This window comes from Polaribacter sejongensis, assembly GCF_038024065.1.
GTDB classification, from domain to species: Bacteria; Bacteroidota; Bacteroidia; order Flavobacteriales; family Flavobacteriaceae; genus Polaribacter; species Polaribacter sejongensis.
In genome coordinates this window covers 4,210,387-4,268,057 of sequence record NZ_CP150667.1, presented here as the reverse complement: position 1 = coordinate 4,268,057, position 57,671 = coordinate 4,210,387, and the positions used below count along the sequence as shown (strand labels likewise).

Annotated in this window: 50 protein-coding genes and 3 pseudogenes (2 of these 53 only partly in view); 44 read left to right on the top strand and 9 right to left on the bottom strand. The window is 28.0% G+C overall.

Features of this window, described 5'->3' with window-relative positions:
- The 3 genes in view from WHD08_RS17540 to WHD08_RS17530 are tightly spaced (at most 11 nt apart) and all read left to right on the top strand, a layout consistent with a single transcriptional unit that may run on beyond the window.
- A protein-coding gene (locus WHD08_RS17540; RefSeq protein ID WP_166382832.1) for an NAD(P)/FAD-dependent oxidoreductase crosses the window boundary here: on the top strand, positions 1–406 show its 3' portion. It extends 836 nt beyond the left edge of the window; only the last 406 of its 1,242 coding nucleotides appear in the window; its start codon lies beyond the left edge, outside the window; it ends in the stop codon at positions 404–406.
- An 11-nt stretch (positions 407–417) separates the two neighbouring features.
- Positions 418–1,530 (top strand): Zn-dependent alcohol dehydrogenase, encoded by a 1,113-nt coding sequence (locus WHD08_RS17535; RefSeq protein ID WP_166382830.1) that lies wholly within the window; start codon positions 418–420, stop codon positions 1,528–1,530.
- A gap of 1 nt (position 1,531) precedes the next feature.
- On the top strand, positions 1,532–2,329 hold the full coding sequence (locus WHD08_RS17530; protein ID WP_166382828.1) for an alpha/beta hydrolase: 798 nt from the start codon (positions 1,532–1,534) through the stop codon (positions 2,327–2,329).
- A gap of 252 nt (positions 2,330–2,581) precedes the next feature.
- Here the strand turns inward: WHD08_RS17530 and WHD08_RS17525 are convergent, their stop codons facing one another.
- From WHD08_RS17525 to WHD08_RS17500, 7 genes and pseudogenes are all read right to left on the bottom strand, one after another.
- Positions 2,582–3,784 carry a site-specific integrase gene (locus WHD08_RS17525; RefSeq protein WP_208889884.1) on the bottom strand — a complete coding sequence of 401 codons (1,203 nt, stop codon included), beginning with the start codon at positions 3,782–3,784 and terminating at the stop codon, positions 2,582–2,584.
- 405 nt (positions 3,785–4,189) lie between these two features.
- Positions 4,190–5,146: pseudogene (locus WHD08_RS17520) on the bottom strand (ISAon1 family transposase).
- Positions 5,147–5,162: 16 nt separating this feature from the next.
- Entirely contained in the window at positions 5,163–5,378 is a 216-nt protein-coding gene (locus WHD08_RS18655) for an ISAon1 family transposase N-terminal region protein (protein WP_422894405.1), read from the bottom strand.
- 87 nt (positions 5,379–5,465) lie between these two features.
- A pseudogene (locus WHD08_RS17515) lies at positions 5,466–5,618 on the bottom strand (fructose-bisphosphatase class I); the annotation flags it as partial.
- 62 nt (positions 5,619–5,680) lie between these two features.
- Positions 5,681–6,835 (bottom strand): iron-containing alcohol dehydrogenase, encoded by a 1,155-nt coding sequence (locus tag WHD08_RS17510; RefSeq protein WP_208889885.1) that lies wholly within the window; start codon positions 6,833–6,835, stop codon positions 5,681–5,683.
- A 234-nt stretch (positions 6,836–7,069) separates the two neighbouring features.
- Positions 7,070–7,237 carry a hypothetical protein gene (locus tag WHD08_RS17505; protein WP_208889886.1) on the bottom strand — a complete coding sequence of 56 codons (168 nt, stop codon included), beginning with the start codon at positions 7,235–7,237 and terminating at the stop codon, positions 7,070–7,072.
- Positions 7,238–8,416: 1,179 nt separating this feature from the next.
- The gene (locus WHD08_RS17500) at positions 8,417–9,190 is read right to left on the bottom strand and encodes an XRE family transcriptional regulator (protein WP_165734183.1); all 774 of its coding nucleotides are present in this window, start codon (positions 9,188–9,190) and stop codon (positions 8,417–8,419) included.
- Positions 9,191–9,273: 83 nt separating this feature from the next.
- Here WHD08_RS17500 and WHD08_RS17495 point away from each other — a divergent pair.
- The 10 genes and pseudogenes from WHD08_RS17495 to WHD08_RS17450 form a co-directional block, all read left to right on the top strand.
- Positions 9,274–9,547: pseudogene (locus WHD08_RS17495) on the top strand (DNA polymerase IV); the annotation flags it as partial.
- Between the two features lie 243 nt (positions 9,548–9,790).
- Entirely contained in the window at positions 9,791–10,948 is a 1,158-nt protein-coding gene (locus WHD08_RS17490; RefSeq protein WP_165734181.1) for a tyrosine-type recombinase/integrase, read from the top strand.
- Between the two features lie 816 nt (positions 10,949–11,764).
- On the top strand, positions 11,765–12,319 hold the full coding sequence (locus tag WHD08_RS17485; RefSeq protein ID WP_340833048.1) for a hypothetical protein: 555 nt from the start codon (positions 11,765–11,767) through the stop codon (positions 12,317–12,319).
- 240 nt (positions 12,320–12,559) lie between these two features.
- Positions 12,560–13,225 carry a hypothetical protein gene (locus WHD08_RS17480; RefSeq protein ID WP_340833040.1) on the top strand — a complete coding sequence of 222 codons (666 nt, stop codon included), beginning with the start codon at positions 12,560–12,562 and terminating at the stop codon, positions 13,223–13,225.
- Positions 13,226–14,655: 1,430 nt separating this feature from the next.
- A complete protein-coding gene (locus tag WHD08_RS17475) occupies positions 14,656–15,204 on the top strand; it encodes a hypothetical protein (RefSeq protein WP_208889887.1) in 549 nt (182 codons plus the stop codon).
- Complete coding sequence (locus WHD08_RS17470) at positions 15,201–15,827, top strand: DUF4145 domain-containing protein (RefSeq protein ID WP_208889888.1); 627 nt, start codon at positions 15,201–15,203, stop codon at positions 15,825–15,827. Before WHD08_RS17475 ends, WHD08_RS17470 begins: the two co-directional genes overlap by 4 nt.
- 162 nt (positions 15,828–15,989) lie before the next feature.
- Entirely contained in the window at positions 15,990–17,045 is a 1,056-nt protein-coding gene (locus tag WHD08_RS17465; protein WP_208889889.1) for a DUF4062 domain-containing protein, read from the top strand.
- 213 nt (positions 17,046–17,258) lie between these two features.
- The gene (locus WHD08_RS17460; RefSeq protein WP_165734437.1) at positions 17,259–17,408 is read left to right on the top strand and encodes a hypothetical protein; all 150 of its coding nucleotides are present in this window, start codon (positions 17,259–17,261) and stop codon (positions 17,406–17,408) included.
- A 1,144-nt stretch (positions 17,409–18,552) separates the two neighbouring features.
- Positions 18,553–18,951: a hypothetical protein gene (locus WHD08_RS17455; protein ID WP_208889891.1), complete on the top strand. Its 399-nt coding sequence runs from the start codon at positions 18,553–18,555 to the stop codon at positions 18,949–18,951.
- Between the two features lies 1 nt (position 18,952).
- Positions 18,953–19,354 carry a contact-dependent growth inhibition system immunity protein gene (locus tag WHD08_RS17450; protein ID WP_208889892.1) on the top strand — a complete coding sequence of 134 codons (402 nt, stop codon included), beginning with the start codon at positions 18,953–18,955 and terminating at the stop codon, positions 19,352–19,354.
- Between the two features lie 135 nt (positions 19,355–19,489).
- On the opposite strand, the gene WHD08_RS17445 is transcribed toward WHD08_RS17450, so the two are convergent.
- Both WHD08_RS17445 and WHD08_RS17440 read right to left on the bottom strand, forming a co-directional pair.
- A complete protein-coding gene (locus WHD08_RS17445; RefSeq protein WP_072353295.1) occupies positions 19,490–19,696 on the bottom strand; it encodes a helix-turn-helix transcriptional regulator in 207 nt (68 codons plus the stop codon).
- A 10-nt stretch (positions 19,697–19,706) separates the two neighbouring features.
- Complete coding sequence (locus WHD08_RS17440; protein ID WP_203395228.1) at positions 19,707–20,162, bottom strand: hypothetical protein; 456 nt, start codon at positions 20,160–20,162, stop codon at positions 19,707–19,709.
- Between the two features lie 1,077 nt (positions 20,163–21,239).
- Here WHD08_RS17440 and WHD08_RS17435 point away from each other — a divergent pair.
- From WHD08_RS17435 to WHD08_RS17285, 31 genes are all read left to right on the top strand, one after another.
- Positions 21,240–22,820, top strand: a complete 1,581-nt coding sequence (locus tag WHD08_RS17435) for a restriction endonuclease (protein WP_249989799.1) — start codon at positions 21,240–21,242, stop codon at positions 22,818–22,820.
- An 813-nt stretch (positions 22,821–23,633) separates the two neighbouring features.
- Complete coding sequence (locus WHD08_RS17430; RefSeq protein ID WP_340833047.1) at positions 23,634–24,254, top strand: DUF4240 domain-containing protein; 621 nt, start codon at positions 23,634–23,636, stop codon at positions 24,252–24,254.
- Between the two features lie 160 nt (positions 24,255–24,414).
- On the top strand, positions 24,415–25,155 hold the full coding sequence (locus WHD08_RS17425; RefSeq protein ID WP_340833054.1) for a Cthe_2314 family HEPN domain-containing protein: 741 nt from the start codon (positions 24,415–24,417) through the stop codon (positions 25,153–25,155).
- An 870-nt stretch (positions 25,156–26,025) separates the two neighbouring features.
- The gene (locus tag WHD08_RS17420) at positions 26,026–26,994 is read left to right on the top strand and encodes a hypothetical protein (RefSeq protein ID WP_340833053.1); all 969 of its coding nucleotides are present in this window, start codon (positions 26,026–26,028) and stop codon (positions 26,992–26,994) included.
- A 166-nt stretch (positions 26,995–27,160) separates the two neighbouring features.
- The gene (locus WHD08_RS17415; protein ID WP_208889894.1) at positions 27,161–27,862 is read left to right on the top strand and encodes a hypothetical protein; all 702 of its coding nucleotides are present in this window, start codon (positions 27,161–27,163) and stop codon (positions 27,860–27,862) included.
- Positions 27,849–28,610: a hypothetical protein gene (locus tag WHD08_RS17410; RefSeq protein ID WP_208889895.1), complete on the top strand. Its 762-nt coding sequence runs from the start codon at positions 27,849–27,851 to the stop codon at positions 28,608–28,610. The genes WHD08_RS17415 and WHD08_RS17410 overlap by 14 nt, the downstream gene beginning before the upstream one ends.
- A 151-nt stretch (positions 28,611–28,761) precedes the next feature.
- Entirely contained in the window at positions 28,762–29,829 is a 1,068-nt protein-coding gene (locus tag WHD08_RS17405) for a PIN domain-containing protein (RefSeq protein ID WP_208889896.1), read from the top strand.
- 114 nt (positions 29,830–29,943) lie between these two features.
- Complete coding sequence (locus WHD08_RS17400; protein WP_208889910.1) at positions 29,944–30,459, top strand: helix-turn-helix domain-containing protein; 516 nt, start codon at positions 29,944–29,946, stop codon at positions 30,457–30,459.
- Positions 30,460–30,461: 2 nt separating this feature from the next.
- Entirely contained in the window at positions 30,462–31,295 is an 834-nt protein-coding gene (locus WHD08_RS17395; RefSeq protein WP_244183341.1) for an IS3 family transposase, read from the top strand.
- 176 nt (positions 31,296–31,471) lie between these two features.
- Positions 31,472–31,966, top strand: a complete 495-nt coding sequence (locus WHD08_RS17390) for a PH domain-containing protein (RefSeq protein ID WP_340833051.1) — start codon at positions 31,472–31,474, stop codon at positions 31,964–31,966.
- A gap of 708 nt (positions 31,967–32,674) precedes the next feature.
- Positions 32,675–33,340, top strand: a complete 666-nt coding sequence (locus WHD08_RS17385) for a hypothetical protein (RefSeq protein ID WP_340833040.1) — start codon at positions 32,675–32,677, stop codon at positions 33,338–33,340.
- A 135-nt stretch (positions 33,341–33,475) separates the two neighbouring features.
- On the top strand, positions 33,476–34,471 hold the full coding sequence (locus tag WHD08_RS17380) for a toxin-antitoxin system YwqK family antitoxin (RefSeq protein WP_218597735.1): 996 nt from the start codon (positions 33,476–33,478) through the stop codon (positions 34,469–34,471).
- A gap of 207 nt (positions 34,472–34,678) precedes the next feature.
- A complete protein-coding gene (locus WHD08_RS17375) occupies positions 34,679–34,828 on the top strand; it encodes a hypothetical protein (protein WP_165734437.1) in 150 nt (49 codons plus the stop codon).
- 479 nt (positions 34,829–35,307) lie between these two features.
- A complete protein-coding gene (locus WHD08_RS17370) occupies positions 35,308–37,833 on the top strand; it encodes a DEAD/DEAH box helicase family protein (protein WP_208889897.1) in 2,526 nt (841 codons plus the stop codon).
- Positions 37,834–38,031: 198 nt separating this feature from the next.
- Positions 38,032–38,586: a hypothetical protein gene (locus WHD08_RS17365; protein WP_340833048.1), complete on the top strand. Its 555-nt coding sequence runs from the start codon at positions 38,032–38,034 to the stop codon at positions 38,584–38,586.
- A gap of 293 nt (positions 38,587–38,879) precedes the next feature.
- Positions 38,880–39,500, top strand: a complete 621-nt coding sequence (locus tag WHD08_RS17360; protein WP_340833047.1) for a DUF4240 domain-containing protein — start codon at positions 38,880–38,882, stop codon at positions 39,498–39,500.
- A gap of 174 nt (positions 39,501–39,674) precedes the next feature.
- Positions 39,675–40,340 carry a hypothetical protein gene (locus WHD08_RS17355; protein ID WP_340833040.1) on the top strand — a complete coding sequence of 222 codons (666 nt, stop codon included), beginning with the start codon at positions 39,675–39,677 and terminating at the stop codon, positions 40,338–40,340.
- A gap of 2,448 nt (positions 40,341–42,788) precedes the next feature.
- Entirely contained in the window at positions 42,789–43,019 is a 231-nt protein-coding gene (locus WHD08_RS17350; RefSeq protein WP_208889898.1) for a hypothetical protein, read from the top strand.
- A 6-nt stretch (positions 43,020–43,025) separates the two neighbouring features.
- Entirely contained in the window at positions 43,026–43,673 is a 648-nt protein-coding gene (locus tag WHD08_RS17345; RefSeq protein ID WP_208889899.1) for a DUF6602 domain-containing protein, read from the top strand.
- A gap of 130 nt (positions 43,674–43,803) precedes the next feature.
- Positions 43,804–44,196, top strand: a complete 393-nt coding sequence (locus tag WHD08_RS17340; RefSeq protein ID WP_208889900.1) for a contact-dependent growth inhibition system immunity protein — start codon at positions 43,804–43,806, stop codon at positions 44,194–44,196.
- Positions 44,197–44,313: 117 nt separating this feature from the next.
- On the top strand, positions 44,314–45,216 hold the full coding sequence (locus tag WHD08_RS17335; RefSeq protein WP_165734421.1) for an IS1595 family transposase: 903 nt from the start codon (positions 44,314–44,316) through the stop codon (positions 45,214–45,216).
- Positions 45,217–45,662: 446 nt separating this feature from the next.
- On the top strand, positions 45,663–46,193 hold the full coding sequence (locus tag WHD08_RS17330) for a hypothetical protein (protein ID WP_208889902.1): 531 nt from the start codon (positions 45,663–45,665) through the stop codon (positions 46,191–46,193).
- Positions 46,194–46,370: 177 nt separating this feature from the next.
- Positions 46,371–47,381, top strand: a complete 1,011-nt coding sequence (locus WHD08_RS17325; RefSeq protein ID WP_208889903.1) for a hypothetical protein — start codon at positions 46,371–46,373, stop codon at positions 47,379–47,381.
- Positions 47,382–47,550: 169 nt separating this feature from the next.
- Positions 47,551–48,540: a DUF2971 domain-containing protein gene (locus tag WHD08_RS17320; RefSeq protein ID WP_208889904.1), complete on the top strand. Its 990-nt coding sequence runs from the start codon at positions 47,551–47,553 to the stop codon at positions 48,538–48,540.
- Positions 48,541–48,709: 169 nt separating this feature from the next.
- The gene (locus WHD08_RS17315; RefSeq protein WP_208889905.1) at positions 48,710–49,894 is read left to right on the top strand and encodes a hypothetical protein; all 1,185 of its coding nucleotides are present in this window, start codon (positions 48,710–48,712) and stop codon (positions 49,892–49,894) included.
- Between the two features lie 809 nt (positions 49,895–50,703).
- Positions 50,704–51,738 carry a DUF4365 domain-containing protein gene (locus WHD08_RS17310; RefSeq protein WP_340833044.1) on the top strand — a complete coding sequence of 345 codons (1,035 nt, stop codon included), beginning with the start codon at positions 50,704–50,706 and terminating at the stop codon, positions 51,736–51,738.
- Between the two features lie 115 nt (positions 51,739–51,853).
- On the top strand, positions 51,854–52,369 hold the full coding sequence (locus WHD08_RS17305) for a helix-turn-helix domain-containing protein (RefSeq protein WP_208889910.1): 516 nt from the start codon (positions 51,854–51,856) through the stop codon (positions 52,367–52,369).
- 2 nt (positions 52,370–52,371) lie between these two features.
- Complete coding sequence (locus tag WHD08_RS17300) at positions 52,372–53,205, top strand: IS3 family transposase (protein ID WP_244183341.1); 834 nt, start codon at positions 52,372–52,374, stop codon at positions 53,203–53,205.
- A 2,157-nt stretch (positions 53,206–55,362) separates the two neighbouring features.
- Positions 55,363–56,445, top strand: a complete 1,083-nt coding sequence (locus tag WHD08_RS17295) for a toxin-antitoxin system YwqK family antitoxin (RefSeq protein ID WP_208889906.1) — start codon at positions 55,363–55,365, stop codon at positions 56,443–56,445.
- Positions 56,446–56,616: 171 nt separating this feature from the next.
- Positions 56,617–57,246 (top strand): hypothetical protein, encoded by a 630-nt coding sequence (locus WHD08_RS17290; protein WP_208889907.1) that lies wholly within the window; start codon positions 56,617–56,619, stop codon positions 57,244–57,246.
- Positions 57,247–57,463: 217 nt separating this feature from the next.
- On the top strand, positions 57,464–57,671 hold the 5' end (the start) of the coding sequence (locus tag WHD08_RS17285) for a Fic family protein (protein WP_208889908.1). It continues 746 nt past the right edge of the window; the window shows 208 of its 954 coding nt (coding positions 1–208); its start codon is at positions 57,464–57,466; its stop codon lies off the right edge, out of view.

Sequence of the window (57,671 nt, the reverse complement as noted above, 5' to 3'; positions counted from 1 at the left end):
TATTGGTGATTGTACTTTTCATTACAACCCACACTACAAAAGATATCTACGTTTAGAATCTGTTCAAAATGCGGTAGATCAAAGTAAAGTTGCAGCGGCATCAATTTGCGATAAACAACTTGTTTATGACACGATTCCCTGGTTTTGGTCAGATCAATATGATGTAAAACTACAAATGGTTGGTTTATCAAATGGGTATAATGATGTGATTGTTAGAAAAGAAGAAACGGAAAACACTAGTTTTTCTGTTTGGTATTTTAAAGATGATGCATTATTAGCTGTAGATGCAATAAACAATGGAAAAGCCTTTGTTTTAGGTACAAGATTTATCAAAGGGAAACAAAAAATTAATAAAACGAAGTTGGTTGATGTTTCAATACCAATGAAACCTACAACATTTTTATAAAAAATAAATTTATGAGTATACAATCTAAATCTGCAATTGCAAAAGGGGATGGTTCTTTTATTATTGACACGATAACAATCTCAGACCCAAAAGGGGATGAGATTATTGTAAAAATAAAAGCTGCTGGTTTATGTCACACAGATCACGATTCTTTAAACTGGGGAAAACCAATTATTTTAGGTCATGAAGGTGCAGGAATTATAGAAAAAATTGGCGCCGATATTACCGATTTTAAAATAGGTGACAAAGTTATTTTAAACTGGGCAACACCTTGTATGAAATGTTTTCAATGTCAAGAAGGCAACCAGCATATTTGTGAAAATAATTCACCTGTAACTGCTGGTGGAAATGGTTATACTCCTGGTCATGCACATTTAGAAGGCTCTAAGTGGAATAATCAACCTATAGAACGTTCTTTTAATATTGGTACGTTGGCAGAATATGCTTTGGTAAAAGAATCTGCTTGTGTAAAATTAGAAAGCGAAATGCCAATGCCTTCAGCAAGTATAATTAGTTGTGGAGTAATGACAGGTTACGGTTCTGCTGTAAATACAGCGAAAGTTACTGCCGGAAGTTCTGCCGTAATTTTAGGAACTGGAGGTGTTGGTTTAAACGTAATTCAAGGTGCTAGAATATCTGGAGCAGCAAAAATAATTGCCATTGATATTAATGCTGAACGTTTAGAAATGGCAAAACAATTTGGAGCAACCCATACTATTCTAGCAAATAAAAATGATATTGGATTGATGAAAGCATCAGAAGAAGTAAAGAAGTTAACAGAAGGAAGAGGTGCTGATTTTGCTTTTGAGTGTACTGCTATTCCTGCTTTAGGCGCTGCTCCTTTAGCGATGATCAGAAATGCTGGAACCGCTGTTCAAGTTAGTGGAATTGAAGAAACGATTAGTATTGACATGAACCTTTTTGAATGGGATAAAATTTACATCAATCCATTATACGGGAAATGTAGACCACAAATAGATTTTCCGAAATTGGTGAATTTATATGATAAAGGCGATTTATTATTAGACGAAATGATTACCAGAACATATCCTTTAGAAGAATTACAACAGGCTTTTGATGATATGTTAGCGGGTAAAAATGCAAAAGGTGTAATTGTATTTTAATATGAAAAGTAGCTTTAAAACCGTAGAACTTTCAGATTTAAACTTTGAATCTCAAGGATTAAGATTCTTAACCGTAAAAACGCCTAATTTAAAAGGAAGAGGAGACATTTGCCTATATGTTCCAGAAGTTGATAATTTTGATAACCTTCCTATTTACATCTTATTACATGGTGTTTATGGAAGTGCTTGGATTTGGGCAATGAAAGGTGGTGCGCATGTAACTACAGAAAAACTAATTAAAAATAACACGATTAAACCTGCGATTATTGCAATGCCTTCTGATGGACTTTGGGGAGATGGTTCTGCATATTTTTCTCATCATCAAAAACAATTTGATAATTGGATTGTAAATGATGTGATTACTGCAATAAAAGAAAATATTCCTGAAGCAAAAAACTCAACTTCTACTTGCATAGGTGGTTTGTCTATGGGCGGTTATGGTGCTTTATCTTTAGGCGGAAGATTTCCTGAAAAATTTAAAGCAATTTCTGGACATAGTTCTATTACAAAACTAGAACAAATGCAACTGTTTACAGATGATTCTTTAGACGAATATCTAAAGGAAAGTAAAACGTCAAATTTAATAGATATTTTAAAGAAAAATAAAACAAGCTTACCTCCTATTCGTTTTGATTGTGGTGTTAATGATTCTTTATTTGAAGCTAATAAATTACTTCATAAAGAACTTATAAAGGAAAATATCCCCCATAATTTTGAAGAATTTAAAGGCGGACACGAATGGTCTTATTGGATAGAGCATTTAGAAAAAACATTACTTTTTTTTGATAAATTGGTTTAAAAAAATCTTACATATAAGATTAATTATTTTCAATAATAAATTGAACAGAAAACTCAACTCCTTCTGAATAAAAATATATTAATTTTATTAAAACAGAAATATAAAAATAGATAATCTAGAAAAAGCTTTTTAAAAAATGGGGTTAGAAATTGAAATGATATCTCTTTTAACAAGTACTCTTGATAAAGAACAAACGAAATTTTAAAAGTAAAAAAGCCATCATTTAATATTCAAATTATCTATTCTTTTTACTTAAAACTCCACAACTTTATCTAAAGCATCATCAATATCTTGTTGCATAAAATTAGACTGATACAAAATAGTAGTTGTAATTGAAGAGTGTCTGTATAACTTTTGAAGCATTTGAATTGTAATTTTATCACCTGAAATATTACCAAAACTATGACGAGCAATGTGCATCGTTAGTTTTTTGTCAATACCCGCTTTATCCGCTACCATTTTCAAACGTCTATTAAAGTTTCTTGTAGCAGTCTTTATTCTCGTTTTCAAATACCTATCATCATCTAAATCAACACCTTCCAACTCTTTAAAAAGATAAACTGTTTCCTCATTTTTCTCTAACTGACTAAGAATACCTATTACTTTATTTGGAATTTTTAAAGAAACAAGTTTTTTATTTTTGCCCATTCTATAATGCAACCTATTATCTAAAAAATCTGTCCACTTCAATAATAAAACATCACTAACTCTAATTCCGGCAAAATAAAAACTAAGTAACCAAGCATTTAAGGCATATTGTTGTGCCTGAGTGAGGTCTTTTATATTTTCTAAAATTTTAATTTCTTCAATAGTTAAACCTATCTTAACTGATTCCGGAAACCTTATCTGATACTTCCCTCTACCAAATGGATAACTTACATTTTTAATCGAAAAATCAGAAATAGCAATATTCAGAATTGTTCGGATTGTAATCATATAATTTGCAATCGTTCTTTTAGATAGATTCCTTTTAGTTGATAAATGATTTTCAAATTCCTTCATCAAACGTACATCAAAATCACCTAAGTTAAATGTATCTTTTTTAATGAAATTTTTAAAAACTTGAAGGCGCTGTTTTTCTATATCTACCTGATGGAATTGTTTTCGATTTTTTAATTGATTCAAATAATAGTTTGATACTAGAAAAAAGTCTTCGTTTTTTTTATTTAAAACTTTACTTTTTATAGCTGTTACCGACTGATAGTTCGTTTCCATCTCAGCATCAATTAACTTTTTATTGACCTCAGACTTTTTATTCAAAATAAGTTGATTGATATACAAAAAATCTGGATGTGACTTCTTAACAGCACAATTTTTATTATCCCAGTCAATTTGTTTTATATATTGACCGATATAAATAAAAGTAGCTTTTCTATCTTTTATAATCCTAAGTGCAATAGGATATAATTTTTGAGAATTTGCTTTTTTCCTTAAAACTGCTTTAATTGAAGACACCTTAATAAATTTATTAAGCTAAAGATACAAAATTTAGGTACAACATAGGTACAACATTTGATGATATTATATGATATTATTCAATATCAAACAAAATTAAAACACAACTAACTAATTGATTTACAGGTGATTTAGTTTTATTTAATATATCTAATTTATAATTCATAACCCTGAGGTCACGGGTTCAAATCCCGTTCTCGCTACAAGTACAAATCAATTACAAGACAACAGTTTAGTTCATTCTAAACTGTTTTTTTATGCATAACATTCAAGAATTCCTTACCTTTAACTCTAAAATTGAACACGATTTAGAACACGATTTGGAAAACAAAAGACAATTCTCTCTTCCTAAAATATATTCTGCAAAAGAAAAGGATCAAGTCCAAAAGTTGTGGGATTTAGTATTTATGCGTAAATATTTGAGAGTCTAAAAAGGAAGAATTCAATATTTCTAACACCTATAAATTGTGCTCTAAATGCTTTAATTTTAGCATTAAACGATTCTGCAGTAGCATTTGTACTTCTATTGTCAAAATAGTTGATTATATTCTGATAATGTATAGACATTGTTCTAGCAATGCTATTAAAGCTTTTAAATTTTGCTTGTCTTACCTTTTCATCCCATTTAGCAAGTCTAATTAAGGCAACAGTTTTATCTTTTGTTTGATTATAAATCCAGGATAAGTTTTGACATAAATTGTATGCCTTTTCTATATCTGGATAATTTTTAAATAGTATTTCAGCTCTTTCCTGTTGGGTGTTATTCCATTTGTTACTAGATTTATATAATAGATATCTACTTCTAGCTAATAATTATTTTAGAGTATCTCCATTTGGTTGTAGTTCAGGAACATATTTTAAGGAGTTATTTCTAGCGTTTTCTATGGCATCGTTTTCTTTATCTATTGCTTCCCAACGATGTTTAATTCTTATTTCTTGCAAAGCATCTAAAGCTAATTTTTGTACATGAAATCGATCTATAACTAATACTCCTTTTGGAAATGATTTTTTAACGATTAACCCCATGTTTCCTGCCATATCTAAGGTCACTTCAATTACTTTTTTTCTCTGTTTTAAAGCTATTTTATGAAGAATTCTAATAACATCTTCAGCTTTAGTACCTTTAATCATAGCTAGTAAAGCACCTTTCTTTCCATTCGCATTTTTATTAGTCACGATAGTATATAAATCTCCATTAGAAAATGCTGTTTCATCTATGGAAAGATAACTTCCAATATTTTCAGGAAAAAGTAACCATTGTTCAGCATGCGGTTTTTGGTTCCATTGCTTAAAATCACTTAAATAATCTTTGTATTGTCTCTGTAAGCTCCTTGGGTTAACTCCGTAAAAGTTAGCGACGATACTTATGCTTGTGGCGTTATTGTTGACTGATTTGTTTTAAAAAAGCAGCAAATTCACTAGTAATCCTAGTGCCTTTTGCTACTAATTTCCAATCTCTTACAACTACTTTCTTAGAGCTTTCTTCCACCCAACGTCGTCTAATAACATGTAGAAAAACGTTTTTACCTCGGATTGGAAAATCTTGAATAGTTGCTTCTGGAAAAAAGCCTTTAGAACTTAATTTTAGTACTATAAATTCATCAGGAATTGTATTTAATTCTGTAAAATGGAAATGAAGTTCTCCTTGTTTTACCTAGTGTTTGGTTAATTTAAAATAATCATCTACTAACCCCGCTTGATTTACTTTGTGATTAACTGTTTTAGCAGCTAATCTTATTGCGTTTAACAGACTAGATAATTCACCACTTGAATAAGCGAAAGCTGATTGATTTTCGATAATAAATTCACCTAAAGTTGGTTTTTGACTATTCATAGACACTTACATTAAAAATAATAATTAATTAAATATGGTAAAATCTTTTTTTTATAAAAATACTACATTGCGGCTTTATAGATTGCAATGGTATCTTCTAAAGTAACTTCCCTAGGGTTTCCTCCAGTACATACATCTTCTAAGGCATTTTTAGCCATTTCAGCAAAATCTTCTTCTTTTACACCTAATTCTTTTAGTCCAGAAGGAATTCCTACAGATTTTGATAAAGCTTTAATTGCAGAAATAGCTGCATTGGCTCCTTGTGTGTCGCTCATTTCTAAAACGCCCACTCCCATAGCTCTTGCTACTCTTTTTAATTTATGGGCACAAGCAGGTAAGTTGAACGCTTCTACGTGAGGTAATAAAATTGCATTTGCAACACCATGAGGCATGTCATACATTCCTCCTAATTGATGCGCCATAGAATGCACATAACCAAGTCCTGCATTAGAAAATGCTTGTCCTGCAATAAATTGCCCCCAAGCCATTTTACTTCTTGCTTCTAAATTTTTACTATCTACAACCGCAATTTCTAAGCTTTGAGAAATTAATTTAATTGCTTCTAATGCCAAAGCATCAGACCAACCAAAAGCTCCTTTTGTTACATACGTTTCAATAGCATGTGTTAAGGCATCCATTCCTGTTGCTGCAGTTAACCCTGCAGGCATACCTATCATTAATTCTGGATCGTTTACAGCAATTGATACTAAACAATTTTTATCAACCATCACCATTTTTATATGACGTTCCGCATCGGTAATCACATAATTAATAGTAACCTCACTCGCTGTACCAGCAGTTGTATTAATTGCTACAATTGGTAACGCTGCCTTTTTTGACATATTAATACCGTCGTAATCTTTAATATCGCCACCATTTGTTGCTAAAATACCAATAGCCTTACCACAATCTTGTGGAGAACCACCTCCTAGAGTCAATACAAAATCACATGAATTGTCTTTTAACAATTCTAAACCTGCGTTTACATTTTGGCAAGTAGGGTTCGGTTGCACTTTATCAAAAAGGACTACTTCAATATCTGAAGCTTCCATTACATCAATAATTTTTTGAGCAACACCAATTTTCACCAAAACTTCATCGGTAACAAAAAGTGCTTTTTTGTAAGGTAAACTTTTTAATTCTTCACCTAAATCATTTAAAGCACCAGGGCCAATTAAACTTAATGGCGGTAAGTAAATTCTTCTATTCTGTAACATATTCTATTTATTTTATATAATTTTTCATTAATAAAGCAGCACCTAAGGCACTTTCGTTTTTACAATCTGAAGTTTTAATAATAATAATAATAATGTCTTTTTTCAACAGCGTTAAATATTTAATAAAGATTTCATTTTTATTAAACCTGCCAAAAATATGAATGTTTTTTATTGACTTGTCTTTGTCTGTTATTAAATTAATACCTGCAATTACTTTTTTAGAAATTTCGAATATTATTGATAATAGGCTGTCTGGTAAGAACCAAAATATTTAAATAGATTCTCATTTGCTTCAAAATTAGTATCTATACCATCAGATATAAAAATCTGTACATTTTCTATAATTAATTTTTGACATAATTTTTCATCTAAAGCAAGGTTTAAGTGTTTGTCTTCATTCACTTTATAACTCCTACTTGCTTCACCTTAAATAACAAACAAAGTTTGATTATTTTTAAATTCTATTTACACTTTTGATAGAAGTGCTTCATATTTTTAGTAAAGCTGACTTCACAAAAGTATTTATATCTCATACAAGATTAAATATGTGAAATCCGCACTTTTGTATCTAATTTAAACAACTCACTTATATAAGTTTTCAAAAAAGAGAACATTAGAAGACCTTCCTCCCTCTTTCATAATTTTAAACACTCAAAATTTAAAATACAATTTTATAGGCACTGGTAGCTAAAATTATGATATCTCTATAATATTACCTTCCTTTTCTGAAGAATTTATTGGAACAAAATGAAGAAAGCGAATTAATACTTATTGAAGAAACTTACTAAAAGACAGCACAGAGAACTTATATATAAAATCACCTTTTACTTTTCTCTATTTTTCAAAAAACGTGGCATTCTTACTTCTAGCAGCTATTTAACAAGGGGTTTTGATGAAATAATTATTTTGCTGCATAAAATTAGATTGATACAAAATAGTAGTTGTAGTTGATGAATGTTTATATAGCTTTTGAAGCATTTGAGTTGTAATTTTATCACCTGAAATATTCCCAAAACTATGACAGGCGATGTGCATGGTTAGTTTTTATCAATTCCTACTTTATCTGCTACCATTTTTAAGCGTCTATTAAAGTTTCTTGTAGTAGTCTTTATTCTCGCTTTCAAATATCAGTCATCATCTAACCCTGAGGTCACGGTTTCAAATCCCGTTCTCGCTACAAGTAAAATCACCTACAAAACAACAGTTTTGTTCACGCTAAACGGTTGTTTTATGCATAACATTCAAGTACTCCTTTCCTTTAAATCTAAAATTGAACACGATTTAGAGCACGATTTGGAAAACAAAAAACAATTCTCTATTTCTAAAATATACTCTGCTAAAGAAAATTTATCAAAACGATGGTGTGTCTATTTTTTTTTAGATGCCTTTAAACGAGTAAACTAAAAAGAATGCAAAATATTTATGGAAAAGCAAATTTTTCACAAAAAAAAAGAAGAACGTTTACAAATTCTAACTTCCTATAGAAAAAGGGAAATTGATCCTAGTGCTTTTTTAATTAAAAACATCACTAAAAACGAATACCTGACCTCGTATCGGAAAAATTTCTTCTTGAAACAATATTTAAATCAGAGACTTCTTCAAAGCTTCTAACTCCACTCCTAACCCATTAAACATTTGAATAATACTACTCAATTTTAATTCGTGTTCTTCATATTCTTGTGTATTAATACTGCAGGTAAATTTCCATAATTCTAAAATTTCAGAAACAGGCACTTCATAAGGTTGATAAGAAGGATTATCTGGTTTCAATAAAAAAGATTGCCTTTCTTCTACTCTATTCTCTAACCTTTTATATGTCATTCCATCGTCTTTTGTAACTACAATATAAGAGAGTCCACTTTTAGCTTCTTTTATATCTTCTACAAATTCTGCCACTACATAAGAACCGTCTTTCATGGGCAACATAGAATTTCCTTTTATCGGAAAAGCTCTGTGTTTTCCTGTTGGTAAAAAAGGTAATTTTATTTTTTGCAATTGCTCAATATATTCAGGATCGTCATACCCTAACAAATAACCTGCAGATGCTTTTGCCGAAACCACCTCAATCAAATTTTCATTTTCAGCATCAATACTTATCGGAAACAATACTCTTTTATTTCCAACTTCAATAAAAGAAACATCTTTTGCTTTTGTCAAATCATTTCTTACAATAATATCTATTGGCAGCTTAAAGTAATTAGAAAAATCTATCAAAAAATCGATGCTAGGCGACGACCTACCCTCTTCATAAGAACTTATTCTTGATCTTGTTACCGACAATTCTTCCGCCAGAGACTCTTGCGTTAACCCTTTTAAACCTCTTAAATGTTTGATGTTTTTTGATAAATTACACATAAAGCTACAATATTAAACACCAAATGTATGGATTTATAGCCAACTTTACATCGTGAAAAAAAATATTTTACATCTCGATTTATTCAAAATTACGTCAGTGGATTATTAAAGAAAGTAGATTGCCTATTTCCTTCGGAATGTCGCAAAACAAAATTGTTTCTAAAATTGCCACTAGAGAAGCAAAAACTAAATAATCAATTATAGATTGAAGCAGGTTTTAAAAAAGATATTTTAGCACCTTTATCAATTAAAAAAAAGTCTTCTGTAGGCAATAAAACCTATCAAATTCTTAGAAACCTTGGTGTTGATAAAATAAAAATGATTAAAGAAATGCCTTTAGAAATGAGGACAAGCATTTGGGTTAAAAATAGATGATAATAGTAATTGTTTTGATGCTGTCCATTTTACAAATGTGATACACAATAAATGCAATAGGTATTTATGTTTGTTATGATAAAATTACCAATCGTTTTGTTTTATGTAGCATGAATATAATTCAATCTAAAAAATAAATATTACTGGTGATCCAAAATGTTGAATTAGATATAATTCCCCAAATAATTGATTATTTATATAATTTTCATTAAATTTAAGTGCTTTATGAAAAAAATACCTACAATTTTATTAGAACAAAAGACTTATAAAAACGAGTCTCAATTACTCGTTAAATTCAAATATAACAATTCTTTAATCAATTTGATGAGAAAAATCCCTGATGCTACTTGGAGTTATTCTTTAAAATCTTGGTATGTAAAAGACACTACAAAAAATTTAGCTTTAATTTTAAATACTTTTAAAAACATAACCACCGTAGATTCTAGCAAACTACCTAAAAAGAAAAATTTTAAACGAAATTTAACCGAAGATCAGAAAAAACTTCTAAATAATTTCTACTTATACTTAAAAGGTAAAAGATATAGTGATAGCACTATACAAACCTACACGTTCTTTGTTGCAGATTTTGTTAATTTTCACAAAAAAACTCCCCTAGAAGAATTAACAAATAGAGATGTTGAACACTTTATTGAAAAGGTGTTTATAGAACGTAAATATTCTATTAGTTCACAAAGACAGTTTATAAGTGCTTTAAAGATTTTTATAAACTTTTACCCACAGACAAAAATTAATGACCTAGTATTAGAGAGACCAAAAAAATCAAGAAAATTACCTAATGTTTTGTCACAGGAAGAAGTTTTAGAGATTATTAGGTGTACGCAGAACTTAAAACACAGAGCATGTATAGCTTTAATTTATTCTTGCGGTTTACGAATAAGTGAATTGATTAATTTGAAGTTGTCTAATTTTCATATTGAGAGAAAGCAATTAATAATAGAAAATGCTAAAGGAAGAAAAGATAGGTATGTAAGTTTAGCCGATAGTTTTTTACCTTTGTTATCTAATTATTACCATTCTTATAAACCAAAGATATACTTTGTTGAAGGACAAAATGGAGGGAAATATAGTCCAGAAAGTGTTCGTCAGTTTTTAAGAAAAAGTTGTTCAAGAGCAAAAATTAAAAAACCTGTTACACCACATACTTTAAGACATAGTTATGCTACCCATTTATTAGAAAATGGTGTAGATATAAGGTATATTCAATCGTTATTAGGGCACTCTAGGCCTGAAACAACAATGATCTACACTCATGTACAACGTAAAGATTTAATGAAGATTCAGAATCCGCTAGATATTGCCTTACAAAAAATAAAGCATGAAGATAAAGACAAGTCAAATGTTTTATTATCCCGTAATATTTAACTAAAAAACAATATATTTGTTTGCATATAACCGGTTGGGCGTAAGTTAAAAGGAAACTCAGATAAGCTATAAAAATTCGTTATTTTAAAGACAAAATAACCATAAAAAAAGTGAAATATTGAATTTTAAGATAATTTAGAAAAACTGAAAAATTTAGAGTTTCAAGAAAACGAAAAATTGAACGCAACCAAACTTTGTAAAAACTAAAATTTCAAGATTTAAGACAATTTTGAAAAAACTGAAAAATTTAGAGTTTTAAGAAAACAAAAAATTGAATGTAGCCAAACTTTGAAAAACTAAAATTTCAATATTTAAGACAATTTTGAAAAAACTGAAAAATCTAGAGTTTTAAGAAAACAAAAAATTGAACGTTGCCAAACTTTGAGAGAACCAAAATTTCAAGATTTAAGACAATTTAGAAAAAATTGAAAAATCTAGAGTTTTAAGAAAATGAAAAACTGAACGCAGTCAAACTTTGTGAGAACTAAAATTTCAAGGTTTAATACAATTTAGAAAAACTGAAAAATTTAGAGTTTTAAGAAAACGAAAATGTTCTGAATGTAAATTGAAAATTAAAATAATTAGGAATTTAATTTAAAAAAATCGATAAATAAAATAACCTACGCCCAACACCGTGTATAAAAAATTGCTTATTTTTATCCTAACCAAAAGTAGTTGCTTTTTTGTGAACATCAATTTTCCTGCGGAAAATAGCCGTTCACTTTAAACGCAACTTTCAATACACAACAACGTTGTGGTGCATTACAACATTGAATCCAAGAAACCTGAATTAATCACTCGAAAATTAAAAACTAAATGAATTTCTCAAAACATTGTGATTTATGTGAAAATGAAATAACATCTCTTGAGAAAGGATTGACTTGTAAATTAACTAACAAAAAGCCTGAATTTAAGAATACTTGTCCAGAAATTAAACTTGATAATAAATTTGTGAAAAAATTAGAAATTGCTAATTTGGAACTCGAAACAATAAAAAAAAAGAAAAACACAATTCTATTTTCTTTTTTCTTTTTAATAATAGTTGGATTTTTATTAATTTATAAAAGTAGTGCTTTTGCTAAAATGATGCTCAGTCCTATTTACTTTTGGTATTACAAAGTTGGACTAATTAGTGTCGGAGTTTCAAACATAATAGTTGCTTGCTTTAAACTAAGAGCATTTAAGGGGGAATTTGGAACTGCAAGACATAAGAAAAATAATATAGAAGAAGTATTAGAAAAATACGGAATTTGTTACGAATTGAAACTTGATTTTAAAGAAAAAATACACGGAATTCAAGAAGTAATTGTAAAAATGAATTTCAAAAATTGGAAAAAGAAACAAACCGAAACAATATATAAAATTAGCTGACAAAAAAATCTATTTAGGAAAACAAAAAAGCTGAATAATATATAAAGAATTGAAGGGAAAAATAAAAAACGACACCACAACACCGTATAAACTTTATTGCTGGTTTTAGCTCACTTGGGAAATTCCTTCGGAATTTCGCCGTTCGTGTTTTATTTAGTAAATTCACTGCTTAATCAACGCAACAAAGCTTATACAACAACGTTGTACACAATTAAAAAAAAATCGAACAGAGATTAAGAAATGAACAAAATTGACAAAATTGGAATATCATTATTAGTTCTTGGATTTTTAATCCCATTCTTTATTTATTTCGGTTTTATAATCGGACTTCCAATTTATATTATTGGAATTATTATACTTCTATTTGGAAATCTAAAAATTAAACAAAAATTGCTTTGGATTTTAATACCAGCAATTTTGTTTGTTCCAGTTTCGAAAATCTATTCTTCCGTTTCGTTTTATTTTGCTGACATTCAGAAATTCGACATAATTCTACCCGAAAATTTTAAAGGAACAGCGATAATAATCGACAATTCTGATTTTGGTCAAACTTTCGAAAAAAAACATAGACGTGAGCAAATAATATTCGATGAAAACGGAATTGCATTTTATCCAACGGAATTAGAAATGGACAGGTCAAAGTTTAGAGTTTTTACCAAACAAAAAAATGGAGAATTAAAACAAATACTATTAAGTTCGGAGACTTCTGAAAAAAACACACTTTTAGCCTATGGAGAAAGTCGTTTTGAAAAAACTGTAGAATCTGAAATCAAATATATTCCGTATGATTTTGTAAGAATTGGAAAAGATTTTAAAGAACAAAGTAATACCGAAAAAAGATGCGAATTGATTGAACAAATAAAGGAAGGGAAATTAAAAACTGTGTACAACACCGTGTATAATTAATTGCTGGTTTTAGCCAATTTACGAAAGTCCAAACGGACTTTCTTGGTTCGTGTTTTATTTAGTAAATTAGTCGCTTAAAACACGCAACTAACCATACACAACAACGTTGTAAAAAACTAGCTGAAAGTATAATTTAAGAACAACAGATATTTAAAAATACATTTAGCTTTAAAGTCTGAAAACTCAAAAAAGCGAAATAAAACGTTTGAAAAATTAGGTTTTTGAAACACTCTTTCGTGAATCAAAATTTTGAAAAAAATAGAAGGTTTTTAGAATTTTAAGAAAGGAAAAATAGTTCTTTTCGTTCGGAGTTTTAAAACGCAAAAAAAAGGAAAAAGTTTGCGGAATTTAGCTTGTTTGAAAATATCTAAAAACTTGAAACTTCATTACTGTTTGAAACTAAAATCGCTGAATTGACAAAGTGTTGAGCAAAAGTCGGAGAAATTCGTTCTTAAAGACAAATTTAGAAAGGCTGAGAGATTTCTAAGAGTAAAATAAAGGTTTACTCATATTCTGAATTAAAAAATTGTGAAAACGCTGAAAAATCAAAATTAAGGAATTTACTCAGAAACTCTAAAAAGGAGAAAAAAGAAATAGGAATTTTATAACTTATAAAGTCGAAATTAAACACGCATTTTACAACACCTTGTATAAAAAATTGCTAAATTTGGCTTAATCAAAGGTTGTTGCATTTTTGTCAACTCCTATTTTCCTACGGAAAATAGCCGTCGACTTAAAACGCAACTTTCCATACAAAACAACGTTGGCAAAAACTGTTGAATCGAGCCGAATACAAGTCATTTAGTAAAATATAATTTTGGCTTTTTTTTAGTTTGTAAATCAGAATTCTGAAAAAACCGGAACACTCTCTCGCGAATCAAAATTTTGAAAAGTTGGAGAATTTTCAAAGTTTCACCAAAAAGGAATTTACTCAAACGCTGAAATCAAAATTGCGGAGAAATCACTCAAATGTGAATTTCTAAACTGGGCGAAATTGAGCAAAATACAGAACAAAAATTGTGCGGAATTTTCTCTAAAACATCATTTAGAAAGGCTGAGAATTTTCTAAAAATTAAACAAAATGAAAATTATTGTCGGAATTAAGCTCGTGAGAAAACACCCAAACGCTAAAAGATCAAAATTGCGGAATTTTTACTCAGAATTTAATTTATCAAGTTTGCAGAATTATAAATGCCTGAAAAATGGAAATTACTGAAATGCGTTGTTGTAAATTAAAAATAATCTGAAAAATGAACGAAATATGGAAATGGAAATAAAATAACGCATTTGCCAACACCTTGTATAAAAAATTGCTAAATTTGGCTTAATCAAAGGTTGTTGCATTTCTGTCAACTTCTATTTTCCTGCGGAAAATAGCCGTCGACTTAAAACGCAACTTTCCATACAAAACAACGTTAGCCACAATTTGAATGACACAATTATCAGAAAATATTAATAGTACTGAATTGAAGGATTTAATCGAAAATTCAGAACAGGATAAAATAGCCGATTTTGTTTATGATAGGTTTTACGAAAGATATATCCGTCCGATTGAAAGTTTAGATAGAAATGACAAAAATGGATTTAGCATAATGGCAGTTTCTTGTCTAATGATAGAGTCTCTCGTTTCTTTTAAAAATGGTTGGGAAGATTCAAAAAATAAAAGTAAAAAAGCATTCCGAAAATTTTTAACTACAGAACCTGAATTTATCGAATTTAAAGAACTTTATAAACCATTTTACATCAATGTTAGATGTGGAATTCTTCATCAATCAGAAACAACTTCTGGTTGGAAATTAATGAGAAAAGGGATGATTTATAATTCGGCAACTAAAACAATCAATGCTACTTTGTTTTTAAATAGATTAAAGAAAACTTTAGAAAATTATAGGCAAACACTTAAAACAGCAGAATGGGATTCTACTGAATGGAATAACTTAAGAAAAAAATTAATAATGATTATAAAAAACTGCGAATGAAACACATACAACCTCAATTGAATAAAGAATCGTTTACTTGTCCAAGTTGCGGAGTTTTAGCAAAGCAAGAGTGGGTAAATAGAGGAATGAGATTTGAAAATAACGGAAACCGTAACCACAACATACTTGGTTCTTCAACCTGCCAGCATTGTAGAGAAACATCAATTTGGGTTCAAGGAAAAATGCATTATCCAGACACAGGAAATTCACCATTTCCAAATCCTGAAATGCCTGAAAATGTTAAAAAAATATATTTAGAAGCTTCTTCAATAAGTAATAAGTCACCTCGAGGAGCTTCTGCATTATTAAGACTTGGAATTCAAGTTTTGTGCAAAGAACTCGGGGAAGAAGGAAAAAATATTAATAGTGATATTGGAAGTTTAGTAAAAAAAGGACTACCAGATATTGTACAACAATCACTGGATATAGTTAGAGTAACTGGAAATGATGCTGTACATCCAGGGCAAATTGATACTGATGACCACAAAACGGTTGGACAACTTTTTGATTTAATTAATGTGATTGTCGAATATATGATTGCATTACCTAAAAAAGTTAGCGGAATTTATTCTACTCTACCAACAGGAAAAATAGATGGAATAAATAAACGAGACGGAAAATAAAAAAACTGTGGCTAACACCGTGTATAATTTATTGCTGGTTTTAGCCAATTTACGAAAGTCCTTTGGGACTTTCTTTGTTCGTGTTTTATTTAGTAAATTCACTGCTTAAAACACGCAACAAATCATACACAACAACGTTGGGTACAATTAAAGAAAATAACTATGGAATTTAAACATCAAGTCTTTGTATCTTCAACATACAAAGATTTAATTGAAGAAAGACAACACGTAATTCACGCTTTATTAGAATTAGATTGTATTCCTGCTGGTATGGAATTATTTCCTGCAACAGATGAAGATGCTTGGTCATTAATAAAAGAAGTAATTGATAGTTGTGACTATTATGTTTTAATTATTAGTGGAAAATATGGTTCAGTTGGACCAAAAGGAATAAGTTACACTGAAATGGAATACGATTATGCTGTAGAAACAGGAAAACCTATTATTTGTTTTCTTCATTCTCAAACTGACGAACTTCCTGCTTCTAAAATTGAAAAAAAAGAAGATATAAATATAAAATTAGAAAGCTTCAAGGATAAAGTTAAATCCAGACATTGTAAATTTTATAATAGTCCTGAAGATCTTGGAGGAAAAGTTTCGAGAAGTCTAATACAATTAAGGAAAAAACACCCTGGAGAAGGTTGGGTTCGTGGTAAGTTTGCAATGACCGACAAAATAAAATCAGAGTTTGACCAAATGAGAGCTAAAATTGCTGAATTGGAACTTGAATTAGTGAAAAAAATGGAAATTCAAGAAATAGACACATCTGATTTAGAGCAAGGAGAAGATACTATTAAATCAGTTCAGAAATTTAACACAAAACCTTCTTGGAGTGAACCAGATAATTATGAAGAAGTCAAAGTGGAATTTTCTTGGAATGAAATTATAAAATACGTTGGACCTGCATTACAAGGAGAAGGAAGTGAAGTTGATTTCAAATATAAATTAAGATTATTAATCTATCACAAAATTCACGATGTAAACCCAGAACTCTACGAAACTATAAAGCATAAAAATATTGGTCTTCCTTTAGTTGTTTTTGACAAAGTAAAAGTTCAACTACAAGCTTTGGGTTTAATTGAATCAGGAATTAAAAGAAGGTCTGTTTCTGACAATGAAACATATTGGAATTTAACAAGAAAAGGAGAGAAAAGTTTATTAAATCTACAAGCAAAAAGAAAAAAAGATAGTGAGAAAGAAGATAGTATAGAAAATTAAATACAATAACTGTACCCAACACCGTGTAAAAAAAATTGCTAAATTAGTGCTTTACTAAAAGCAGTTGCATTTTTGCAAACAACAATTTTCCTGCGGAAAATAGCCGTTCACAAAAATCGCAACTTTCATTACACAACAACGTTGGCTTTAATGCTCGAGAAATCGTAGTTTAAAACTAAAATTAAGAATTGAAAATATAAAAAACAATAAAATATGAATTTTTTAGAAATTACATTATCAAATAGAACAATGTTAATACTTGGAGCATTATCAGGAATAGCAATTATTTTTATTACTTTTCTAATTGCAAAACGTTACAATAAAAAAACAACAATTCCAAATTCTGAGAATCATTCGAAATAACAATTCATCCAATTGTTTAAGTTGTTTTCGGAATTAAATTCTGAATTCAATGTATAAATTAAACTGAAAATTGAATTTACAATCCTCAAAATTTCTCACTCAAAATCTGAATTAAGAAATATCCAAATATGAAAAATATAACAAAGAAAAAATTCTTTCTATTTGTAATGTTGATCCTTGTCGTAACAGAAGTTGGTTCATCATTCATATCAGGAATATTATTTCCTTTTACAAATAATTAAAAAAGGAAAATAATTTAGAATATTAATCATAATTTCTGAATTAATAATTGAACAAAAAGAAAAATGAAACAAACAAAAAAGCACTAAAAGCCAACACCGTGTATTAAAAATTGCTAAATTAGTGCCTTACCAAAATCAGTTGCATTTTTATTCACTTCAATTTTCCTTCGGAAAATAGCCGCTCATTAAAAACGCAACTTTCAATACACAACAACGTTGTAAAAAACTTGCTGAAAGTATAATTTAAGAACAAAAGTCATTTTAAAATACATTTGGCTTTAAAAGTCTGAAAAGTAAAAGGCGGAAAAAACGTTTGAGAAAATCGGTTTTGAAACACTCTCTCGCGAATCAAAATTTTGAAAGGTTTTTATTGATTTTGGGAATTTTAAGAATGTAAAAAAGTTGTTTAAGCTCTGAGTTTTAAAACGCTAAAAAAAAGGAAAAGTTTGCGGAATTTAACCTGTTTGAAAATATCTGAAAACTTGAAACTTATTTTACTATTTGAAACTAAAATCGCTGAATTGACAAAGTGTTGAGAAAAAGTCGGAGAAATTCGTTTTTAAAGAGAAATTTAGAAAGGCTGAGAGATTTCTATGAGTAAAATAAAGGTTTACTCATCTTCTGAATTAAAAACTTGTGAAAACGCTGAAAAATCAAAATTACGGAATTTACCCAAAAACTTCAAAAGGAGAAAAAAGAAAGTGGAAATTCATAACTTATAAAGTGGAAATTAAACACGCATTTTACAACACCTTGTATAAAAAATCGCTAAATTAGTGCCTAAGTAAAGTTTGTTGCTTTTCTGTCAACTTCTATTTTCCTGCGGAAAATAGCCGTCGACTTAAAACGCAACTTTCCATACAAAACAACGTTAGCAACAAGCAAAAATCAGAACGCTGAAAATGAAAGAAGTCAAAATTGAAGTCTATAACAGAAAAGAAAAAGTTACGACTACTCTTTATGTTGAACAATTATCTGAAAACAAATTTCAGATGATTGACAATGACTTGTTTAATAAACAATTGACTTTAGGTGTGGAATTTGAAACTAAAATCAACTCTGAAAAAAAACACGAGGTTGTGAAAATTCTGAAAGAAACGGAATTTATTACTCGAAGATTTGAACTGACACCAAACTATAAGGAATCTGATTATCGAATGCTTGGAGAAGAATTAACAAAAAGAGGCGGATTTTGGCAAGTTGACCTTGGGAGTATTGCGACTGTGAATATTCCAAAAGATTTTGAATTTGACATTAATCAAGTAATTAAAGATTTAGAATTAGTAGAAATAACAGATTAAAATGCAATCAAAATCAATCGAACAATTAGAAAATGACTATTGGAAAGAACCATCTGAATTTCCAACTAACTTGGTTAAAAGGTGTTTTGAATACAGAAAAATAAAAGTTTCAGAATTAACAATTGAGCAAATTCGACTTTTGATTTCACAAAAAATCGGAATTGAATTTTTAATTGGAATAGCATTAGAAAAACTTGAACAGAATATAATTGTCGAAGGAGATTTGTATGAGGGAGATTTATTAGATTCTGTTTCAAAAGTGCCAGCTGAATTTTGGAATAAAAACTCAACTGAATTTCTGAATTTCAAGAATACCTTTGAGTCTAATAAAGAGAAAATTATATCGGAACTCGGAGAAAAAGAATATGAACGAATTTCGGAAAGGATAAAAGCCAGTTGCTAACACCGTATATAATTTATTGCTAGTTCTAGCCTATTTACGAAAATCCTCGCGGATTTTCTATTCGGTTTTTATTTGCTAAATTACGTACTTAATCACGCAACAAACCATATACAAACACGTTGGCAGTAATATGTCCTAAACCCAATCTGAATCTTCCAAAGTAAAGATTTCGCTAATTTCAACTTCGAAAATTTGAGCTAATCTTAAAGCTAAAACTGTCGACGGAACATATTTCCCTAATTCCATTGCATTAATTGTTTGCCTACTAACTTTCGCCAATTTTGCTAATTCAGCTTGAGTAATATTCTTTTTTGCTCTTTCGACTTTAATACTATTCTTCATAATTAGCTGATTATTTAAGTTTAGAAATTTGCCAGTTAAATCTAATTATGAAAAATAACAAGACTGTGAACATATTAAATATCATAACCCATAAAAAGGAAAAATCGAAAATAAACAAAAACGAAAACAAAAGAATTCCATAGTTTACATAAACAGCCCAAACCAATGACTCTAATCTGATTTTTGATATATATTCATCTTCTGATTTTTCTTTAGAAAAAGCGACAAATAAGGAACTGATAATAATTAAAATCCCGAAAATTTCATTCAGTATATTATTTTTAACCATTCCGAATAGTTTTTTATCCGTAAAAAAGTCATCTATAAAAATAGCAGGAACATTGAAATCTAAAAAACTTGGCTCATATTCATAAATAAGTGTTACCAAACCAATAATTGCGGATGGAATAAGAATAAACCAACCGATAATTTTGAATTTATTTGGAAATAAATAATTTACTTTCATAATATTATGATTTAATTTTAAACAAATGTAAAGTAAATAATACTAAAAGACAAACAAACATTACATTTAGTAAAATAAATACTACTGCCAACACCGTATATAATTTATTGCTAGTTCTAGCCTACTTACGAAAATCCTCGCGGATTTTCTATTCCGTTTTTATTTGTTAACTTAGTTGCTTAATCACGCAACAAACCATATACAAACACGTTGGGCGTAAGTTAAAAGTAAACTTAGATAAGCTATAAAAACTCGTTATTTTAAAGACAAATTAACCAAAAAAAAAGTAAAATATTGAATTTTAAGTCAATTTAGAAAAACTGAAAAACTTAGAGTTTCAAGAAAACGAAAAATTGAACGTAGCCAAACTTTGTGAGAACTAAAATTTCAAGATTTAAGACAATTTAGAAAAAACTGAAAAATTTAGAGTTTTAAGAAAACGAAAAATTGAACGCAGACAAACTTTGTGAGAACTAAAATTTCAAGATTTAAGACAATTTAGAAAAAACTGAAAAATTTAGAGTTTTAAGAAAACGAAAAATTGAACGCAGACAAACTTTGTGAGAACTAAAATTTCAAGATTTAAGACAATTTAGAAAAAACTGAAAAATTTAGAGTTTTAAGAAAACGAAAAACTGAACGCAGCCAAACTTTGAGAGAACAAAAATTTAGAAGTTTAAGACAATTTAGAAAAAACTGAAAAATTTCGAGTTTTAAGAAAACAAAAAATTGAATGCAACCAAACTTTGAGAGAACTAAAATTTCAAGATTTAAGACAATTTAGAAAAAACTGAAAAATTTCGAGTTTTAAGAAAACGAAAAATGTTCTGAATGTAAATTGAAAATTAAAATAATTAGGAATTTAATTTAAAAAATCGATTAATAAAATAACCTACGCCCAACACCGTGTATAAAAAATTGCTTATTTTTATCCTAATCAAAAGTAGTTGCTTTTTTGTGAACAACAATTTTCCTGCGGAAAATAGCCGTTCACTTTAAACGCAACTTTCCATAACACAACAACGTTGTGGCACATTTAAAAAAAAATTGAACTTTTAATTAAATATCTAAATATTAATGGAAATAATATATTTTATTGGAAGTTTAATTATAATTGGAATAATTTGGAATTTCACTACTACTTTTATAGAAACAAGGAAAGAAAACAAGAAAAAAGTAAAAGAATACCCGAAAATTTTAAAAGAACTTTCTAACGAAAAATTAGTATCCAAAAAACATAAAGAGAATTACGAGAATGAAAAACTTAAAACAAATAGATTTTCATCTGAGATTGCCCACAAAAATATAACTCTTCAAAACTTAATATCAAGAATTAACATTAAAAATAAAGAATTTGATAAGACAATAAAATATTCAGAAAATTCTCGAAATGAACTTAATGATTGCGAAATCGAAAAAAATGAAACCGAATTAAAACTAAAAGAACAAGTTAGAATTAATCTCGAGCTAAAAAGCGACTTAAGAGATTTCGAAACAAAATATATTGAAGAAAATCAAAAGTTAATTGATGCTTTAAAAAAAATAGATATTTTAAATGAACAAGTTTTAATTAAAGATAAGTTAGAGACAGACTTAATCAATTCAGAGACAAAATATATTGAGAAAAATCAAAAATTAATAAGTATTGTAAGAGAAAGAGATGATTTGAAAAACACTCTAAAAGAACAACACGATTTATACTTATCAATTGAAAGTAAAAGTGAAAACTCGGTAACTAAAATAACATCTATGTATTCTGATTTTTTACTTTTAGAATATGATTTAATAGCGAGACGTTTAGAAAATAAAAAAAGACCAGCAATATCTGAAAGTAAAAGAATTAAAGAATTAAAAACTCAAAGTAAATTTCATATTGAGCAATACCGCCAAATGTTATACAAATATGAATATCTTTTAAATATTTTCCCAGAACTTACAAATTATGTAGACGATTTTGATACTTTAAAGCAACTTGACGATGTAAATTCAATAAAGGAATTTAAAGAGGATTTTGATAATGTACAGAATTATCTCTCTAAAGAAGAATATTTTGATTACGACGAAGATTATAGAAATCAATTAGCATTAGATAGATATTTAAAAGGAAAAAAAACGAATTGGCAAATTGGTAGAGATTATGAAATGTCTTGCGGAATAACATATGAAGAAAGAGGTTGGGAAGTTGAGTATTTTGGAATGGAAAAAAGGTTAAATGACCTTGGACGTGATTTAATTGCGAGAAAAGGAAATGATGTAGAAATTATACAATGCAAGCTTTGGAAAAAAACAAAGACAATACACGAAAAACATATTTTACAATTATATGGAACAACGATAATTGATACTTTAATGAATCCTGATTTATTTAAAGTTGTCACACCTGTTTTTATAACTAATACTTCTCTTTCAGAAACTGCAATGAAATTTGCTAAAATTTTGGGAGTAAGAATTGAAAAATGGGAAATGAAAGAATTTCCAAGAATTAAATGCAATATTGGAATTGACTCAGAAGGCATTGAAACTAAAATATATCATTTACCTTTTGACCAGCATTATGATAGAACAAAAATAAAGAAAGGACAAGGTTTTCTTGCAAAGAACATAAAGGAAGCAACTGAAAGTGGATTTAGGAGGTCTTATAAATATTATGGAAGATAAAAAACGTGCCACAACACCGTATAAACTTTATTGCTGGTTTTGGCTCACTTGGGAAATTCCTCCGGAATTTCGCCGTTCGTACTTTATTTACTAAATTCACTGCTTAAACAACGCAACAAAGCTTATACAACAACGTTGCCAAAAACTGGTGAATCGAGCCGAATACAAGTCATTTATTTAAATATTATTTTGGCTTTTTTTTAGTTTGTAAATCGGAATTCTGAAAAAAACGGAACACTCTCTCGCGAATTAAAATTTTGAAAAGTTGGAGAATTTTCAAAGTTTCACAAAAAGGAATTTACTCAAACACTGAAATCAAAATTGCGGAGAAATCACTCAAATGTGAATTTCTAAACTTTGCGGAATTGAGCAAAATGCAAAACAAAAATTGTGCGGAATTTTCTCTAAAAAATAATTTAGAAAGGCTGAGAATTTTCTGAAAATTAAATAAAGTGAAAATTATTGTCGGAATTTAACACGTGAGAAAAAACTCAGACGCTGAAAAACCAAAATTTCGGAATTTTTACTCAGAATTTAATTTATCAAGTTTGCGGAATTGTAAATGCCTGAAAAATGGAAATAAAATAACGCATTTGGCAACACCTTGTATAAAAAATTGCTAAATTTGGCTTAATCAAAGGTTGTTGCATTTTTGTCAACTCCTATTTTCCTGCGGAAAATAGCCGTCGACTTAAAACGCAACTTTCAATACAAAAACACGTTACCACCAATTAGAAAATGAAATTCGCTACAATAATATTTACATTTTTTTTAATATTAAGTTGTAATCAAAACACGAAAAACAATAACCAAATGGGAATATTTGACAAACTTTTTGGAAAGAAAGAAACAACCAAGAAAGAACTACCAAAAACTTATAATCAAGAAATTGAAAAAACGAGTGAAATGTTAGATGAAACAATATTCTGGAATATTGTGAATTTATCCGTTAAGAATACAAATAATCAAGATTCTCAAGAAAGATTTTTAGTAAAAGAAATTGAAAAATTGACACCAAAAGAAATCATTGGTTTTCGATTAAGAACTGACAAATTCCTTTATGACACATATAATTCGGAAATGTGGTGTGCTGGATATATAATGAATGGCGGATGTTCTGATGATGGTTTTGAGTATTTTAGAAATTGGGTAATTTCAAGAGGAAAAGAAACCTATTACAAAGGAAAAGAAAACCCTGATAGTTTAATTTCTGAATTTATAGAAGGAGAAGATTATTATGATTTTGAAAGTTTTTGGTATGTTGCATTAACAGCATTTGAAAATAAAACAGGAAAGGAATTGTATGATTATATTTCTGACGATTTTAAAACAAACGAAGGAAATTATCAGAATTTTGAATTTACTTGGAGTGACGAAAAACCTGAAACAATGAAAGTGATTTGTCCAAAATTATTTGAGAAAATGTGGAAATAAAAAACTGGTGGTAACACCGTATAAACTTTATTGCTGGTTTTAGCTCACTTGGGAAATTCCTCCGGAATTTCGCCGTTCGTGTTTTATTTAGTAAATTCACTGCTGAAACCACGCAACAAAGCTTATACAACAACGTTGGCAGTAATAAAAGAAACAGATTATGGAAGAACATTTATCAGGAACTCAATTTCAATTTGAATTAGCAAAAGCTTTGTTAACATTTGTCCCAAGACATATGAAAGAATGTCTAAAAAATACTGATTTAAATTACAAAGATTATGGAACTGAAAATGAAGTTAAAATAAAACAAATACTAAAACTGTACAGCAACATAAATAATGTATTGAGAGATATAGATTTAACATTTAATTTTTTAGAAAAAGAACGTACTGATATTTTAAAAAACTATCCTTTTTTAGACTCTCAAGAAACTTATTTTAAATACCATTACGAAAATTATTTTATAAGAATAATTACAATTTTAGACTTACTAGGAAAATTAGGTACAATAATCTATAATTTAGACCTAAAATTAGAAAAGGTTTCTGCTTATACTTTTAAAGACAAAGCAAAAAAAGAAGGTTATGAAAAAATTTCTGAAATTGCAGAAAAAATAACAGAAAAACTTAGTGAATTAAAAACAGAAAGACATAAAAAACTACATACTGGAGAAGCTGATATTAAAGGTTTTAATGGAGTTGTAATATGGGAAGATATTAATGCAATTATTGGAATTGAAACTGATGAAATTCTTAAAGAAAATACGGACGAACAAATCAAAGAAGAAATAGCTTTATTAAGAAAAAGCACTCTTGAATTAATCGAATTAATAAAAGATTTTCTTGAGGAGTCAAATAATGAATTGAAAGAAATAATTACTACTGCCAACACCGTGTATTAAAAATTGCTAAATTAGTGCTTTATCAAAGTTAGTTGCTTTTTTGCCAACTTCTGAATTTCTTGCGAAATTCCTCGTTCACAAAAACGCAACATTCAATACACAACAACGTTGGGCGTAAGTTAAAAGGAAACTCAGATAAGCTATAAAAATTCGTTATTTTAAAGACAAAATAACCATAAAAAAAGTGAAATATTGAATTTTAAGATAATTTAGAAAAACTGAAAAATTTAGAGTTTCAAGAAAACGAAAAATTGAACGCAACCAAACTTTGTAAAAACTAAAATTTCAAGATTTAAGACAATTTTGAAAAAACTGAAAAATTTAGAGTTTTAAGAAAACAAAAAATTGAATGTAGCCAAACTTTGAAAAACTAAAATTTCAATATTTAAGACAATTTTGAAAAAACTGAAAAATCTAGAGTTTTAAGAAAACAAAAAATTGAACGTTGCCAAACTTTGAGAGAACCAAAATTTCAAGATTTAAGACAATTTAGAAAAAATTGAAAAATCTAGAGTTTTAAGAAAATGAAAAACTGAACGCAGTCAAACTTTGTGAGAACTAAAATTTCAAGGTTTAATACAATTTAGAAAAACTGAAAAATTTAGAGTTTTAAGAAAACGAAAATGTTCTGAATGTAAATTGAAAATTAAAATAATTAGGAATTTAATTTAAAAAAATCGATAAATAAAATAACCTACGCCCAACACCGTGTATAAAAAATTGCTTATTTTTATCCTAACCAAAAGTAGTTGCTTTTTTGTGAACATCAATTTTCCTGCGGAAAATAGCCGTTCACTTTAAACGCAACTTTCAATACACAACAACGTTGGCAACAAGCAAAAAACGAACTCAGAAAACCTTATCAATATTATGAATAAAGTAAAATGCAAATTAATAGTTGGTCTTCACGATATTGAAATTGATAATAATATTGACTTAAAGAAGGGTATTGAATTAGATACAAATGTATTCTTAACTAACAACAAAAAAGTAATAGAAGAGCTTATCCCTGAAAAGATAATTCCAGGAATGGGTTTAAGTGAATATAATAATTTACTAAGTCTAAACGCAATTGTTTATACAATAGTTGAAATTCCTGAAAAAGCTTTTAATGAAAGAACTATTTTAATAAATTTCTTAGATTTAAATGCAATTTTATGTCAAGCTTTCTGGTTAATAAAAGATAATTCTGTAAGAATGGAATTAGGTCATCTTATTTACGAAAAAGGCAATAGATTAGGTCTACATTCAAACTATCTTAGTTCAATGTATACGACACAATTAGGAAAACAAATACCGAAAAAATTTAACATAAACGAGCTACAAACTTTAGGTCGTTTTCAAAAATTTCTATTTGACACTCTAAAAAATAAAACTGAACAAACATATACAAGTCTTGTTAAAGAACATAATCGAGTTCAAAGAGCATTTTTGTTTATTCAATCAGCGAGATGTGCCGATGACATTGGAATTAAAGTTGCTGAATTATGCACCGCCTTCGAATGTCTTTTTTCTGTTTCAACATCAGAATTAAAACATAGACTTTCCGAAATAATAAGTATAACTATAGGAAAAGATAAAACTGAAAAACTCATCATCTATAAACATATTCAAAAAGCCTACGACTTAAGGTCTGCAGTTGTTCACGGAGATTCTATTCCGTCGAGATACTCAAAAATGGAATTTCAATTACTAAAAGAGACTGTTAATAATTGTGATAATTATCTAAGATTAGTATTTAACAAGTTTATATCAGACGAAGAATTATTTAGTGTTTTTACAGAAAATTCCAAAGATGAATTACAAAGTTATTTTTTAAATTTAATTTTTGAAGATTAAAAAAGCCAGTTGCCAACACCGTGTATAATTAATTGCTGGTTTTAGCTCACTTGGGAAATTCCTTCGGAATTTCGCCGTTCGTGCTTTATTTAGTAAATTTACTACTTGAAATACGCAACTAATCATACACAACAACGTTGTAGGTAATTAAAACCAAGCTCTACGAATGAATGACAATTTGATAGTTACATTATTTGTATTATTAATATTTTCACCAGCAATTTATCAATGGTATTTATTATTAAGAGAAAGAAAATCTGAAAATAAAATACTACTTAAAAAAATAATTAAATTATCAAAATATAGTTTATTGATTCTTCTTTTTATCTCATTAATTATTGGAATTTTAAGTCATACAAACTTTTTAAATTACGAAAAACCTATCACTTTTGACAAATACGAACAAATAACATTTCAGAACTTTCGAGGTCTTGAGTTTTTTAAAAAGTCACTTTATGGAAATGAAAGATTTGCTTATGTTGTAACAACAATAGATAGCGAAATTGAAGATAATTCTATAACTGTACAATCTTTATTTCACCCTTCTCGTTCTTTCGTTTATAAGAAAAACACGAATAGTCCAGAACTTTTAACTCACGAAAAATATCATATCAAAATTACAGAATTGTTTACTCGAAAAGCTAAACAAGAAATATCTGAATTAAAAATATTCAATAAAAACAAAATTAAAGGAATTATTAAAGTAGCGAAAACAAAAGAAAGAGCTTTTCAAAAAGAATATGATTACAATACTTTTCATAGTTATGTCTTAAGTGAACAAAAAAGATATGAAAAAGAAGTAGATAGTTTATTAACTTTGTTAAATAAATTTAAAAACCCGAAAATTGCAATTGATGATAAAAATTAAATATTTACTATTAGTCTTTATTTGTTTAACATTAACAAACTGTGAAACAGAGAAACATGAATTTCCTTTAGAAAAAAGGTATTGGGACACTAATGATTACGATAAAGTAATTCTTGAATTAAGATATGGTTATGAAAAAGATGAGAAAAAACCAACTTTTGACAATCCAGAACAAAGAATAATAGTTCAAAAACTAACAGACGAACAAAATTTTAAAATCGTTCTTAAAGACAATGAATTAGGTTTAAAACATCGTAATGCTGTTGCAACCGAATTCTTTAATCATTGGAAAGATATGAATCAAATTTATCAGGCAAGAGACCGAAAAGATAAATATCTTTATGATATCGAAATGTTATCTGTTTGGCAATTTGGTTTGAGTTTACAAATTGACTATTTTAAATTAGGGAATGACGAAATTAAAGAAAGTGCAGACGACCCAAATTCATCGAGAGTTAAAAATAATATTAACTCCAATATTGGAACTCTTGTAAGTAATTACATCATTTATTTAGATGAAATAAACGAAGAGAAATCTTTTTCGGAAAATGGAAAGTCTAAACTTGCTAAAGGAATAGATAAGTACTTTGTTCAACTTATTGAACTTTATCCCGACACAAATTATAGCGGAATGAAAAAGAAAGCGGAATTGATGCTTAAAAAGAGTGAATCCGATAAAATTAAATCGTCTCTAACAAAATTAATAGAGTTAATTAATTCAAAACAGAAAAAGGAAATAGAAAAATAACTACCTACAACACCGTATAAACTTTATTGCTGGTTTTGGCTCACTTGGGAAATTCCTCCGGAATTTCGCCGTTCGTGTTTTATTTACTAAATTCACTGCTGAAACAACGCAACAAAGCTTATACAACAACGTTAGGTGCAATTACAGAAAAATGGAAAAACTAAATTTAATAATTGACACTTCGATTATAATTGAAGAGAATTTTTTCAAAGGAACAAAAATGAATAGATTATCTACAATTGCAAGTGAAGATAAAATACAAATCTATTTAACAGATGTAATTGACGAAGAAGTTAAGTCAAATATTAAAAAGAAAACACAAGAGCTAAAATCAGAATTAAACAAAACAAATCGTATTCTAAATAACAAATTTAAGTTTATAAAGAATATATATTCAGAAACTGATATTAATGATTTTATAAAACCAAATCATATTGAAAATGGACTTTTAAATAAATATGAAAGATTTAAAGAGTTTTCAAAAGTAGAAATAATATATCCACAAGAAAATTTTAACATTGGAGATATTATGAAAAATTATTTCGAATCGAAAGCTCCTTTTGACAAAGAAAATAAGAAAAATGAATTTCCAGATGCTATTTCTTTTAAGATTGCAGAAGATTATTTTAAGAAAATAAAATCAAAAGCTTTTTTTGTTACAAAAGATTCAGATTTCGATTTCTTAGATTCTAATTATTTATTAAAGAAAAATGAACTTGATTTTATATTTGAAGAAGTTGCTAAAAACGTGAATCCAGAAATTTTTGGAGAAAGGAAATTAATTTATAATTCTATAATAAAAAATTTAAATAAGTTCACGCCTACTATTGACGATGAAATAAAACTTACTCTTAAAGTAAAAATGGAGCTTTTATTCTATAAATATGATTTAGATATATTACCACATATAATTCATTTTAATAGAACTATTTTAGATTATCATATTTTTGACATTTCTAAAAATCAAATTGGATTTAAAATAATTGGAAAATTTAATACAGAAATATCAATTCACCTTACAACTTCTGACGTTCAAGAACCTATTAGCATAGTTTTTGAAAAAGAAAAACTAAAATTAAACAGAAGTAATAATTTAGAATTTAAAGGAGAATTTGAAATTAGATTCTATTTCGAATATGAATTCCCTTATCAAATATTAGAAGAAAATATCACTTACGAAATGGATGATGATATAATAACAGAATATAGAAATGAATAAAAACTGCACCCAACACCGTATATAATTTATTGCTGGCTTCTTGCGTACTTACGAAAGTCCTCGCGGACTTTTACACTGCCCCCAAAAAGTTAGACACTATTTGAGGGTATTTTTATGGGAAGAAAAGTCAAGTATAGTTACGATTTTAAACTACGTTGTGTAGAACAAGTATTAAAAAAAAATCAAGCAGTTTCCACTGTTTCGTTATTGAACGGTATTCATCACACATCTCTTCATAGCTGGGTTAGTTTTTATGAAAAGCATGGTAAAAAAGGTTTATTACCTAGAGAAAATCAAGAATATAGCTTAAAATTTAAATTGAAAGTTTTAGAATCTATTGTAGATGATTCATTATCTTTAAGTCAAGCTTGTTTAAAGTTTAATATTCCAACCAAATCTGCAATAATGAATTGGCAAAGGAATTATAAAAAACTAGGAATTACAGGCTTAAATAATAAACCAAGAGGAAGACCTAGATCTATGGAATTTAAGAGAGCAAAAAAGAAGTCTAATAAACCTTTAACAAGGGAAGATGAACTTCTATTGGAAAATGAATCGTTAAGAGCTGAGCTGGATTTGCTAAAAAAGTTACAAGCCTTAGTTCTAGCAGCGCAAAGCAAAAAGCGCTAGCCATAACAGAATTAAGGCATAAGTATAGTTTAGAATTATTACTAAATCATACCAATATGGCAAGAAGCAGTTATTATTATCACAAAAAAAGAAGTCAATTAACAGATAAATATGAAGAGGTAAAAATCTTAATTAAAGAGATATATCATTATCATAAAGGAAGATATGGTTATAGAAGAATCACCTTAGAAATAAACAAAAGAGGACTTGTTATAAATCATAAAACAATTTTAAGATTAATGCGAAAATTAGGTTTAAAAAGTTTGATAAGAATTAAAAAATATAAATCTTACAAAGGACAGATAGGTGAAATAGCACCCAATATATTTCAACGTAATTTTAAAACAACCAAACCTAATACAAAATGGGCAACTGATATTACCGAATTTAAAGTCTTTGGAAATAAATTATATTTATCACCAATAATTGATTTATACAATGGCGAAATAGTTAGTTATGAATTATCTGAAAGACCTAACTTCGAACAAGTGGTTAAGATGCTAAAAAAGTCTTTTAAGAAGGTTCCTAACCAAGCAAACATTATATTACATTCAGATCAAGGTTGGCAATATCAAATGAAACAATATCAACGGTTATTAAAAGAAAAAGGAATTACACAAAGTATGTCTAGAAAAGGAAACTGTCTAGACAATGCAATAATTGAAAATTTCTTTGGTATCTTAAAATCTGAATTATTTTATTTAAACAAATACATATCGATTATTCAATTGAAAAAAGAAATTAAAGAGTATATAAAATATTATAATACAGAAAGAATTAAACTAAATTTAAATGGAATGAGCCCAGTAGAATATAGAGCTCTTTATTATCAATAATTAATTATAAATTTGTCTAAGCTTTTGGGTGCAGTCTACTTTCTTGGTTGGTAATTATTTACTAAATTAGGTGCTTGAAACACGCAACAAACCATATACAACAACGTTAGGCAACATAAGTTGAAATCGAGAAAAGAAGGAAATATAAAATTGAAAAAGAAAGAAAGAAAAAAAATATGGCGAACTATAAAAAATCATTAATTTTAGTTAAAGAACATTTAGAAAAAGAGGAAACTATTCTGTTTTCAATTTATGGAACTTACGAAATTAAACTAATGGGAAAAGATTCTATAAGAAGTGGAATTTTTGTTGCGACTGAAAAACGAATTGTCTTTTACGCTAAAAAGCTATTTGGATATGATTTAGAATCGTTTCCTCTTAAAAACATTTCATCAATTGAGAAATCGAAAGGTTTTATGGGACATTCAATAACATTTTTTGCTTCTGGAAATAAAGCTAAAATGAAATGGATAAATGACGGAAATATTGAAGAATTTACTACATATGTGAATTCAAAAATAGGTAATTCAGAGTCTGAAAATAAAACCATTGTTCAAACCGAAAATAATATTCCTGAACTTATTAAAAAACTTGCGGAATTAAAAGAACAAGGAATTTTAACTGAAAATGAATTCAATTTAAAGAAGAGTGAATTATTAGCTAAAATGTGAAATAAAAAAACGTTGCCTAACACCGTATAAACTTTATTTCTGGTTTTGGCTCACTTGGGAAATTCCTCCGGAATTTCGCCGTTCGTGTTTTATTTACTAAATTCACTGCTTAAACAACGCAACAAAGCTTATACAACAACGTTGCAAGTAATAGCGGAAAAAACTCAGGCTGAATAAAATTGTGGTTCGAAATTCTTCATTTTTTTGCTTTTTAAAGTTCGAGAAAACTGAAAATTGCTGAACACTCACTCGCGAATCAAAAATTTTATCAAATTGCGGAATTTCCAATATTGTGGAATTTAGCAAAGTTCGGAATTAAGCACGTTTGCGGAATTTTCTCCCTTACTCAAAACAGGAAAAAAGGTTTCCAAAATTGCGGAATTGAGCTTCGTTCGGAATTGAGCAGTTTTGCGGAATAATCACGAGCACGAAAAATTTGAATTGTATTCCAAAAAGAGAGGAATATAATAATTTATGAAAAATGCAGAAAAAAGTGAAATTGGAAAATATGAAACCCGAATTGTGAAAAAAAAACTACTACTTGCAACACCGTGTATTAAAAATTGCTAAATTAGTGCTTAACTAAAAGCAGTTGCATTTTTGCAAACAACAATTTTCCTGCGGAAAATAGCCGTTCACAAAAATCGCAACTTTCATTACACAACAACGTTGTACACAATTAAAAAAAAATCGAACAGAGATTAAGAAATGAACAAAATTGACAAAATTGGAATATCATTATTAGTTCTTGGATTTTTAATCCCATTCTTTATTTATTTCGGTTTTATAATCGGACTTCCAATTTATATTATTGGAATTATTATACTTCTATTTGGAAATCTAAAAATTAAACAAAAATTGCTTTGGATTTTAATACCAGCAATTTTGTTTGTTCCAGTTTCGAAAATCTATTCTTCCGTTTCGTTTTATTTTGCTGACATTCAGAAATTCGACATAATTCTACCCGAAAATTTTAAAGGAACAGCGATAATAATCGACAATTCTGATTTTGGTCAAACTTTCGAAAAAAAACATAGACGTGAGCAAATAATATTCGATGAAAACGGAATTGCATTTTATCCAACGGAATTAGAAATGGACAGGTCAAAGTTTAGAGTTTTTACCAAACAAAAAAATGGAGAATTAAAACAAATACTATTAAGTTCGGAGACTTCTGAAAAAAACACACTTTTAGCCTATGGAGAAAGTCGTTTTGAAAAAACTGTAGAATCTGAAATCAAATATATTCCGTATGATTTTGTAAGAATTGGAAAAGATTTTAAAGAACAAAGTAATACCGAAAAAAGATGCGAATTGATTGAACAAATAAAGGAAGGGAAATTAAAAACTGTGTACAACACCGTGTATAATTAATTGCTGGTTTTAGCCAATTTACGAAAGTCCAAACGGACTTTCTTGGTTCGTGTTTTATTTAGTAAATTAGTCGCTTAAAACACGCAACTAACCATACACAACAACGTTGTAAGTAATTTACCAGAACAATAGAAAATGAAGAAAATATTGACAAACGTTATTTTAATTTTTATAACATTAGCAAGTCAAGCACAGGTTAAAAAGATTGAATTAGAAAATCGTAATGGTAAATATTATGAAATAGGAAAAGAGATTCCTTTTACTGGAGAATCTTATACCTTCTATTCTGAAAACAAAAAAGAAACATTTACAGAATTCACTGATGGAGAATTGAACGGTGAAATGAAAAAATGGTTTCCTAACGGAAAAATTGAAGTTTCCGGAAAAATGGTTAAAGGAAAAAAAAATGGTAATTGGATAGCTTGGTTTTCTAATGGTAATAAACTGAGAGAAGGAATATACAAAGACAATAAAGAAGAAGGAAAATTTACTTGGTGGTATGAAAACGGAAAATTAAAAAAGAGAGGTTTTTATAAAAATGGAACTTCTAATGGGAAATGGACTTGGTACTTTAATAACGGACAAAAAGAGTCTGAAGGAAAATTATTAAGCGAAACTAATATTGGAAAATGGTTTTGGTGGAATGAAAAAGGAGAATTAATTCACGAAAAGGATTTTTCTGAAAAATTAGAAAATAAAGCCTTTAATAAATTAATAATTGGGAAATGGAATTATATAAAATCTACTGACAAAGAAAATAAATCTATTAAACACGTTATTCGTAAATACCCAAATGGGAAAGAAATGAAAATTGTTGCAAGTGGGCCAAATATTATTATTAAAAATGATGGTACTTACGAGAAAAAATTCACGAAAGAAAATACAGATTACGGGAATTGGGAAATGCTAAAAAAAGATGAAATTAAATTTGAAATGGTTATTCCTAAAAATTCTGAACAAGCAAAATTTATTGCTATAGCTCAAAAAGCTATGGGTAAAAAATGGAAAGAAGATGAAAAAGGAAATTATCTTGATTCTTCTACAAGTAAAATAATTTCATTAACAGATACAATAATGAAAATCGAATATGAAAAAAATTACGTTTTGATTTATAAAAAAGAATCCGAATAAAAACTACTTACAACACCGTATATAATTTATTGCTGGCTTCTCGCCTACTTACGAAAGTCCTCGCGGACTTTCTTGGTCGGTAATTATTTACTAAATTAGGTGCTTGAAACACGCAACAAACCATATACAACAACGTTGGCTTTAATGCTCGAGAAATCGTAGTTTAAAACTAAAATTAAGAATTGAAAATATAAAAAACAATAAAATATGAATTTTTTAGAAATTACATTATCAAATAGAACAATGTTAATACTTGGAGCATTATCAGGAATAGCAATTATTTTTATTACTTTTCTAATTGCAAAACGTTACAATAAAAAAACAACAATTCCAAATTCTGAGAATCATTCGAAATAACAATTCATCCAATTGTTTAAGTTGTTTTCGGAATTAAATTCTGAATTCAATGTATAAATTAAACTGAAAATTGAATTTACAATCCTCAAAATTTCTCACTCAAAATCTGAATTAAGAAATATCCAAATATGAAAAATATAACAAAGAAAAAATTCTTTCTATTTGTAATGTTGATCCTTGTCGTAACAGAAGTTGGTTCATCATTCATATCAGGAATATTATTTCCTTTTACAAATAATTAAAAAAGGAAAATAATTTAGAATATTAATCATAATTTCTGAATTAATAATTGAACAAAAAGAAAAATGAAACAAACAAAAAAGCACTAAAAGCCAACACCGTGTATTAAAAATTGCTAAATTAGTGCCTTACCAAAATCAGTTGCATTTTTATTCACTTCAATTTTCCTTCGGAAAATAGCCGCTCATTAAAAACGCAACTTTCAATACACAACAACGTTGGGCACAATTTAAAAAAAAATGGTAGACTTTAGAAAAAGACTCAGTAAATCTGAAATTGAAAAGAAAACAAATCCAATCGAGATATATGACTCATTAGACAGAAGAAGTGTTGCAGGTCCTTTGAGACCAGCTCAACAGAAAATACTTTCTGAATGGTTCGAATCCCGTAAAAATGAAAAAGATTTAATTATAAAATTGCATACTGGAGAAGGCAAAACCTTGATAGGGCTTTTAATTCTTCAATCTAAAATCAATTCTGGAGAAGGTCCTTGTTTATTTATTTGTCCAAATATTTATCTTGTACAACAAGTAAGAAGAGATGCAAAAAAATTTGGTATTAGTTATTGCACAATTGGAGATGACAATTCTTTACCAAATGAATTTGTGGATGGGGAAAAAATATTAATAACACACGTTCAGAAAGTTTTTAACGGTAAGACAATTTTTGGTTTAGGTAATGACTTCATTCCTGTTGAAAATGTAATACTGGATGATTCTCACGCTTGTATTGACTCAATAAAAAATACATTTACAATTAGCTTAAATAGTGACCATTCTGCATACAAAGAACTATTAGAACTTTTTAGTGACGCTTTACCTGAACAAGGAGAAGGAACATTTTTAGAAATAGAGAATGGAGATTATAATTCATTCTTACCAATACCTTATTGGAATTGGATTGACAAATCAGAAGAAGTTCTTAAAATACTATCTAATTACCGCGAAGAATTATCAATAATGTTTTCGTGGCCCTTTATAAAAGATAGTATCAAAAATTGTCAAGCTTTTATTTCTGGTCAAAATATTGAAATCACACCGATACATATACCAATCGAAAAATTCTCGTCTTTTGATAAAGCCAACCAAAGAATCTTGATGTCAGCAACTACTCAAGACGACTCATTTTTCATTAAAGGTCTTGGATTTAATTCTAAGGCTATTAAAAACCCTTTGGAAAATCCAAGTCAAATATGGTCTGGTGAAAAGATGTTAATTATTCCTTCTTTAGTTGATGACAGTTTAGATAGAGACAAAATGGTTAACACTCTTGCAAAACCATCCGATAAGAATTATGGGGTAGTTTCTCTTGTTTCCTCTTTCTCTAAGTCTAAAACATATGAAAACCTAAAGTCAATTGTACCAAAATCAAACGAAATTTCAGCAGCTGTTGACCATCTAAAAAAGTCTAAATTTAGACAAACTGTCGTTTTCGCAAATAGATATGACGGAATAGACTTACCAGATGAAACTTGTAGAATTTTAGTTTTAGACGGTAGACCATTTTTCTATTCTCTATCTGATAGATATGAAGAATCTAATAGGATGAATAGTGACTCAATTAACATTAAAATAGCTCAGAAAATTGAACAAGGTTTGGGAAGAAGTGTACGAGGAGAAAAAGACTATTGTCTAATACTTATTATTGGTGCTGATTTAGTGAAATTTATTAAAAGTTCAAGAACAATTAAATATTTTTCACCACAAACTAAAAAACAAATTGAAATAGGTATGGAAATAGCTCAAATGGCATCTGATGAAGTTTCAGATGACAATGAGCCTTTTGATGTTGTCAAGTCGCTTATGAAACAAAGTTTACAAAGAGACGAAGGTTGGAAACAATTTTACAAAGAAGAAATGAACAAAATTCAACCCAATAATGATTTGAGCAAAATATATGATGTTTTAACACTTGAAAGAAAAGCAGCAGTTCTGAACTACACAGGAAATTACGAAAAAGCAAGTAGTTTAATTCAACAAATAATTGACAAACACTGCATTGATAATAGTGAGAAAGGTTGGTATCTTCAAATAATGGCTCGATACAAGTTTTTACAAAGTAAAACGGTTTCTAACGAACTACAAAAGAGTGCATTTCTAAAAAACAATGAATTACTTAAACCAAGTGAAGGAATAACTTATAAAAAATTAGAATATGTCAATGAAAATAGAACTAAACGAATTGTAGATTGGATAAAAAATCACACTGATTTTGAAGAATTAATGTTATCTGTAGAAGGAGTATTATCAGATTTAGAGTTTGGAACAACAGCTGAAAAATTTGAACGAGCTTTAAAAGAATTAGGTTTAATGCTCGGTTTTCTAAGTGAAAGACCCGACAAAGAGTTCAAAAAAGGACCTGACAATTTGTGGTGTGGTGTTGGAAATCAATATTTTATATTTGAGTGTAAAAGTGAGGTAAAAATTGAAAGACAAGAAGTAAATAAGCACGAAATAGGACAAATGAATACTCATTGTGGATGGTTTCAAAATCAGTATAATGATTCACCTGTTAAACGAATATTAATAATACCAACCAAGAATGTTTCTTATCACGCTGATTTTACTCATAACGTTGAAATAATGAAAAGGGGAAAATTGAGAAACCTTAGAAACAATATAAAAGGTTTTTTTAAAGAATTTAATAAGTATGAGATTGATTCATTGTCTGATGAAAAAATTCAAGAATTTATTAATGCTCATAAATTAAATATTGATAGTTTATTAAAGGAATATTCTGAAAAATATTATAAGAAAACGAGCTAAAAACTGTGCCCAACACCGTGTATAATTTATTGCTGGTAATCGCCTATTTACGAAAGTCCTTTCAGACTTTCGTGGTTCGTGTTTTAATTGCTAAGTTTACTACTTAACCACGCAACAAACCATACACAACAACGTTGTGGTGCATTACAACATTGAATCCAAGAAACCTGAATTAATCACTCGAAAATTAAAAACTAAATGAATTTCTCAAAACATTGTGATTTATGTGAAAATGAAATAACATCTCTTGAGAAAGGATTGACTTGTAAATTAACTAACAAAAAGCCTGAATTTAAGAATACTTGTCCAGAAATTAAACTTGATAATAAATTTGTGAAAAAATTAGAAATTGCTAATTTGGAACTCGAAACAATAAAAAAAAAGAAAAACACAATTCTATTTTCTTTTTTCTTTTTAATAATAGTTGGATTTTTATTAATTTATAAAAGTAGTGCTTTTGCTAAAATGATGCTCAGTCCTATTTACTTTTGGTATTACAAAGTTGGACTAATTAGTGTCGGAGTTTCAAACATAATAGTTGCTTGCTTTAAACTAAGAGCATTTAAGGGGGAATTTGGAACTGCAAGACATAAGAAAAATAATATAGAAGAAGTATTAGAAAAATACGGAATTTGTTACGAATTGAAACTTGATTTTAAAGAAAAAATACACGGAATTCAAGAAGTAATTGTAAAAATGAATTTCAAAAATTGGAAAAAGAAACAAACCGAAACAATATATAAAATTAGCTGACAAAAAAATCTATTTAGGAAAACAAAAAAGCTGAATAATATATAAAGAATTGAAGGGAAAAATAAAAAACGACACCACAACACCGTATAAACTTTATTGCTGGTTTTAGCTCACTTGGGAAATTCCTTCGGAATTTCGCCGTTCGTGTTTTATTTAGTAAATTCACTGCTTAATCAACGCAACAAAGCTTATACAACAACGTTACCACCAATTAGAAAATGAAATTCGCTACAATAATATTTACATTTTTTTTAATATTAAGTTGTAATCAAAACACGAAAAACAATAACCAAATGGGAATATTTGACAAACTTTTTGGAAAGAAAGAAACAACCAAGAAAGAACTACCAAAAACTTATAATCAAGAAATTGAAAAAACGAGTGAAATGTTAGATGAAACAATATTCTGGAATATTGTGAATTTATCCGTTAAGAATACAAATAATCAAGATTCTCAAGAAAGATTTTTAGTAAAAGAAATTGAAAAATTGACACCAAAAGAAATCATTGGTTTTCGATTAAGAACTGACAAATTCCTTTATGACACATATAATTCGGAAATGTGGTGTGCTGGATATATAATGAATGGCGGATGTTCTGATGATGGTTTTGAGTATTTTAGAAATTGGGTAATTTCAAGAGGAAAAGAAACCTATTACAAAGGAAAAGAAAACCCTGATAGTTTAATTTCTGAATTTATAGAAGGAGAAGATTATTATGATTTTGAAAGTTTTTGGTATGTTGCATTAACAGCATTTGAAAATAAAACAGGAAAGGAATTGTATGATTATATTTCTGACGATTTTAAAACAAACGAAGGAAATTATCAGAATTTTGAATTTACTTGGAGTGACGAAAAACCTGAAACAATGAAAGTGATTTGTCCAAAATTATTTGAGAAAATGTGGAAATAAAAAACTGGTGGTAACACCGTATAAACTTTATTGCTGGTTTTAGCTCACTTGGGAAATTCCTCCGGAATTTCGCCGTTCGTGTTTTATTTAGTAAATTCACTGCTGAAACCACGCAACAAAGCTTATACAACAACGTTGTACACAATTAAAAAAAAATCGAACAGAGATTAAGAAATGAACAAAATTGACAAAATTGGAATATCATTATTAGTTCTTGGATTTTTAATCCCATTCTTTATTTATTTCGGTTTTATAATCGGACTTCCAATTTATATTATTGGAATTATTATACTTCTATTTGGAAATCTAAAAATTAAACAAAAATTGCTTTGGATTTTAATACCAGCAATTTTGTTTGTTCCAGTTTCGAAAATCTATTCTTCCGTTTCGTTTTATTTTGCTGACATTCAGAAATTCGACATAATTCTACCCGAAAATTTTAAAGGAACAGCGATAATAATCGACAATTCTGATTTTGGTCAAACTTTCGAAAAAAAACATAGACGTGAGCAAATAATATTCGATGAAAACGGAATTGCATTTTATCCAACGGAATTAGAAATGGACAGGTCAAAGTTTAGAGTTTTTACCAAACAAAAAAATGGAGAATTAAAACAAATACTATTAAGTTCGGAGACTTCTGAAAAAAACACACTTTTAGCCTATGGAGAAAGTCGTTTTGAAAAAACTGTAGAATCTGAAATCAAATATATTCCGTATGATTTTGTAAGAATTGGAAAAGATTTTAAAGAACAAAGTAATACCGAAAAAAGATGCGAATTGATTGAACAAATAAAGGAAGGGAAATTAAAAACTGTGTACAACACCGTGTATAATTAATTGCTGGTTTTAGCCAATTTACGAAAGTCCAAACGGACTTTCTTGGTTCGTGTTTTATTTAGTAAATTAGTCGCTTAAAACACGCAACTAACCATACACAACAACGTTGTAAAAAACTAGCTGAAAGTATAATTTAAGAACAACAGATATTTAAAAATACATTTAGCTTTAAAGTCTGAAAACTCAAAAAAGCGAAATAAAACGTTTGAAAAATTAGGTTTTTGAAACACTCTTTCGTGAATCAAAATTTTGAAAAAAATAGAAGGTTTTTAGAATTTTAAGAAAGGAAAAATAGTTCTTTTCGTTCGGAGTTTTAAAACGCAAAAAAAAGGAAAAAGTTTGCGGAATTTAGCTTGTTTGAAAATATCTAAAAACTTGAAACTTCATTACTGTTTGAAACTAAAATCGCTGAATTGACAAAGTGTTGAGCAAAAGTCGGAGAAATTCGTTCTTAAAGACAAATTTAGAAAGGCTGAGAGATTTCTAAGAGTAAAATAAAGGTTTACTCATATTCTGAATTAAAAAATTGTGAAAACGCTGAAAAATCAAAATTAAGGAATTTACTCAGAAACTCTAAAAAGGAGAAAAAAGAAATAGGAATTTTATAACTTATAAAGTCGAAATTAAACACGCATTTTACAACACCTTGTATAAAAAATTGCTAAATTTGGCTTAATCAAAGGTTGTTGCATTTTTGTCAACTCCTATTTTCCTACGGAAAATAGCCGTCGACTTAAAACGCAACTTTCCATACAAAACAACGTTGGGCGTAAGTTAAAAGTAAACTCAGATAAGCTATAAAAATTTGTTATTTTAAAGACAAATTAACCAAAAAAAAAGTGAAATATTGAATTTTAAGTCAATTTAGAAAAACTGAAAAATTTCGAGTTTCAAGAAAACGAAAAACTGAACGCAGCCAAACTTTGTGAAAACTAAAATTTCAAGATTTAAGACAATTTAGAAAAAAGTTGAAAAATCTAGAGTTTTAAGAAAACAAAAAATTGAACGTTGCCAAACTTTGAGAGAACAAAAATTTAGAAGTTTAAGACAATTTAGAAAAAACTGAAAAATTTAGAGCTTTAAAAAACGAAAAATTGAAAGCAGCCAAACTTTGAGAGAACAAAAATTTAGAAGTTTAAGACAATTTAGAAAAAACTGAAAAATTTAGAGTTTTAAAAAACGAAAAATTGAACGCAGCCAAACTTTGGGAGAACAAAAATTTAGAAGTTTAAGACAATTTAGAAAAAACTGAAAAATTTCGAGTTTTAAGAAAACAAAAAATTGAATGCAGCCAAACTTTGAGAGAACTAAAATTTCAAGGTTTAAGACAATTTAGAAAAAACTGAAAAATTTCGAGTTTTAAGAAAACGAAAAATGTTCTGAATGTAAATTGAAAATTAAAATAATTAGGAATTTAATTTAAAAAATCGATTAATAAAATAACCTACGCCCAACACCGTGTATAAAAAATTGCTTATTTTTATCCTAATCAAAAGTAGTTGCTTTTTTGTGAACATCAATTTTCCTGCGGAAAATAGCCGTTCACTTTAAACGCAACTTTCCATAACACAACAACGTTGGGCGTAAGTTAAAAGGAAACTCAGATAAGCTATAAAAATCTGTTATTTTAAAGACAAATTAAACAAAAAAAAAGGAAAATATTTAATTTTTACACAATTTAGAAAAACTGAAAAATTTAGAGTTTCAAGAAAACGAAAAATTGAACGCAGCCAAACTTTGTGAGAACAAAAATTTCAAGATTTAAGACAATTTAGAAAAAACTGAAAAATTTAGAGTTTTAAGAAAACGAAAAATTGAACGCAACCAAACTTTGTGAGAACAAAAATTTCAAGATTTAAGACAATTTAGAAAAAGTTGAAAAATTTAGAGTTTTTAAGAAAACGAAAAATTGAACGCAACCAAACTTTGTGAGAACAAAAATTTCAAGATTTAAGACAATTTAGAAAAAGTTGAAAAATTTAGAGTTTTTAAGAAAACGAAAAACTGAACGCAGCCAAACTTTGTGAGAACTAAAATTTCAAGATTTAAGACAATTTAGAAAAAGTTGAAAAATTTAGAGTTTTAAGAAAACGAAAAATTGAACGCAACCAAACTTTGTGAGAACTAAAATTTCAAGGTTTAAGACAAATTAGAAAAAGTTGAAAAATTTAGAGTTTTAAGGAAACGAAAAATGTTCTAAATGTAAATTAGGGATTTAATTTAGAAAAATCGATAAATAAAATAACCTACGCCCAACACCGTGTATAAAAAATTGCTTATTTTTATCCTAACCAAAAGTAGTTGCTTTTTTGTGAACATCAATTTTCCTGCGGAAAATAGCCGTTCACTTTAAACGCAACTTTCCATAACACAACAACGTTACCCAACATTTACTAAAAACGAACTTTAGTAGAAAAATCAAACTTTTGAATTTTAAAAAAATAGAATATGCTCGGACCAAATGAACTTCTTGAAAAAGTAATGGAATATGCCAAAAATCAATCACAAAATGGTAATTCTCAATTAAAGAAAACTGACTTATGGAATTATATTATTAAAGTTGACTCAAACGCAAAAAAAGAGAGTTTGAGTGAAGTAATTAACGAATTAGATGCACGAGGTTGGCTTTTGGAAAATAATGAAACTGGAATACAATTCGACCCAGCGTCTTTTGAATAAAAGAAGATGTTTGAAAAAAAATATAATTTAAGACAATTAGAAATTGTTGAATTTTCAGAAAGAGTTTATCACGAGGGTTTAAGGCATAAAGGAATAAATGGCTCACTTTACGAAGATATTCTAATAAAGTTTTTAAGAGAAGATTTACCTGAATTTTGCTTTTTCAAAGGACAAATAAGAGAGGGAAGAAATTTTTCTTCACAATTTGATATAATAATAGCGAAAAACACAACTCAACAAACTGAATTTATTAAAAGTATAAATCCTTACGTCAGTATTGTCGAAAGAGAACAGGTTTTAGGAGTAATTGAATTGAAAAAATGGGGAAACCCTAAAATGATTTCTAAAGGAGGAAAAATAGAAACTGAATATCGAAAATTCAAACAATACTTTCCTGAATTGGATTATTTACTTGTCTGTTTGCGATTTAAAGACAGAATTAATAAAACTCACAATAATTGGGAATCACTTAAAAAAAATATTCAAGCAGATGGAAAATATTGCTTTTTTGGTAGAGCATCTGATAAAAATAAAGAATGGATTTTTCCTTGGATTGAAAATAAAGTTTTACTCAAGGAAAACGAACTTTATTTAAACGAATATGAAAATCTAATTAAAAGAATAAAAACGTTGGGTAACACCGTGTATAATTAATTGCTAGGTCACTGCCGCCTTACGAACATTCCTGCGGAATATTCTATCTGTGATTTATTTGCTAAATTAGTTGCTTAACCACGCAACTAATCATACACAAACACGTTGGCAACAAGCTGAAATCACTCTTATGGAAACAAAATCAATCGAACAATTAGAAAAAGATATTTGGAAAAATCCTTCCAAATTTCCGACTGATTTGGTTGAAAAATGTTATCATTATCGGAAAATCAGTATTGCGGAATTGACAAACGAACAGATAAGACTTCTGATTTCTCAAAAAATCGGAATTGAACATCTAATCGGAATCGCACTCGAAAAACTCGAACGGAATATTTTGACCGAATGTGATTTTTACGAAGGCGATTTACTTATGACTGTATCAAGTTTATCTACTGAATTTTGGAATGAAAATCAAACTGAATTTCTGACTTTTAAAAATATTGTGGAACAGAATTCTGAAATAATAAAAAATGAACTCGGAGAAAAGAAATTTGACCGAATAAATGAAAAACTAACTTAAATGAATAATATAAATTTTAAAAAATGGGCTTTCCATTTTATGATTTGGATTTTAATAATTAATATTATTGAGTTAGTCATTTAGTTTCCGTATCTTATAGCTTTAAAACATTGATATATGGATAATTTTGAAGGTCAAGATATACTAAACTTTATAAAAGAACTACCAAATGATGAAGCCTGTAAAGCTTATTTATCAAAAATAAAATGGCAGGATGGTTTTAAATGTAGTAAATGTGGACATACAAAAGGTTGTGAAAAAGCTGGATATAATTATCACTGTTATGCTTGCCATCATGTAGAAAGTGCTACTGCAAATACACTTTTTCATAAAGTTAAATTTGGATTGCAAAAAGCGTTTTGTGTTGCTTTTGAAATGAGTACAAATAGTAAAAGTACTTCAAGTATTCAAATGGGTAAACGCTTTAGTATTCGTCAAGGAACTGCATGGTATTTTATGCAAAAAGTTCGTAAAGCAATGAAAAGTAGTCAAAAATATCCTCTAGAAACCTTAATTCATGTTGATGAGTTTACTGTTGGAGGAAAAGAAGAAGGAAAACAAGGTAGGAGTTACGATACAAAAAAGAAAAAAGCCGTAATTGCAGTAGAATTAACAGATAACAATAAGGTGAAAAGAGTTTACATTAAATCTATAAACGACTATTCTGCAAAATCATTAACACCAATTTTTGAAGAACACATAAGTAAATCTGCTAAAATAATAACAGATAAATGGAGAGGATATGAACCTTTGAAAGAAGTTTATAACATTGAGCAAATCTATAGTAATAATGGTGCTAACTTTAAACAATTACATGTCATGATTATGCAAGTTAAGTCTTGGCTTAGAGCAATACCAACTCATGTAAGTAAATGGCATATTCAAGCTTATTTTGATGAATTTTGTTTTAGAATTAATAGATCTCAATTTCAGAAAAGTATATTTCATAAAACAATTGAAAGAATGGTAGTTGCCAAACCAGTTTATCAAAATCAAATAAAACAGAAGCTAAACGTATAACTCAATAATATTATTTCCTTCTATTTGACAATCAGCTATACAAGTATATTTAATGAAGGAGACAATACAGCACAAGTTTTATTTTATTTTGGAATTTTAGGAACAGTTTTACTTTTATTGAGTCTGATTTTTATAATTTTTAGTACTATAAAAAAAGAGAAGAAAAATTATCAATATTGGACTTCAATAGGTGGACTTGTAATTTTTGGAATTTTGCCAATTTTAGCAAGTTTATTTTTAAGTTAATTTAGAGAATAATTGAACTGAATAAATAAAAGCCAGTTGCCAACACCGTATATAATTTATTGCTGGCTTCTCGCCTACTTACGAAAGTCCTCGCGGACTTTCTTGGTCGGTAATTATTTACTAAATTAGTTGCTTGAAACACGCAACAAACCATATACAAACACGTTAGGCGTAATGTCAAAAAAAACGAACGTAATAAAATGATATTAAGTTATATAAAAGATATTTTTTATAGTTTTTTAAATTTACAAAAAGACGAACTTAATTGTGAAGAGTTAAATGATTATTCTCTTAAAGTTTATAAATATTTAAAAAGATATCACAAAGAGTTATTAAAAAATATATCATTAGAAAAATCGAATTTTGGAAAAAAGTATATTTCGGTTGAACTAAAATCAAAAAATGAAAATACTGTTGCTAATTTATACTTTGAAACTGAAAATAACGAATTAACTGTTGGGTTTGGTAATTTTCATAGCCATTATGATAGTTTTGCAGAACTGAATTTCAAAAAGGAACTGAAAAAAGCACTTGAAAATTTTTACAAATTATTAAAAGACGAATTATTTGTTGTTTCTGCTGGTGGCGGAGTATCAACACTTTTGACAAATAAAGAAATAGAAATTCTTGAAAGTGGGAAAAATCTTGAACATTTTAATTATGATTGTATTACATATTATATAACTTCGTGGAGCGGAAAACACGACAGAACATTTAAAAAACCAAGTTGAAAAAAGAAGTATTGAAAAGTAAAAACACTACGCCTAACACCGTGTATAAAAAATTGCTTATTTTTAGCTTAACCGAAGGTAGTTGCATTTTTACTCACTTCAATTTTCCTGCGGAAAATAGCCGTTCATAAAAATCGCAACTTTCCATAACACAACAACGTTGGCAATAATAAAAAAATGAAAGATAAAGAGTTATTAAACATACTAGAAAAGTCATTTATTAAAGAATCTGATATTAATGATGATGATTTTAAAAAAAAAATTTCCGAGTACTATTTGGAAACTAAAAAAAATACAGACATTTATTATAATGAAAATTTAATCATTAAAATAGCTAAAAAGTCTTCTAAAAACTTTGGAATAAATCAAATTTACTGCATAAATAAAGGAATTATAAAAAAAACTAGTAATAAAATAATTACTGGAAAAGAAGCTAATTCAATGTGGATTACACTTAATAATTCAGATATAGTAAACAAAAAGAAATATAATAAATCAAAAAAAGAGAAGTTTATTGAAACATCTGAAATTAGAAATGAAGTTTTAGAATTAAAAAAAATGGTTGAATCACTTAATGATTCTGTAAAACAAATAAAAAAAGAAAATCTTTTAGTTAAAGAATTACTTTATTCGAATGCTTCATCCTATAATGATTCAAAAACAACTCAAATAATTCCAATTGATATCTATTTAGACACTAATGAACCTCAAGAAATTTTTGAAGTTTATGATTCCGTTTTAAAGTTTACTCAAAGTATTGGATTTGATGATTCAATTGAATTTGAAGCTATAAAAGGATCTTGGTATAAAAGGATTTTAGCAAAATCTAAAAAAAAATTATCTAGTGATGAAGTCAAAAATAGACTAAGTGAAGCTGAATATGGAATTGAGGTAAATACAATTTTAAAGCCACAATCTGAAATTGACAAAAATCAATCAGAAGCTTTATCTAATATAATTACTTCATTAAAAGATATACCTAACGCAGCTATAAGAATAGGTGCATTAATAGTAGTTAAATTAACTGATGAAGAAGGAAGTGTAAGTCTCCAAACTAGAACATTATCAATAAAAGAGCTACATCTGTTGAATAAAAAACCAGAACTTTTACAAATGCCAAAACAAATATTACAAGCATTAGCAAAAGAAATTAAAAATGATGAACCACCAACAATTTCTAGAAATTAAAATTACTATTGCCAACACCGTGTATTAAAAATTGCTTATTTTTAGCTTAATCAAAAGTAGTTGCATTTTTGCGAACAACAATTTTCCTTCGGAAAATAGCCGTTCACTTAAAACGCAACTTTCAATACACAACAACGTTGGCAATAATGCAAAAAAAATCCAGATATTAATGAACAGAGAAGAATATTTAGACAAAGTTAGTGATGAATTTATGTCGATTCTTCACAAGTATATTCCGAATAAAATGATAGTTGGAAATGGATATAGGGAAATGTCGTTTAATGCTCGATTATCAAATAAAAATAGAGATTTTTCTGAAAGTCAATATTATTATAAAGGCGACAAAAAGTTTGTTCATTGGACTTCCGTTCAAAATTTAATGTCTATAATAAACTATCGAGAAATAAGACTTTATAATCTGCATAATTCTTCAGACGAAAACGAATTTGTCTATTCAGCAGAAAAACTTAATTTAGGAGAAAATCAAATCGACTATTCTAAAAAATTTTTATACACTCTATCGTTTTGTAAAGCGGCTGAATTAGCAAATACTAACCTTTGGAAAGATTATGGAAATAATTATAAAGGTGTAGCAATCGAATTTGAAATTGTAAATAACCCAAACAAATGGAATAATTTTATGCTTTCAGAGGTTTTCTATAAAATGCCGAATAATTATTTAGAAATGAAACGTGAACTAAATACCTTTCACAAAAAGTATCCAGACGCAGAAACTTTAATCGATTTAGGAAAATTAATAGCATTTCATAAAAAACCTGACTTCTCAAAAGAATTAGAAGTTAGATTGTCAACTTACTTTCCTTTTAGCAATACAGAGGCTTACGAAAAATATTGTAATACCGAATTCAGATTTGAGAAAAATAGACCAAGAGAAACTGACTATTTCGGACTTAAATTATGGGTTGACAATGAATCAGCATTTGTGAAAAGTACTGAACCTGAATTTGATAAAAGATTAAATGTCGGAGAATCATATTTTAATGAAAAACCGCAAATTAAAATAACAAATATACATTTTGGAAAAAATTGTGGAATTTCAAACGAAGAATTCACACCATTTTGGAGAAAATTAAAACATATTATACATTTTAAGTTAGGCTACGAAATTGAAAATTTAAACTTAAATTTGTATGAATAGAAAGCACTATTGCCAACACCGTATAAACTTTATTGCTGGTTTTAGCTCACTTGGGAAATTCCTCCGGAATTTCGCCGTTCGTGTTTTATTTAGTAAATTCACTGCTTAAACGTCGCAACAAAGCTTATACAACAACGTTGGCATTAATTAAAAACGAAATCCATACAAAATGAAATTTATTTTTACCCTTTCAGTTTTTTTTATATTATTATTTGCAATAATTGGATGTCAAAAAAACAAAATTATTGAAAACCAGTTTTCCTCATTAAGTGACACTATTTTCATTAAAACAAAAATAATAAAAGGAAATGGTCTATTTGATTTAGGATTTGGACATCCAAAATTTAAAGACACTTTAAATACCTTTTCAAATTCGATTGTATATCCAAAAGGAATTAAAAATTTAAAACGATTTCAACTTAAAACAGATTTTAAAGAAAAGAAAGATTATAACGTAGAAATATTATTAGGTAATAAAAATAACAAACAAGTTTTTATTGTAGATGAGAATAACAATAAAGATTTAACGGATGATTTAGTTAGAGAATGTGAAAAAATCAGTTGGAACTCTCCTCCTAAAGCTGTGAAATGTGAATATTTAATTTCTAATGGTAAACAAATAGTAAAGGAATCTTCTTGGTTATGTATTGGAAGTGCGAAAGGAAAAATATTAATAGGAAAAAGAGAACATTTAATTGGACAATTTACCATTGATAATGAAAACTTTGAAATTGGAGTTGCTGGCTATAGAAATCCTATGAGTTTTACCTATGGTTTTGGTTCTAAAATTTCAGTTTTATCTAATTTAGGTGTAAAAACAGAAACATTAGTTAAGAGTGATTTAATGAATATTGGGGAACTGATAAACTTAAATAATAAATTTTATCGTTTTGAAAGTATTTCTAGAAAAGGAGATTTAATAACTTTAATTAAAGAAGAAAACTTTGAAACTAAAATTGGAACTCAAAAAGGAATTATTGCGCCAACTTTTGAAGTTATCTCAATAGCTAGAGACACTATTAGAAGTTCTAATTTAAACAGTAAAATTACGATAATTGCTAATTCTTGTGGTTGTGGTGGCGATAAAAAATCTACAGAAGCATTCTACGAAATGGAAAAATCACTCGGAAAGCTAATTAATATTTTACATGTGGATTCAAACCTAAAAAAATCAGATATTGGAATTCATATAGATTCAGAAGAAGAATTCAATAAAAATTTTTATAATAATTATAGAAAACAATATTGTTCAAGAATTTGCTATGTTATAGGAATGGACAACAGAATTATGGACAAGTTCAATATAAACGAATGGAAAACTAAAACTGCGAAAATAATTAATGAAAAAAACTAATGCCAACACCGTATAAACTTTATTGCTGTTTTTAGCTCACTTGGGAAATTCCTCCGGAATTTCGCCGTTCGTGTTTTATTTACTAAATTCACTCCTTAAACAACGCAACAAAGCTTATACAACAACGTTGTAAAAAACTAGCTGAAAGTATAATTTAAGAACAACAGATATTTAAAAATACATTTAGCTTTAAAGTCTGAAAACTCAAAAAAGCGAAATAAAACGTTTGAAAAATTAGGTTTTTGAAACACTCTTTCGTGAATCAAAATTTTGAAAAAAATAGAAGGTTTTTAGAATTTTAAGAAAGGAAAAATAGTTCTTTTCGTTCGGAGTTTTAAAACGCAAAAAAAAGGAAAAAGTTTGCGGAATTTAGCTTGTTTGAAAATATCTAAAAACTTGAAACTTCATTACTGTTTGAAACTAAAATCGCTGAATTGACAAAGTGTTGAGCAAAAGTCGGAGAAATTCGTTCTTAAAGACAAATTTAGAAAGGCTGAGAGATTTCTAAGAGTAAAATAAAGGTTTACTCATATTCTGAATTAAAAAATTGTGAAAACGCTGAAAAATCAAAATTAAGGAATTTACTCAGAAACTCTAAAAAGGAGAAAAAAGAAATAGGAATTTTATAACTTATAAAGTCGAAATTAAACACGCATTTTACAACACCTTGTATAAAAAATTGCTAAATTTGGCTTAATCAAAGGTTGTTGCATTTTTGTCAACTCCTATTTTCCTACGGAAAATAGCCGTCGACTTAAAACGCAACTTTCCATACAAAACAACGTTGTGCCTAATATAAACGAACTACATTGAAAAGAACGAAATCACAGGAAACAGGAGATATTGGAGAGTCTACAACACTTTTTATTGCTTCTAAAAATAGAGATTGGATTGCACGAAAAGTTGATAAAGACTTCGGAGTTGATATCGAAATGGAATTGGTAGATGATGAAAAAGTTACTGGTCAGTATGTAAAAGTTCAAGTAAAAGGTACTACGAAATATCAAATTGTTGATAATCAAATAAAGTTCAGAATAAAAACTAACTTTTTGAGATACTGTAATGAATGTCGAGTTCCAATTATATTAGTATTGATTGATGTTAACAAGGATATTGGTTATTTTATTTGGGTTCAAGAATATCTAAGAATTCATAAGACAAATATTGTAAAACATAAGTCAACAGATATTTTTATTCCATCTAGCAATGATTTTGAAAATGGTTTAAAAAATAAAATAAAGAATATTGCTTCAGGATTAAATCATACTCAATTACAATTGGATTTAAAGGCAAGTTTAGCTTCAGCATTTTTGCTTGGAGACACCGAAATCTATGAGAAACTAACAGAATTATCAATAGATATTGCAAAAACAAATTCTTTAGAAATCAATAAAATTATTGAGGATTTAATAATATTAGGGAATAAAGCTTGGGGAACTTTTGAGGGAAATAAAAAATCAAGTATACTTTTTAACTTTTGCAGAAAATTTGGAGACAAATTTTCTTCTAGCCATATTGAAAAAATGGTAACAAGAGGCTCTAGCTATTCAAGAGTTGGAATTATTGCGCTAGGAATACTTTATGATGAATTTCCAGAATATGTAAAGTCCCTAAATCTGCCAGAAGTGTTCAAAAAATATGAGGATATTCGAATGAGATATTACTGTTTATTTCGAGAAAGATATCTAGGTCAAAAAAGCACTTCTATTTGGGGAAATAAAGAAATTAATTATGAAATCGGAAATCTGAATATCCGAGAAGAAGATAGAATTGATTTATATTTAAAATGGCCAAACCGAGGAGAATCAACAATTTTAGATTTTTTAGTATATGAGGAAAAATAAAATACTAGGCACAACACCGTATATAATTTATTGCTGGCTTCTCACCTACTTACGAAAGTCCTCGCGGACTTTTACACTGCCCCCAAAAAGTTAGACACTATTTGAGGGTATTTTTATGGGAAGAAAAGTCAAGTATAGTTACGATTTTAAACTACGTTGTGTAGAACAAGTATTAAAAAAAAATCAAGCAGTTTCCACTGTTTCGTTATTGAACGGTATTCATCACACATCTCTTCATAGCTGGGTTAGTTTTTATGAAAAGCATGGTAAAAAAGGTTTATTACCTAGAGAAAATCAAGAATATAGCTTAAAATTTAAATTGAAAGTTTTAGAATCTATTGTAGATGATTCATTATCTTTAAGTCAAGCTTGTTTAAAGTTTAATATTCCAACCAAATCTGCAATAATGAATTGGCAAAGGAATTATAAAAAACTAGGAATTACAGGCTTAAATAATAAACCAAGAGGAAGACCTAGATCTATGGAATTTAAGAGAGCAAAAAAGAAGTCTAATAAACCTTTAACAAGGGAAGATGAACTTCTATTGGAAAATGAATCGTTAAGAGCTGAGCTGGATTTGCTAAAAAAGTTACAAGCCTTAGTTCTAGCAGCGCAAAGCAAAAAGCGCTAGCCATAACAGAATTAAGGCATAAGTATAGTTTAGAATTATTACTAAATCATACCAATATGGCAAGAAGCAGTTATTATTATCACAAAAAAAGAAGTCAATTAACAGATAAATATGAAGAGGTAAAAATCTTAATTAAAGAGATATATCATTATCATAAAGGAAGATATGGTTATAGAAGAATCACCTTAGAAATAAACAAAAGAGGACTTGTTATAAATCATAAAACAATTTTAAGATTAATGCGAAAATTAGGTTTAAAAAGTTTGATAAGAATTAAAAAATATAAATCTTACAAAGGACAGATAGGTGAAATAGCACCCAATATATTTCAACGTAATTTTAAAACAACCAAACCTAATACAAAATGGGCAACTGATATTACCGAATTTAAAGTCTTTGGAAATAAATTATATTTATCACCAATAATTGATTTATACAATGGCGAAATAGTTAGTTATGAATTATCTGAAAGACCTAACTTCGAACAAGTGGTTAAGATGCTAAAAAAGTCTTTTAAGAAGGTTCCTAACCAAGCAAACATTATATTACATTCAGATCAAGGTTGGCAATATCAAATGAAACAATATCAACGGTTATTAAAAGAAAAAGGAATTACACAAAGTATGTCTAGAAAAGGAAACTGTCTAGACAATGCAATAATTGAAAATTTCTTTGGTATCTTAAAATCTGAATTATTTTATTTAAACAAATACATATCGATTATTCAATTGAAAAAAGAAATTAAAGAGTATATAAAATATTATAATACAGAAAGAATTAAACTAAATTTAAATGGAATGAGCCCAGTAGAATATAGAGCTCTTTATTATCAATAATTAATTATAAATTTGTCTAAGCTTTTGGGTGCAGTCTACTTTCTTGGTCGGTAATTATTTACTAAATTAGTTGCTTGAAACACGCAACAAACCATATACAACAACGTTACCAAAAATAGTTCAGATCACTCAAACTTCTGAAAAAATAAACAAATAAAACTCTTGAATTTTAAAAATGAAACACTCTCTGAAGATTGGAAAATTCTGAAAAAATTTTGTTTGTTTTTTATAGAATTTAGAAAGTTTAAAAAAATAAAAACTGAGCAGTGCGGAATTGAGCAAAATGCGGAATAAAATCTGTGCGGAATTATCTCTAAACCGAAAATTTAGAAAGGCTGAGAATTTATTGAAATAAAATTGTTGTCGGAATTTAGCACGTGAGAAAACACTCAAACGCTGAAAAACCAAAATTGCGGAATTAAGCAAAATGTGGAGTAAAAACTCTTCGAAATTATCTCAAAATGAAAATTTAGAAAAGCTGACAATTTATTGAAAATCAAAAAAAAATAAAAAATGTTGGCGGAATTTTCACTCGAACGCTGAATTCAGAAAATAATAAGGAAAATTGGAAAATTAAAAAAACTACTTTTGGTAACACCGTGTATAAAAAATTGCTTATTTTTAGCTTAACAGAAGGCAGTTGCATTTTTACTCACTTCAATTTTCCTGCGGAAAATAGCCGTTCATAAAAATCGCAACTTTCCATAACACAACAACGTTAGGTGTAAGTAAAAACTGAAAATTCTAAGATATCAAAATACAGTTATTTTAAAGAAAAATGAATATTAGCATCAAAGTAAGATATTGAAATTTAAGATAAAGTAGATAAAGCTGAAATATTAAGATTTTTAAAATTAAACTCTACTGAACTGTGCGAAAAACTAAAATATTGAAATTTAAGATAATTTAGAAAAAGTACATAAAGCTGAAAATATAAAGATTTTTAAAATCAAACTCTACTGAACTGTGCGAAAAACTAAAATATTGAAATTTAAGATAATTTAGAAAAAGTACATAAAGCTGAAAATATTAAGATTTTTAAAATTAAACTCTACTGAACTGTGCGAAAAACTAAAATATTGAAATTTAAGGCAATTTAGAAAAAGTAGATTAAGCAGAAATATTAAGATTTTTAAAATCAAACTCTACTGAATTGTGTGAAATACAAAAATCTTGAAATTTAAGATAATTTAGGAAAACTAGATAAAGCTGAAATATCAAGATTATTAAGATTAAACTCTACTGAACTGTGCGAAAAACTAAAATTTTGAAGTTTAAGATAATTTAGGAAAACTAAATAAACCAGAAATATTAAGAAAAATAAAATGAAAAAAATTAGGGATTTAATTTAGAAAAATTGGAACACTAAACTACCTACACCTAACACCGTGTATAAAAAATTGCTATATTAGTGCTTTACCAAAAGTAGTTGCATTTTTGTAAACAACAATTTTCCTGCGGAAAATAGCCGTTCACTTTAAACGCAACTTTCCATAACACAACAACGTTGGGCGTAAGTTAAAAGTAAACTCAGATAAGCTATAAAAATTCGTTATTTTAAAGATAAATTAACCATAAAAAAAGTGAAATATTGAATTTTAATACAATTTAGAAAAACTGAAAAATTTAGAGTTTCAAGAAAATGAAAAATTGAACGCAGCCAAACTTTATGAGAACTAAAATTTCAAGATTTAAGAAAATTTAGAAAAAGCTGAAAAATTTAGAGTTTTAAGAAAACGAAAAATTGAACGCAGCCAAACTTTGAGAGAACAAAAATTTCAAGGTTTAAGATAATTTAGAAAAAGCTGAAAAATTTAGAGTTTTAAGAAAACGAAAAATTGAACGCAGCCAAACTTTGTGAGAACTAAAATTTCAAGATTTAAGACAATTTAGAAAAAGCTGAAAAATTTAGAGTTTTAAGAAAACGAAAAATGTTCTGAATGTAAAATAATTAGGAATTTAATTTAGAAAAATCGATAAATAAAATAACCTACGCCCAACACCGTGTATAAAAAATTGCTTATTTTTATCCTAACCAAAAGTAGTTGCTTTTTTGTGAACATCAATTTTCCTGCGGAAAATAGCCGTTCACTTTAAACGCAACTTTCCATAACACAACAACGTTGTGTGTAATTTAACCAAAATCCGTATACAGAATTGAAATTTAGATATTTAATACTATTTTTAATAACCTTTTCATCTTGTAAAGACGAAATTTCTGACAAAAAATTCAGGAATGAAAATCACGTATTCTATAAAGAAAATGGAAAAGCTGGAGAATGGCTAAAAATAAATCCTGAATTAGAAATTAAACTTCCAAAATCACATTCAACTTACTTCTTTCCAAATGGAAATAGATATGCAGAATTAAAAGTTACTGATAGCTTTCCAAACCGAACTCTTAAATATTTTAATAAAAAAAATGAACTAATTAGAACTGTCAAATTCAAATCTGATTCAATAGTTAGTAAAGTTTTTGAGAACGGATATTATAACAGTTACCATTCAAATTTTGGATTACTACAATCCGAAGGTTTAATTGAAAATAATATGCATCAGAATAAATGGAATTTCTACAGAAAAGACGGAAAAACAAAAAAACAAATTGTAGAATATGCCAACGATACATTACAAGGAATTAGAGAAGATTATTGGAAAAATGGAAATCTAAAAAGCAAAACAACCAATATAAAAGGAAAACAAAACGGAGAAACTTTTCATTACTATGAAACGGGAGAGTTAGAAGAAACTAATTTTTTAAAGAACGGAGAAGTAAATGGAATTTCTACTAGCTACTACGCAAATGGGAAATTGAAATCTAAATGCTATTACTGGAATGGAATACAACGAGACACTTGTAAAGTCTACTATCAAAATAGTAATTTAAAAAAGTTAGAAATAATTAAATTAGACACTTCAACTTCCAAGTCTACAGGAATAGTAAATCTTTATTATGAAAGTGGCGAAATTGAAAAAGTATTAGAATCTAAAAATAATCAAGTTAATGGAAAAGCTAAACTTTATTATAAAAATGGAAATTTAGGACAAGAATTTAATATAACAAACAATATCAAAAAAGGAAAAGTAAAGGTATATTATGAAACAGGAGAACTTAAATATGTTGGTTTTGCTAAAGACAATATATTAGATGGAAAAATTAAATATTACAACAAAGAAGGAACAATTATTAAAACAGTAATTAGAGAAAATGGAATCGTAATTGACTCAATAATAAAATAATAGATAAAAAAAACTACACACAACACCGTATAAACTTTATTGCTGGTTTTGGCTCACTTGGGAAATTCCTCCGGAATTTCGCCGTTCGTGTTTTATTTACTAAATTCACTGCTTAAACAACGCAACAAAGCTTATACAACAACGTTGTACACAATTACAAAAAACGAACTAATGAAATTAAAATACGTAATAATATTCTTGAGTATAATTTTATTTTATAATTGTTCAGAAAGGAATAATGAAAAAGTAAATCCCGAAATTTTAAATGGGACACCAGAAACTCTTGAACAAACTGAAAGTAAAATTTCTTATTCAAGTATATCAAAAAGATATGGAGGAAATATTCTTGAAGAACTCTATCAAGAAGCTTTAGAAAAAAGTGAAAAATTAGAAATTTTAAATGAAAGAATAAAAGAAATATCTTCTGACAGTTTACAAACAAAAACAAACGATTTTATTAAATATCGGAATGTAAATAACGATTATTGGAATGCGGCTGAAAATTATGCGAATAACATAAATGACAGTATTGCGAAAACATCTATGATTGAAATCATTGAAAAATTGAAAAAGAAATATGGAAAAAAGGTTGCTCAACACGAAACAAAAATGAGAGAAATTGAAGTTTTGAAATCAAAATTAAATGATCAAATTATATTAATGAAATTATTTGTTACTGAACCTATGATCTCGAATTATCAAATAAACGAACTACCTGAAAAAAGTAAACTGGAATCAATTATCAAAGATTATACTGAATTAATAAAACAAACAGAAGAATATACAAGAATTGAAAAATAACTGTGTACAACACCGTATAAACTTTATTGCTGGTTTTAGCTCACTTTGGAAATTCCTCCAGAATTTCGCCGTTCGTGTTTTATTTACTAAATTCACTGCTTAAACAACGCAACAAAGCTTATACAACAACGTTGTGCCCAATTAAAAAATTCCGTTTCATCCAATAAGTATAGTTAAATGATTGTATCTTTGATAATATCAAATGATAGTATCAACCATGAAACCACCTTACGAAATAACTTCTTCTATTTTAAAATTAATAACTTCTATTTCAGAAAAAATAGGTGAAGTAAATGCCAATTTATTAAATAAACCTTCTCCGAAATTAAGGAAACAAAATAGAATTAAAACTATTCATTCGTCTTTAAGAATTGAAGGTAATACACTTACGGAAGAACAAATAACAGCACTTCTAGAAAACAAAA

Excerpts from the sequence above, each read along its gene's own strand:
- WHD08_RS17350 (WP_208889898.1), top strand. The coding sequence starts at position 42,789 with ATGCTCGGACCAAATGAACTTCTTGAAAAAGTAATGGAATATGCCAAA.
- WHD08_RS17470 (WP_208889888.1), top strand. The coding sequence starts at position 15,201 with ATGAAACACATACAACCTCAATTGAATAAAGAATCGTTTACTTGTCCA.
- WHD08_RS17330 (WP_208889902.1), top strand. The coding sequence starts at position 45,663 with ATGATATTAAGTTATATAAAAGATATTTTTTATAGTTTTTTAAATTTA.
- WHD08_RS17465 (WP_208889889.1), top strand. The coding sequence starts at position 15,990 with ATGGAATTTAAACATCAAGTCTTTGTATCTTCAACATACAAAGATTTA.
- WHD08_RS17305 (WP_208889910.1), top strand. The coding sequence starts at position 51,854 with ATGGGAAGAAAAGTCAAGTATAGTTACGATTTTAAACTACGTTGTGTA.
- WHD08_RS17370 (WP_208889897.1), top strand. The coding sequence starts at position 35,308 with ATGGTAGACTTTAGAAAAAGACTCAGTAAATCTGAAATTGAAAAGAAA.
- WHD08_RS17335 (WP_165734421.1), top strand. The coding sequence starts at position 44,314 with ATGGATAATTTTGAAGGTCAAGATATACTAAACTTTATAAAAGAACTA.
- WHD08_RS17425 (WP_340833054.1), top strand. The coding sequence starts at position 24,415 with ATGGAAGAACATTTATCAGGAACTCAATTTCAATTTGAATTAGCAAAA.
- WHD08_RS17460 (WP_165734437.1), top strand. The coding sequence starts at position 17,259 with ATGAATTTTTTAGAAATTACATTATCAAATAGAACAATGTTAATACTT.
- WHD08_RS17390 (WP_340833051.1), top strand. The coding sequence starts at position 31,472 with ATGGCGAACTATAAAAAATCATTAATTTTAGTTAAAGAACATTTAGAA.
- WHD08_RS17450 (WP_208889892.1), top strand. The coding sequence starts at position 18,953 with ATGCAATCAAAATCAATCGAACAATTAGAAAATGACTATTGGAAAGAA.
- WHD08_RS17400 (WP_208889910.1), top strand. The coding sequence starts at position 29,944 with ATGGGAAGAAAAGTCAAGTATAGTTACGATTTTAAACTACGTTGTGTA.
- WHD08_RS17320 (WP_208889904.1), top strand. The coding sequence starts at position 47,551 with ATGAACAGAGAAGAATATTTAGACAAAGTTAGTGATGAATTTATGTCG.
- WHD08_RS17530 (WP_166382828.1), top strand. The coding sequence starts at position 1,532 with ATGAAAAGTAGCTTTAAAACCGTAGAACTTTCAGATTTAAACTTTGAA.
- WHD08_RS17455 (WP_208889891.1), top strand. The coding sequence starts at position 18,553 with ATGAAAGAAGTCAAAATTGAAGTCTATAACAGAAAAGAAAAAGTTACG.
- WHD08_RS17535 (WP_166382830.1), top strand. The coding sequence starts at position 418 with ATGAGTATACAATCTAAATCTGCAATTGCAAAAGGGGATGGTTCTTTT.
- WHD08_RS17430 (WP_340833047.1), top strand. The coding sequence starts at position 23,634 with ATGGGAATATTTGACAAACTTTTTGGAAAGAAAGAAACAACCAAGAAA.
- WHD08_RS17385 (WP_340833040.1), top strand. The coding sequence starts at position 32,675 with ATGAACAAAATTGACAAAATTGGAATATCATTATTAGTTCTTGGATTT.
- WHD08_RS17315 (WP_208889905.1), top strand. The coding sequence starts at position 48,710 with ATGAAATTTATTTTTACCCTTTCAGTTTTTTTTATATTATTATTTGCA.
- WHD08_RS17490 (WP_165734181.1), top strand. The coding sequence starts at position 9,791 with ATGAAAAAAATACCTACAATTTTATTAGAACAAAAGACTTATAAAAAC.
- WHD08_RS17410 (WP_208889895.1), top strand. The coding sequence starts at position 27,849 with ATGATAAAAATTAAATATTTACTATTAGTCTTTATTTGTTTAACATTA.
- WHD08_RS17345 (WP_208889899.1), top strand. The coding sequence starts at position 43,026 with ATGTTTGAAAAAAAATATAATTTAAGACAATTAGAAATTGTTGAATTT.
- WHD08_RS17440 (WP_203395228.1), bottom strand. The coding sequence starts at position 20,162 with ATGAAAGTAAATTATTTATTTCCAAATAAATTCAAAATTATCGGTTGG.
- WHD08_RS17375 (WP_165734437.1), top strand. The coding sequence starts at position 34,679 with ATGAATTTTTTAGAAATTACATTATCAAATAGAACAATGTTAATACTT.
- WHD08_RS17485 (WP_340833048.1), top strand. The coding sequence starts at position 11,765 with ATGAATTTCTCAAAACATTGTGATTTATGTGAAAATGAAATAACATCT.
- WHD08_RS17405 (WP_208889896.1), top strand. The coding sequence starts at position 28,762 with ATGGAAAAACTAAATTTAATAATTGACACTTCGATTATAATTGAAGAG.
- WHD08_RS17475 (WP_208889887.1), top strand. The coding sequence starts at position 14,656 with ATGACACAATTATCAGAAAATATTAATAGTACTGAATTGAAGGATTTA.
- WHD08_RS17290 (WP_208889907.1), top strand. The coding sequence starts at position 56,617 with ATGAAATTAAAATACGTAATAATATTCTTGAGTATAATTTTATTTTAT.
- WHD08_RS17510 (WP_208889885.1), bottom strand. The coding sequence starts at position 6,835 with ATGTTACAGAATAGAAGAATTTACTTACCGCCATTAAGTTTAATTGGC.
- WHD08_RS17340 (WP_208889900.1), top strand. The coding sequence starts at position 43,804 with ATGGAAACAAAATCAATCGAACAATTAGAAAAAGATATTTGGAAAAAT.
- WHD08_RS17445 (WP_072353295.1), bottom strand. The coding sequence starts at position 19,696 with ATGAAGAATAGTATTAAAGTCGAAAGAGCAAAAAAGAATATTACTCAA.
- WHD08_RS17500 (WP_165734183.1), bottom strand. The coding sequence starts at position 9,190 with ATGTGTAATTTATCAAAAAACATCAAACATTTAAGAGGTTTAAAAGGG.
- WHD08_RS17355 (WP_340833040.1), top strand. The coding sequence starts at position 39,675 with ATGAACAAAATTGACAAAATTGGAATATCATTATTAGTTCTTGGATTT.
- WHD08_RS17325 (WP_208889903.1), top strand. The coding sequence starts at position 46,371 with ATGAAAGATAAAGAGTTATTAAACATACTAGAAAAGTCATTTATTAAA.
- WHD08_RS17380 (WP_218597735.1), top strand. The coding sequence starts at position 33,476 with ATGAAGAAAATATTGACAAACGTTATTTTAATTTTTATAACATTAGCA.
- WHD08_RS17435 (WP_249989799.1), top strand. The coding sequence starts at position 21,240 with ATGGAAATAATATATTTTATTGGAAGTTTAATTATAATTGGAATAATT.
- WHD08_RS17360 (WP_340833047.1), top strand. The coding sequence starts at position 38,880 with ATGGGAATATTTGACAAACTTTTTGGAAAGAAAGAAACAACCAAGAAA.
- WHD08_RS17480 (WP_340833040.1), top strand. The coding sequence starts at position 12,560 with ATGAACAAAATTGACAAAATTGGAATATCATTATTAGTTCTTGGATTT.
- WHD08_RS17420 (WP_340833053.1), top strand. The coding sequence starts at position 26,026 with ATGAATAAAGTAAAATGCAAATTAATAGTTGGTCTTCACGATATTGAA.
- WHD08_RS17365 (WP_340833048.1), top strand. The coding sequence starts at position 38,032 with ATGAATTTCTCAAAACATTGTGATTTATGTGAAAATGAAATAACATCT.
- WHD08_RS17415 (WP_208889894.1), top strand. The coding sequence starts at position 27,161 with ATGAATGACAATTTGATAGTTACATTATTTGTATTATTAATATTTTCA.